Below are 55,464 nucleotides of genomic sequence, written 5' to 3' on the forward strand. Positions count from 1 at the left end.
ATAATTCAGCCATCCGGGGGTTGTAAATCGCGGTCAGGGTTGGGACGAAATTGTCATACATGAAACATGCAGAGAACGGCAGTTCGACGGTTGCCTCGCTCGCGCGTACCGCTTGGTTTGCCTTCACTATGATCGTTGCGTCGATGCTCTTTGCCTCAGCCCAGGCGAATGCCGAGACCCGCACACTCCGGCTTTATGCCGTTCACACGAATGAGCGTATCGAAGTCACGTTCAAGAAGGACGGCCGGTTTCAGCAGGATGGCTTGAACAGGCTGAACAAGTTCCTGCGCGACTGGCGCCGCAACGAACCCACCAAGATGGACCCCCGTCTGTTCGACCTCGTCTGGCAGATCTACCAGACGGTCGGCGGCCGCGACTATATCTACGTCATTTGCGGCTATCGTTCGCCAGCAACGAATTCCATGCTGCGTTCGCGTTCGCGCGGTGTTGCCGAAAAGAGCCAGCACATGCTCGGCAAGGCGATGGACTGGTATCTGCCGGGCGTCAAGCTTCAGACCCTTCGCTACACCGCCCTGAAGTTCCAGGCAGGCGGCGTTGGTTACTATCCAACCTCTGGCTCGCCGTTCGTCCATACCGACGTCGGCAACGTGCGTTATTGGCCACGCATGAGCCGCAAGGAACTCCTGACCGTATTCCCGGATGGCAAGACCTTGCACATTCCATCCGACGGCAAGCCGCTTCCTGGATACGAGCAGGCCGTTGCCGCTTATGAAGCACGCCGTCGCAATGGTAGCTCCATCCAGATCGCCAGCGCCTCGCGCTCCGGTCGAGGCAAGACGCTCTTCGGCATACTCTTTGGCGGAGGCGCGGATGAAGCCGAAGACTCCGGCGAAGGTTCAGTCGCTGTAGCCTCCGCTGCGAAACCGGCGAAGAGCGTGGCGGGGCAGCCTGCATCCGTCGCTGACGAGGCAGAGGGTAAGGCAGCGCCGGTGGCAACGACCGCCAAGGCACCGCCTCCCGCCGAACAGGATATGCAGGCCGGTACGCCGGACGACAGCCAGTCTCTGGCCCTGAACGTACCTGTGCCGCTGCGCCGGCCCGACTATTCGCCGACACCTGTGCCTGAAGCACCCGCAACGCTCAACGCGCTTGCCTCCGACAAGTCCACTGTGATTGCGGCTCTGCCAGAACCGCGGCCGCAGGATAGTGCGAGCGCCATTCGTGACCTCATTGCCGCCAACCCCGACGCTAGTGATAGCGACGCTGGCAAGGCACAGGCCGAGATGGTCAATGCGCTGGTTCCTGTGCCTTTCGAGAAGCCGAAGCACAATGACATGATGATGGCGTCGATCGTTCCCGATCAGCGTCCAGCTGCCGTGAGTGCCGCAGCCGTGACAACGAAGGCACCGGCGTACGATGCTGCATCGGCGGAACAGGACGTCATCCAGATTCCGGACGAAGACCCGACACCAGAAGCGCTGCTGCGTCAGTCAGCGGCATCGCAGCCGTTGCCGACTGTTCCGAGCACGACGGGTGGGCGCGTGACGCATCCACAGCCCGCAACGCAGCAGAACATACAGCTTGCGTCGGCCGCGCAGCAGGATTCGTTGCGGCAAACCATGCTCCATGCCAACGGCGACCCGGTCGCCATGCTCGACAGCGGCGTCATCACGACCGCGAAGGGTGCCAAGCCGCACCGGCAGGCTGCACAGGAACAGGCGCCCAAGTCGATCCAGGTTGCGTCTGACGTGCCGGATCGCGCTCTGTCCAACGAACAGGTGGCGGACGTGTCGCCGCAAGTTGAACCGGCAGTCATCCGCAATGCCTTGCTGCGCACTGCGCCGACCACCGTCTATGTCGCCGGCTTCCAGCATGATGCACCGGTAGCGGCCAACAAGTTTACCGGCAAGGCCGTGACGTTCTTGCAAATTGCCAAGTTCAGTCCGACGAGCGGATCGTAAATAGCATCCCCACAAGCGGAGGTTCGTTCGGCGCTCCTGCCTTGACGTCCCCCCACTGCCCAGCCGCCATCCTCGGGCTTGAACCGCGAATCCATGACACGAGAATACTGGTCGTTCTGACTATGCGATCCACTTCACCGACTGATAGTGGAGGATCCTCGGGTCAAGCCCGAGGATGACGGTGGAGCTCCATAGTCGTGAAGCGACCCCGGAGGGTGACTTGCCCAAGGTCGCAGGCAAGCAACAAGCAAAAACTTGCCCTAGCAAGCCAGTTTTACTGCATCGGCGGCGAGCCGGGTAATCTCGTCCCACTTGCCCGCCTTGACGAGTTCCTCCGGGGCGACCCACGAGCCACCCACGCAGACCACATTCGGCAGGCCCAGATAGGTCTTGGCATTGGCGGCGCTGATGCCACCTGTCGGGCAGAAAATTGTGCCCGACAGCGGCGATGCAAGCGACTTGAGGAAGGTCGCACCGCCTGCCTGTTCCGCCGGGAAGAACTTCAGCAATGTGTAGCCTTCCTCGCGCAGCGTCATGATCTCGCCGGGCGTAATGGCTCCGGGCAGCAAGGGCACCTTACTGTTGCGGGCGGCTTCGATCAGCTGCGGCGTAGCGCCGGGGCTGACGATAAAGCGCGAACCCGCAGCGACGGCTTCCTCGTATTGACGTGCATTGAGAATGGTGCCGGCGCCAACGATTGCTTCCGGCACTTCGTCAGCCACCGCGCGGATGGCGTCGAGCGCGGCCGGAGTTCGGAGGGTAATTTCGATTGCCGGCAGACCGCCCTTGGCGAGCGCGCGCGCGAGTGGCACCGCGTGGGCAACATCGTGCACGAGAATGACCGGAATAACCGGCTGGCCCTTGAGTACGGGTAATAGCAGATCGGTCTTCTGGGTCATGTCGTTCGCTCCATTAGCCTTGGGTTCAATCGATTTAGTAGGGCAGGGCCGGTTTGTCCACCAAATCCCGGAAATACTGGCCAACAAGTACGACGAGACTATGGGCCACAGCACGGAATTCGCCAAAATGCTTGAAATCGAGCCCCCGGCACAGTAGTTGGATGCGATCATGACCGATCGTTCTTCAAATCTGCCCTTCAAAGTGGCTGCGCTTTATCGCTTTGCGAGGCTGGATCACTATCAGTCCCTGCAGGAACCCTTGGCAAAGCTTTGCTGCGGGCTAGGCATCAAAGGGACGCTCCTCCTCGCCAAAGAAGGCATTAATGGCACTGTTGCGGGATCGGCGGCAGCAATCCAGCAACTTGTCGATTTCCTCAACGCCGAACCGGCCATTGCCGGCATGGAGCTCAAATACTCCCATTCAAGCGAAATGCCGTTCAAGCGCATGAAGGTGCGGCTGAAGAAAGAGATCGTCACGATGGGCGTTGCCGATATCGATCCGCTGCAAAGTGTAGGCACCTATGTGCAGCCCGAAGACTGGAATGCGCTTATCTCGGCCCCGGATACCATCCTTATCGATACGCGCAACGATTACGAAACGGCAATCGGCACATTTGCCGGCGCTGTCGATCCCCAGACCAAGACCTTCCGCGAGTTTCCGCAGTGGGTGGACGCCCACCGCGACGCGTTGCAGGGCAAGAAGATCGCCATGTTTTGTACGGGCGGCATCCGCTGCGAGAAGGCAACGGCTTTTGTCAAGGGCCTGGGCTTCGAGGATGTGTTCCACCTCAAAGGCGGCATCCTGAAATATCTCGAGGATATCCCTGCCGAGGATAGCCGCTGGGAGGGGGAATGTTTCGTCTTCGACGAGCGCGTCTCAGTTGGCCATGGCCTTGTGGAGGGCGAAGCGGAACTCTGTCACGCATGCCGCAATCCGATCGCTACCGAGGACAAGCTATCGCCGCTGTTCGAAGACGGCGTGTCGTGCCCCAATTGCTACCACGAGCGCACGGATGAAGATCGTGCCCGCTTTGCCGAGCGGCAGAAACAGGTGCGGCTGGCGAGAGAGCGCGGCGCGAAAGAGCACATAGGATCGTAACGTTTGGCACGCACGCTCCGGTGGATTCGCTGATCTGAGCAGGCGTCCGACAAATCTCCCTCCAGTCATTGCAATGCCACGAACCCGGTCCTAACTAAGCGGGGCCAGGTCATGCAGCCAAAGAGGAGATTAGCATGCTCGATCCGAAGAAGATTCTCGATGATTTCCTTGGAAGCAACATCCCCGGGACCGGAACGTCCGTACGTGACACCACCGGCAAGGCAACGCAGATGGCCAAAGACAATCCACTCGCTGCCGGCGCAATCGCCGCAATCCTCCTTGGCACGGGAACTGGCCGGGAAGTTGCGGGCGGCGCCTTGAAGCTTGGCGGTCTCGCCGCCGTGGCGGGCCTTGCCTACAAGGCCTATCAGAATTATCAGTCCGGCAAGGCTCCCGCCGAGGCCGAGCCGATGGCGCTTGACGGTGAACTGCTGCCGCCGCCGAGCGATTCAAGCTTCCATCCCGAAACGGCGCCGCAAGGCGCGCACGAATTTGCGCTGGTGCTGGTGCGCGCGATGATCGCCGCCGCCCGCGCCGATGGCCACGTAGACGACGCCGAACGTAAGCGCATCGCTGAAAAGCTGGCTCTTTCCGGCCTCAACAGCGACACCCAGGCGTTTCTCACGAACGAGCTCAACGCGCCCGTCGACATCGACGCCCTCGTTGCCGCCGCGGTCACCGACGCGCAGAAAGTCGAGCTCTACACCGCTTCGCGGCTTGCCATCGATCCGAAGACAAGAGCAGAACGCGGCTATCTCGACTTGCTTGCCGGGCGGCTCAAGCTGCCGGACAGCCTGATCGATCACATCGAAGCGACAGTTTCGAATGCCAAGGCGAGCACGCCGGCCTAAGCGCTCGCGTGGCGCGTCGCGGAAGCGTTCGCACGCCAGTTTGTGGATCCTCGAGGCAAGCCCGAAGATCCACGCAGTCTCCTGAAAACACGCGCTATTTCGCGAGGAACTTTTCGATCCGCTCGATAGCGCGCAGGATATTCTCTTCCGAGTTGGCATAGGAGAGGCGCACATAGCCTTCGCCGAGAATGCCGAAATCCGGTCCGCCGATCAGGGCAACGCCCGCCTCATCGAGGAGTGCCGAAGCCAGTTGCTTGGCGGGCCAGCCCGTCTCCTTGATGTTGGGAAAAGCGTAGAACGCGCCCTTTGGCGTCGCGCAACTGATTCCGGGCAGGCTGTTCAGCCCGTCAACGACGATGCGGCGGCGATTGTCGAAGGCCCGGCACATCTTTTCAACGTCGTCCTGTGGCCCGTCAATGGCGGCGATCCCGGCGAACTGGCTCGGAGCGTTGACGCAGGACCAGCAATTGACGGCGAATTTGCGAACCTTGTCGTAGAGCTGATCGGGCCAGATCGACCAGCCCATGCGCCAGCCGGTCATGGCCCATGTCTTGGACCAGCCGTTCAAAACGATCAATCGGTCGCGGATCGCGGGGAAGGTGAGGAGCGAGCACTGTTCCTCCCCGTCATAGGTCATGACATCATAGATCTCGTCCGACATGATGGCGACATGCGGGTGGGCTTCAAGTCCCTTGACCAGTTTTTCGACCTCGGCCCGCGGCGTCACGCCGCCGGTCGGATTGGCGGGGGAGTTGAGGATCAGTAGCCGCGTCTTCGGCGTGATCAGCGCCAGCGTTTCATCTGCTGAGAAGGCAAAGCCGTTCTCTTCCCGTATCGGTACGGGAATTGGCTTGGCGCCGGTAAATTCGATCATCGAACGGTATATCGGAAAGCCCGGATCGGGATAGAGGATTTCCGCGCCGGGTTCGCCAAAGATCAGGATAGCCGCGAACATCGTAACTTTGCCGCCCGGTACGATGATGATGTTTTCCGGAGAAACTTCGACACCCGTCGTCGTCAACGTGCGCCTTGCCACCGCTTCGCGCGCCGCCAACAGGCCCGTTGCAGGGGTGTAACCATGGTGTCCGTCCTTCAGCGCCTTGATGGCCGCATCGACGATATGCGCAGGCGTCTTGAAGTCGGGCTGACCGATGCCGAGATTGATGATGTCCTTGCCCTGGGCGCTGAGGGCAGTCGCGCGCGCCAGCACGGCAAATGCATTCTCTTCACCGATACGGTCGAATCCCGGAATAGTGCGCAGCATATTCTTGTCTCACATACAATTTTCAACTTCTGCTTTGTGCTTTGAGTACAGTAACAAGTCAAACATTCTGACCGACCCCGAGCGAGCAAAATCGACCATGACGGATTTGACGAATTGGACACCCCGGCCCCTTCCTGCCCGTGAAGCCCTCGAAGGGCGCTTCGTTCGCCTCGAACCGCTTGATCCGGCAAAGCATGGCGAAGGGCTCTACGAGGCATCGAGCGTAGCCGATGCGGATGACCGTTTCCGCTATCTTTTCGAGTTTCCGCCGCAGACTCGCGAGGCTTTCAACGAGTGGTTGGAAAAGGTCGCAGCAAGCAAGGATCCTTTGTTCTTCGCCGTCATCGACAAGGCCAGCGGCAAGGTTGCCGGGCGCCAGACCCTGATGCGCATCGATCCTACGTTCGGGGTAATCGAAATCGGCAATATCTATTGGGGCCCGCTTATATCGCGCAAACCGGCGGCGACCGAAGCGCAATACCTGTTCATGGCCTATATTTTCGACGAGCTCGGCTACCGGCGCTACGAATGGAAGTGCAACAATGCAAACGAGCCCTCGAAACGCGCAGCCGAGCGCTTCGGCTTCAAGTTCGAGGGTGTGTTCCGCCAACACATGGTGGCCAAGGGCAAGAACAGGGATACCGCCTGGTTCTCGGTCATCGACAGCGAATGGCCGGCACTGAGGGCCGCCTATCAGGGATGGCTGTCGCCGGACAATTTCGATGCTGAGGGCAAGCAGATCAGGCGTCTCGAGGAGTTCCGCGCTGCCTGAAAGCGCCCCTTGCATAAAAACCTGCGCCCGCTACAAACCCACACAACTGCAATTGGGGCGTTTGACGCGTGATGGATCCGAAAACTCGTAGTGCCGCCATCGCGGCAGCGTGCATCATGTTTGGCTTCGGCATCGTCGCCTATTGGATGCCAACGCTGATGCTGGCGCTTGGCGCGCGCTCGACATCAGCTGCTGGGATCCTCGCGGTGGTTTTCGTCGCCGGCTTTTTTGTCGTGTTCTGGCTGCGCGCCCGGCGGCAGCACAGGGACGACTGACTTAAAAGCGCAGCGACGCGGTCAAAAGCAGAATGCCGAATAGGACGATGAAGAGCGCGCCGCCAACTTCGATGATGTTTTGAACACGGCCGGAAAGGGCGGAAGCGCCTGAAATCTTGAGCGCCACGTTTTTCGCGGTCACCGCCAATGTGGCGAGGATGGCCACGGTAATGAAAGTCCCGAACGCCATGGCGAACACCGAAAGCACGCCGCCGAGGAAAAGCCCATTGAGCAGCGAAAAGGTGAGAACGATCAGCGCTCCCGAACAGGGACGCAGGCCAACGGCGACAATCGCCGCCCACGCCGTCTTCCAGTTGAATTCGCCGGCAAGCATGGCAGGATCCGGCGCGTGCGAATGCCCGCAGGTCTCGCAGACATCACCCTCGGCATGATGATGGCCAAGGGAGTGATGGTCATGATGGTGAGCATGGCTGGCACGGGTATGATGCTCGGCATGATCATGATGGTGGTGTTCATGATGGACATGGTGATGCTCATGATCGTGGGCGTGCGCCACAGCGGCGCCGCCGCGACTTTCAGCAACAAGTTGGGCCACGCGCGGGCGGAACAGTTGTGGAACCTTGCGCCAGAGCAGTGACAGGCCAAAGGCGATGATCAACACGAAACTCGCGATCTCCATGTAGCGCGCCGCATCGTTCATCGAGATTGTGGTGCCGCGCAATACCAGGAATGTGAGGCCGATAATGAAAAGCGCAGTGATGGCCTGCAGCATCGACGAGGCAAAGGATAAGAGAACGCCACGACGCAATGTCGTCTCATTGGCCAGCATATACGAGGAGATCACCGCCTTGCCGTGCCCGGGACCGACGGCGTGGAGGATGCCGTAAAGGAACGACAGGCCAACCAGGATCGATGTCTGCCAGGGGTCCTCGCGCATGACCTTGAGAGCATGTGTCATGGCGAGGTAGAAATTCCGCTGCTGGAGATTGATCCAGAGGATAAGTTCGGCAAACGGCCCGGTCGGCTGCATGGCGACCTCGTTCGACCCGATTCCGAGCGAGGAACTCTGGGCAAGGGCATGGCCGCTGACAAGAACAATGAGTGCCAGGGTGCCGAACAAAGTCCGTTTGCGCATGGTCTATCCTTCAATCACCCTTTCGGGCATTCGATCTCCAGCCGTGTCGCAAAAATCTTCGACATGTTGGTTCCGGTCGGATCGTTGAAAAAGGCGTCGGTCAATGTCGCCTGGTTTGCTGCGATGGCTTCATCGGGATCCGGGCGGACGACCTTCTGCGTGCAGCCGGCCGGTAGGCCGTTGACGTGAATATCCGTGTCGTTGACGTAATCGATGGCCGTATAGAATGTCGGATCGTAAACGCCGAAACTGGTCTTTTTTCCGAGTTTCAGCGGCTGTTTCGGGGCGCTCTCGAATATGATCATCAACTGGTTGTTCTGAAAATCCGCGATCAGGTGCTGCGGGGCCGCCATCGCGATCTGCTTGCCGTCGAGCGCAACCGACTGGAAGTAGTCGTATTCGGATATCGACGCGTTGATCGTCGAGGCGAGTTCCGTCAGTTCCTTTTCGTCAAGCTTCATGTCTGCGTTCTTGTCGAACTCGACGAGCACTGTGCTGGAGAATATATCGTCGAAGCGCCAGACGTGACCGAGCTTTTCCACCGCGCCGTCGGGCGTGATCGTTATATCGAGCCGCGCTTCGGCAAAGACGTGCGGGTGCACATAGGCCGGGGTGGCAAAGGTCAGTCCCGCCACCAATGCGCCGATGAAAACCGCGAATCTCTGCTGCATGAACGACCTTTCGTGAGTTGCCGTAAGGGATATCCCGAAATTGGCGAAATTGGGACGATATAATATAACATTTTAGTTTAATCAGGCGCGGCGGTTTTCCTTGAACCATTTGGCGAGATAATCGACGAGAACACGTACTTTCGCCGGGAGGTAGCGCCGATGCGGATAGACCGCATGAATACCTGCGTCGTGGGGAATGAAACCTTCGAGAACGCCCACGAGCCTGCCGCTGTCGATATCCGCCTGCGCGATGAAATCGGGCAGGAGCGCAAATCCAAGGCCGGCAAGTGCAGCGCGACGCGTGGATAGCGGACTGTTGATCTCGATCGGCCCCGAAACTTGCACGGATAGCGGCGCGCCGTCCTCATTATGAAATTGCCAGGTATTGCGCGATCGGTTGTTGGTATCGACGATGCAGGGCAGCGAGGCAAGGAGTTCCGGGCGCTGCGGACGGCCCACCCTTTCGATCAGTTCCGGTGAGCCGCAGGCAATGACGTGGAAGGGTGCGAGACGTTTGGCGATAAGCGAAGAGTCCTGCATGCGAGTGATGCGGATCGCAAGGTCAAAGCCCTCCTCGACGAGATCGACGAAGCGGTCGTCGAGCCGGACATCGAGGATGATATCGGGCTGCTCGGCGCAAAAATCGATGAGGCACTGACCGATCTCGGCGTCGGCAAAGGTGCGCGGAGCGGATATCTTGATGCGTCCCTTGATATCGCTGCTTGATTCGCGCACTGCCTCCTGCAGGCTTTCCACTTCCCGCAGGATTTCGCTGGCGCGCTGGTAGTAGGTATGGCCGGCTTCCGTCAGCGAGAATTGCCGCGTGGTGCGGTTAAGGAGCAGCGCGCCGAGTTCGTCTTCGAGTTCCCGCACATACTTCGACAAAAGCGCCTTGGAGCGTCCGATCTTGCGCGCAGCCGCAGAAAATCCTTCGGCCTCGACCACGTCGATGAAGGCGCGCATGCGGGTGAGCGTGTCCATCTCAGGTCGTCCTGTCCGATTTGTCGAGGATGGCCCGGCCAAGGCTGATCAATGCGCGGTCGCTGCCCTTCGGTCCGAGCAGCGATATGCCAAAGGGTGCGCCGTGTACCTCACCAAGCGGCAAAGTGATTTGCGGGAAGCCTGAGAGCGGGGAAAGGCACAGGAGGTGCAGCATGCGCTCCCGATAGGTCTGAAGATCATCAAAGGCCGCAGCGGCGAGCGGCGCCGCGCCAGGTACGGTGGGCAAAATCATGATGCCGTCCTCGCGCAGGAGATCAGCGAGCTCGGAGCGGAAAAGGTCGCGGCGGCGTGTCTGCGCATCATAAGTCGCCCGATCGATCCCGGAACTGTACTCAAATCGTTCGCGTACTCCCGGGCCGAGATCACGATCCCTGGCGCTTATCCAGGCTCCGTGCGCTTGCCATACCTCGAAGCCCTGAATCTGACGGAAACAGAGATAGAGATCGTCCATCGACGCGGTGGGTTGGCGCGCGGACCGGGCTTGGCCAAGATGGGCACAAACAGTGGCATACATCTTCCTGTATGCACCGTCCTCAGCTTCGCCAAGAAGCAAGTGTTCGAGCAGGGGGATGAAGAGCGGCCGAACCAGCTTGAAGTCCTGCGCGTCGGAGCCGAGCAGGACCGATCCCACTTTCTCGTAAAGGGCAATATCCTTGGCGAACCAGCCAAATACGTCGAGCGACGGCGCAAGCGGCATCGCCCCTTCGAGCGTGATGCGGCCATGCGTCGGTCGCAAACCCGGCAGACCGCAAAAACTTGCCGGAGCGCGGATCGACCCGCCCGTGTCGGAGCCGGAGGCGATGGTAACGAGGCCGCCGGCGACAGCCGAAACAGATCCCGACGATGACCCGCCGGTTACGCGATCGGGAGCCACCGGATTGACCGGGGGCGGATAATGGGCGTTCTGTCCCAGCAGGGAGAAGGCGAACTCGTCCGTCTGCGATTTGCCTGCGAGCTTCGCCCCGCTGTCGAGCAGCACCTGGATCGCTGGCGCCGTGTGCATCGCAGGGGGTGATTCGGCAGCCTTTTGCAGATTGCCGCATCCGGTGACCATTCCGGCCACGTCAAAAATGTCCTTCACGGCAAGGGTTTCCCCGGTCAGCGGTCCGCGCGCCGAAACGATCGGAGGCAGCGGCACATCGAGAAGGGCATTGAGGGGCGGGATTGTGCTCATCGTTCAATGATTCTAGGCCATTTATCCGGCGCTGTTCAATGAATAAAATATTTTGCATCGGCCCATAATTTTCATTGATTGGACACATCTTTCCACTTATATGGCGCTTGCCCAAAGTCGCACGTGCCTGTGGGTGTCCGCCGATCCTCATAATGGTGAGGAAACGGTATGGTACCTGGAACTAACCCCTCCAGTCAGTTTAGCGGCCTACTGCTGAACTGAGGACATCTTGAAGCAACGACGGTGCGGGCCTTTCTGGTGTCTTCCGGCTGTCCATAAGCCGGGATTACTGAAGAGGCACACCTTCATTGCCTGTAGTGCGGATGGGTACATCCAAGCCAAGGCAGACAAAGCGGATTTACGCTGGTTCCAGCGTCAGTCCATCGCCGTATGAATCGTCTCGTGGTTTCAGCATCTCCAAAGGCTGGCCTCACGCAGGACCGACTCATGCACTTTGTCCATGCGGTACATCGGGCGCGTCCCAAGAAACCGCTACTTGCACAAGGCGGCCGCAAGTGCCGCTACGGATTGGAGACCCAAGATGGCTACACAGCGTATCCTCGACTTCATCAACACCCGACGTCCGAACGGCCCGTGCCTCGTCGTCGACCTCGAAGTCATTCGGGAAAATTTCCACAATTTTGAAATGGCTTTGCCGGAGTCGAAGATTTTCTACGCCGTAAAGGCGAATCCCGCGCCAGAAATCCTTCGCCTGCTCGCCTCGCTTGGCTCGAGCTTCGATACAGCTTCCGTAGCCGAGATCGAAATGGCGCTCGACGCCGGCGCAACGGCGGATCGTATCTCCTTCGGCAACACCATCAAGAAGGAGCGCGATATCGCACGCGCCTTCGAACTGGGCATCCGGCTCTACGCCGTCGATTGCGTCGAGGAAGTGGAAAAGGTTGCGCGTGCAGCTCCCGGCTCGCGCGTCTTCTGTCGCGTTCTGACTGACGGTGCCGGCGCCGAGTGGCCGCTATCGCGCAAGTTCGGCTGCGTTCCTGCCATGGCCGTCGACGTACTGCGCGCTGCGCAGAAGCTCGGCCTCGACTCCTATGGTGTTTCGTTCCATGTCGGCTCGCAGCAGACGGATCTTTCCGCCTGGGACCGCGCACTCGGCGACGCGAAGCAGGTATTCGATACACTCTCCAAGGAAGGCATCACGCTGAAGATGGTCAACATGGGTGGCGGGTTCCCCACCCGTTACCTCAAGGACGTGCCGACTGCCCAGGCGTATGGTCAGGCGATCTTCCAGGCTTTGAGCCGGCACTTCGGCAACCGTTTGCCTGAAACGATCATCGAGCCCGGTCGCGGCATGGTCGGCAACGCCGGCGTCATCAAGGCCGAGGTCGTTCTCGTCTCGAAGAAGGCGGACAATGACAATGTTCGCTGGGTCTATCTCGACATCGGTAAGTTCGGCGGGCTTGCCGAAACGATGGACGAGGCGATCCGCTACCAGATCACCACGCCGCGCGATGGCGATCACAACGCGCCTTGCGTTCTTGCAGGTCCAACCTGCGATAGCGCCGACGTGATGTATGAAAAGAACCCCTATCCGCTGCCAATCTCGCTGACCATCGGCGACGAAGTGCTGATCGAGGGAACCGGCGCCTATACCACGACCTACTCGGCGGTTGCCTTCAACGGCTTCGAACCACTCCGATCATACGTCATCTGATCGGGCATTGCTCGATCGTGGATTACTGGCCGGCAATTTGCCGGCCGTGATGACGCACCGTGATTGAAGATTGGTCAAGACAATGAACGCAGTAGATTTCAACCAGCAGGAGCTGCACGCCCAAAACGTACAGGCATATACAATACGCAACGAGACCGCACAGGACGAAGGCGCGCGGGAGGCTTTGCTCGACCGTGCCATGGGCGAGGGGCGCCGGCGTAAGTCGTCGGAAAAGCTGCGGCGTGGACGCCTTCCCTCCGAAGGCCTTGCCTTCGTCGCGCGCGGCGAAGACGGCACGCTGCTCGGTTCCGTAAGGCTGTGGGATATTCAGGCAGGTCACGATGCTGCCGGCAAGCCGGTACGCGCCTTGCTCCTTGGACCGTTGGCCGTCGAGCCCGCCCTCAAGGGCCAGGGGATCGGCGTCGCGCTGATGCGCCATGGAATCAGCGAGGCAGGCCGCCTCGGCCATGGCGCGATCATCCTCGTCGGCGATCCGGAATATTACGAGCGGTTCGGCTTTGACGGTGAGAAGACTGCACCGCTTGCCATGCCGGGTCCCGTCGAGCGTCGCCGGTTCCTCGCGCTTGAACTGAAGCCAGACCACCTTGCAGGCGCCCACGGCATGTTGTCGCCGCGCGGCCGCAAGTCGTCGCGAGCAACGAAGGTTGCGCCCGTTTCCCTGCGTTTCTCGATGTAGAGGAAAGAGCGCCCTCATCGTGAGGGGGCTCGAACGTCATCAGACAGTTTCGCCTACAAAGCGTTCGATCGCTGCGACTTCGCTCTGCTGAATTTCATGCCCGCCCGGATGCCAGACGAGGTCTGTGTTTGCGCCCTGCGCCGTCAGATAGTCGGCAAGAGCCTGCGTCATTGCCGGAGGACAAATCGGGTCCGATTGCCCCGCCGTAATCAGCACGCGCTTACCGTTGAGCGCCGGCTGCGGGGCCGGCTGCCACGGGATGAGCGGATGCAGGAGCATCGCCTCGTCGAACAGATCGGGCTGTGCGAGCATTACCGACGCAAGTATGTTGGCTCCGTTGGAATAGCCGAGGCCGATGACCTTCGAAGGTTGCGCCTCAGCCTTATGGGCACGAATGAAGTCGGCCATGGCCGCGGTCCGCCGCGAAAGATCGTCCATATCGTAGACGCCTTCACCCGTGCGGCGGAAGAACCGAGCCGCGCCATGTTCCAAGACGTCTCCACGCGGCGAGACAATCCCAGCGGCGGGGATGAGCCCGCGGCCGAAATCGAAGAATTGGTTTTCGTCGCCGCCGGTGCCATGGAAGACAAACAGCAATGGCTTGCCCGGCTGATCCGCCTTATGAATGCGATGGTTGTAGCTTTTTACTGACATGACTAGTCACTCCAGCACGGCAGCTTGCCGGCTCCATTGTTGTGGTGCATGGCAGCTATATGTCGTCGAACCGGGCTTGCTTAAACCCGGCTCATGCTTGATGCATTGTCGCCGTCACGTAGACAATGCCGATTCAGCGTGTCCAGCCTTTAACTCACGTCCGACCATGGTCCGTGGAAGTCGCCGTCCTGATCCAGCCGCTTGAACCCGTGCGCGCCAAAGAAATCGCGTTGCGCCTGGATAAGATTTGCAGTGCCGCGCTCCTGCCGGTAACCGTCGAAATAGTTGAGCGCTGCGGCCAGCGCAGGTACCGGCAGACCTGCCAGTGCCGCTTCGGCGACCACCCCGCGCAAGGAAGCCGATCCCGTCTTCATACGCTCGACAAAGGCTGGCGCGAGAAGCAGGTTCTTGCCTTCGCTGCCTTCGAAAGCAGCAGCGATCTCGTCGAGAAACTGCGAGCGGATGATGCAGCCGGCACGCCAGATACGGGCAGTCGTCGCCAGAGGAATATTCCAGCCGTTTTGCTTCGACGCGCCGGCCATGACTTCGAAACCTTGCGCATAGGCTGCAATCTTGCCGGCAAGCAGCCCTGCTTCAAGTGCATCGATGAAGGCGGCATCATGGGCAAGCTTTCGGCCAGCGAGAAGATTGCCGTAAGATTCCGCAGCCTCTTTGCGTTCTCCCACCAGCGACGAGATCGAACGAGCAGCGACGGCCGCCTCGATCGCCGTCGCCGGAATGCCGAGCATCTGTGCCTCGATCGCCGCCCAGCGTCCGGTACCCTTCTGGCCGGCGCTGTCGAGGATAACATCGACCGCCGGCTTGCCGGTATCCTTGTCAGTGGAAGCCAGCACGTTTGCCGTGATCTCGATGAGGTATGAGTTGAGCGGGCCTTCGTTCCATTTCTCGAAGATCTTGCCGATGGCATCCGGCGCGAGGCCAAGGCCATCGCGCAATATACCGTAGACTTCGGCGATCATCTGCATGTCGGCATATTCGATGCCGTTGTGAATTGTCTTGACGAAGTGGCCGGCGCCGTCGGGGCCGAGGAGCGCGGCACAGGATTCGCCCTTGTACTTTGCCGAAATGGCGGTCAGGACGGACTCGATACGGGCATAGGATTCAGGCGTGCCGCCAACCATGATCGATGGGCCATGCCGCGCGCCTTCCTCGCCTCCCGAAACACCCATGCCAACGAAGGTCGGATCATTGGGACCCAGAGCGGCAAGGCGGCGGACCGTATCGTGGAAATTGGCATTACCGGCATCGATGATGATATCGTCCTTGGCGAGAAACGGCTTAAGGGCCGCGATCTGCTCGTCAACGGCTTCGCCGGCCTTGACCAGCAGAATGATGGGGCGGGGCGCCCGGATGTTGTTCGCAAGATCTTCGAGTGTTTCGCAAGGAACAATCTTGTCCTTCAGGTCGCCGGCGTCCTCGTAGAACTCGTGGGTCTTTGCAACCGTACGGTTGAAGACTGCGACGCGATAACCGTTCTCGGCAATATTGAGCGCCAGATTGGCGCCCATGACGCCAAGGCCGATCAATCCGATGTCAGCTTGCTGCATGATATTTGTCCTTGATCAATTCGATAATCACTTTTTCGGAACAGGCAACGCCTGGCAGTCCAGCATGGCCGGGAACCGCATTTGTATATCAATCAGGCGATGGGGCAATGCCCGGTTGTCTATTTGTCACGTAACTGTTCCATGTCGCGGATGCGATCGGCGCTGCTTTTTTCAAGCTTGCGCGTTACCTCGGCAATCAAGGTCTCGGCGACGAGAAAGAGGGTTGCGGACGAATCCCACGGCGAGGGAACGGCGGTGCGCCCGGCGATGACATGTCGCGCAAAACGGGCAATCGGGGAAAGCCATTGGTCAGTAATGAGCACGATTTCGACCCCGCGTGTCTGGGCCTTTTCGGCAAAACGAATAAGGCTCTCCTGGTAGCGGCGAATATCGAAGATGACGAGCACATCTTTTTTTCCCATGTCGATCAATTGGTCCCGCCAGTGGCTTTCCTGCCCAGTCAGATGCGTGACGCCAGGACGCGTGATCTTGAGATGCGCGGCCATGTAACGCGCAATGGGGTCCGTGAAGCGCCCACCAAGTAGGTAGATGCGTGCCCGCCCACGGCTGAGTGCATCGGTGACGTCCTCAAGCTGCTGTACGGAAAGGTGCTGAAAGGTCTCGCGGATATTATCGATTGCGGCCTCCATCAGCGGGAACTCGGCGCCATCCTTCGTCGCCTGTATCGCCGCCGCCCGGTTCCAGGGCGACTGCAGCTGGGCCGCGAGCTCATCCTGCAGCGCGCCCTGGAATTCCGGGTAACCCTGGAAGCCGAGCCGCGAGACGAAGCGCAGTATGGTGGGCGAACTGACGCCCGCCTGAGTCGAGAATTCGGCAACGGTGCGAAGCCCGATCAGAGGATAATTGGCGACGAGCGTCTGGGCGGCCTTGCGCTCCGACGCGGACATGCTGTCGATTTTCTCGGCGATCAGCTCGGAAATGCTGGTGTGCATCGCTGTTTCCCCATCTTCGCCTTCCCGATCCGGCCAATCGCAAATTCGGATTTGACAAATTTTATCGTTGTGTATCAAATCATACGTGAGTGGAAACAAAAATACAAAATGTAACGTAAAATACAGCTTGCCAGAGAGAGCGAAATGGGAAAGTCGCAGGCAACGGTCGAAGGCCATGATGCGGTCCGCATATCAAACGCGGCCGGCACCGGCCCATTCGTCATTCTCTGCGACCATGCTTCCAATCACATTCCGGAAAGCTATGGCACGCTCGGCCTCCAACCAGTGGACCTCAAACGGCACATCGCCTGGGACCCCGGTGCACGGGGCGTGAGCATGGTCATGAGCGGGCTTTTGGATGCGCCGCTCGTCGAATCCTGCGTGTCGCGTCTGATCATAGATTGCAACCGCCCGCTCGATGCGCCCGATCTTATCCCGTCGCTGAGCGAAGCAACAACCATCCCGGCCAATCTCGACTTGAGCGTAGCGGAGATACACCAGCGCATCGCGCTTTCGCATGGGCCCTATCACGGGGCAATCGAGAACCTGGCGCGTGAACGTGCGGCCAAGGGCATGCCCGATCCCATCTATGTGGCGGTACATTCCTATACGCCCGTTTATCGCGGCATTTCGCGCCCTTGGGACATCGGTATAATTCATGACGCTGACGACAGGATAGCCGCGCCACTGATTGCCGGACTCGAAGCGCTGAATCAGTATTGCGTCGGCGTCAACGAGCCCTATTCGCCGGCGGATCGAGTCTACTACACGTTGGAGCGACATGCGTCCGCTCTCGGGTATCCGGCGGTGATGATCGAGATCCGCAACGATCTCATCACCACTGCTCAAGAAGAAATGGCATGGGGCGAAACGCTTTCCAGGCTGCTTAGGGAGATCGTGGAGCGGCCGCTTTCGAAAGCGGCGGGCTCGCCAAGAAGGGGAATGGCATAAACAGACTACGGAGTAGCCTCTCGCGAGTATCTGACATTGCAACTTACCAGAATAATAGGGGAACGTGATGACACAGCAGGACTATACTGAGATAGACAAATCGGAAGACATAAAGGTCCTCCACAGCATGGGCTACGCCCAGGAATTGGAGCGGCGGCTCAGCCGCTTTTCGAACTTCGCCGTCTCCTTCTCGATTATCTGCATTCTTTCAGGCGGCATCAACTCGCTGGCCCAGGCAACCTCAGGCGCCGGCGGCATCGGCATCGGTATTGGCTGGCTTGTCGGGTGTTTCGTCTCGCTGACCTTTGCCGTCGCTATGTCGCAGATCAGTTCCGCCTATCCGACGGCGGGCGGCCTCTATCACTGGGGTTCGATCCTCGGCAATCGCGGCACCGGCTGGGTCACCGCCTGGCTCAATCTTCTCGGGCTCATCACCGTTCTTGGTGCCATCAACGTGGGTACCTGGACGTTCTTCGTCGGCGCTTTCGGCCCGTCGCTCGGTATTGAAAATACGCTGACGACGCAGACGATCTTCCTCATCATCATCACTGGCGCCCAGGCCCTCATCAACCATCTCGGCATCAAGCTGACGGCGAAATTGACAGATTTCTCCGGATACTTGATCTTCTTCGGCTCGATCCTGATTGCCGTCGTCTGCCTGCTCTCGGCCGAGACCTGGGACTTCAGCCGTCTCTTCACGTTCCATAATTATTCCGGCGAGGCGGGCGGCAATGTCTGGCCGGCCGTATCGAACTGGTGGGTGTTCGCGCTCGGCCTGTTGCTGCCAATCTATACGATCACCGGCTATGATGCTTCTGCACATACGTCGGAAGAAACGTTGAAGGCCGCGAGTTCCGTTCCGCGCGCCATGGTCATGTCGGTAGTCTGGTCGGCAATCTTCGGCTACCTGTTCCTTGCCGCTTTCATCCTGATGATTCCGAACATGGACGAAGCGGCGGCACAGGGCTGGAATGTCTTTTTCTGGGCCTTCGACCAGCGGGTTGGTACTGGTCTCAAAGAGTTCGTCTACATCGTCGTTTTCTTGGCTCAGCTGCTCTGCGGCCTCGCCACGGTGACATCGGCCTCGCGCATGATCTTCGCCTTCTCGCGTGATGGTGGCCTGCCCGGCTCCGCAGCGCTCGCCAAGGTCAGCCCGACCTACCGCACACCGGTGGCCGCGATCTGGACATCAGCAGTTCTTTCTGTGTTGTTCGTATGGGGTTCATCGATCGTCTCTGTCGCGGGCACCTCAGCCTATACGATCGTCGTCTCCTGCACGGTTATCTTCCTGTTCCTGTCGTTCACGGTGCCGATTGTCCTGGGTCTCCTCGCCTGGGGAACCCCGAAATGGGACAAGATGGGGCCGTGGAACATGGGACGCGGGATCTTCACGCTGTTTGCAATCCTTTCAGTCCTTTCGATGATCCTGATTTTCATCATCGGTATCCAGCCGCCTAACGACTGGGCGCTCTATATCACCGTTGGGTTCTTCATCCTGACTGCTGTCGTCTGGTTCGCGTTCGAAAAACGCCGGTTCCAGGGACCGCCGCTCGGCGAAATCATCGCCGCACGTCAGGCCGCGATCAAGGCAGCGGAGCAGGCTGTCGGCGAACGAGGCTGATTTCAACAAGTGGGGCGACCGGTCTGGTGCCGGTCGCCCCTTTTATTTTGACCCGAATTGACGTTTCAAAGGAAAGAATATGCCCGGACATTGGAGTTTCGACGATCTAAAGCGCCGTGTGAACAATGATGAAATTGATACGGTTCTGGCCTGCTTCGTGGACATGCAGGGACGGTTGATCGGCAAGCGCTTCCACGCCACCTATTTCGTCGATTCCGCCCACGACGAGACCCATGGCTGCAACTACCTGCTCGCCAACGATATCGATATGGAGCCGGTTCCGGGATACAAGGCTGCGAGCTGGAAGCAGGGCTATGGCGATTTCATCATCAAGCCTGACCTTTCAACCATCCGTCACATTCCATGGCTGGAGAAATGCGCGCTGGTACTGTGCGATATTCTCGACCATCACCATCATGAAGACCTGGCGCATTCGCCGCGCAGCATCCTGAAGCGCCAGCTGGCCAGATTGAAGGAGCGTGGCTATCTCGCGTATTTTGCCTCTGAGCTCGAATTTTATCTCTTTGACGAGACCTATGAGACCGCCCGGGCGAAACATTGGAAAGGCATGAATACGGCATCGCCCTACATCCAGGACTATGTGATCCAGATGACGACCAAGGAAGACGCGGTTATGCGAGCGATCCGCAACGGGCTGTTCGATGCCGGCATACCCGTCGAGAATTCCAAGGGCGAATGGGGTCCGGGCCAGGAAGAAATCAATGTGCGCTACGCCGAAGCGCTGGAAATGGCAGACCGCCACGTGGTTATGAAGAATGGCTGCAAGGAGATCGCAACCCAGATGGGCAAGGCGATTACCTTCATGGCGAAGTACGACTATTCACTCGCCGGAAGCTCAAGCCATGTCCACAACTCGCTGTGGAGCGCCGACGGCAAGACGCCGCTTTTCTACGACAAGAAGGCCGAATACACGATGTCGCCGCTGATGCGTCAGTGGGTGGCCGGGCAATTGAAATATGCAGACGATTTCACCTACTTCCTCGCGCCCTATATCAATTCCTATAAACGCTTCCAGGCAGGCACGTTTGCGCCGACGAAAAATGTCTGGAGCCTCGACAATCGCACGGCCGGCTTCCGCCTTTGTGGCGAAGGCACCAAGGGAATCCGGATCGAATGCCGCATCGGTGGCGCGGATCTCAACCCCTATCTCGCCTTTGCCGGGCTCATCGCGGCTGGCCTTGCCGGGATTGACGAGAAACTCGAACTTGCCGCGCCGTTCAAGGGGGACGCCTATGGGGGCGCGCGTCTCAAGGAAATTCCGAAGACCTTGCGCGAAGCGACCGAAACGCTGGCTCGCTCCAAGATGCTTAAAACGGCACTCGGCGATGATGTCATCGAGCACTATGTTCACACCGCGCGCTGGGAGCAGTTCGAATATGATCGCCGCGTGACCGACTGGGAGTTGCATCGCGGCTTCGAACGGTATTGAAGACGAACACGAAACCAGACTTGAGGTTGTACCCATGGCCGATACGGTCAAATTGATTACTCCGATTGACGGCTCTGTCTATGCGGAACGTCCCATCGCTACCGACAAGGCCGTGGACGCGGCAGTGGAAGCGGCAAAACAGGCGCAGGCCGAATGGGCACAAACAAGCATTGCCGAGCGCGGACGGCTATGCCTTGCGGCGCTCGATGCGCTGCTCGCCGTGAACGATGAGATCGTACCTGAAATCGCTTGGCAGATGGGTCGCCCCGTTCGCTTTGGCGGCGAGAAAGGCGGGGTTGAAGAGCGCACCCGCTACATGGTTCGCATTGCTGAACAGGCGCTGGCGCCCGTTGTCGAGAACGACAAGCCTGGCTTCCGCCGCTATATCAGGCATGTGCCGCTCGGCGTCGTCATGGTGATCGCGCCGTGGAACTATCCGTATCTCACGGCGATCAACACGATCATCCCCGCATTGATGGCGGGTAATGCCGTCATTCTCAAACACGCCGCGCAGACGCTGCTTGTTGGCGAACGTTTTGCAGAGGCATTCGCAAAGGCAGGACTGCCGAAGGGCGTATTTCAGAACATCGTTCTCAGCCATACCCAGACCGAGAAGCTGCTCGGCTCTGGCCGGATCGACCATGTCAATTTCACGGGCTCGGTTGCCGGTGGCCGTGCCATCGAGAAGGCTGCCGCAGGCACGTTCATGACGCTCGGGCTCGAACTCGGCGGCAAGGATCCCGCCTATGTACTGCCGGATGTCAATCTCGATCATGCTGTCGCCAATCTTGTTGACGGTGCCTTCTTCAATTCGGGCCAATGTTGTTGCGGTATCGAGCGCATCTATGTGCACGAGGATGTTTACGACGGCTTTGTTGATGGATTCATAGGTCTGACCAAGCAATACGTCGTCGGCAATCCGCTGGATGCCGCAACGACCATGGGTCCGATGGCGCAGACGCGTTTTGCCGATCTGGTCCGCGAGCAGAAGGCCGAAGCGTTAAGAAAGGGCGCAAAGGCACATGTGAATATGCGTGTCACGGACGATACCGCGGGCTCGCCCTATCTTGCGCCGGAAGTTTTGACCGGGGTTGATCACCAGATGAGCGTCATGCGTGAAGAAAGCTTTGGTCCGATCGTCGGAATCATGAAGGTCCGCAACGACGAGGAGGCCATCGCCCTGATGAACGACAGCCAATACGGACTGACGGCATCACTGTGGACAACCGATACCGATCACGCAGCCGCCGTCGGCGACCGCATCGAGACCGGCACCGTGTTCATGAACCGTTGTGACTATATCGACCCTGCGCTGGTCTGGACCGGAGTCAAGGAAACAGGCAAGGGGGGCGCGATGTCAGCCATCGGTTACGGCAATCTGACAAGGCCGAAATCCTATCATCTGCGCGAAGCGATCTGAATTTTCCGAAAAGAGACATCACATGAGCAAACTCATTTCCAAGTGGAATTATCCGACCACGGTTCGCTTTGGCGCGGGGCGTATCAAGGAACTGCCCGAAGTATTAGAGGCAACAGGCATCAAGAAGCCGCTGTTTGTCACTGACCCGGGCCTCGCCAAGCTTCCTGTCGTGGCAAGCACACTGAAAATCCTTGATGACGCAAAAATACCCTATGGCGTGTTCTCGGATGTTAAGCCTAATCCGGTTGAGTCGAACCTTACGGCGGGCATTGCCGCCCTCAAGAAGGGCAAGCATGACGGCGTCATCGCCTTTGGCGGGGGCTCGGCCCTTGATCTAGGCAAGCTGATTGCCTTCCAGGCGGGGCAGACGCGACCGGTTTGGGATTTCGAAGACATTGGCGACTGGTGGACCCGGGCCGACAGCGATGCGATCGCGCCGATTATTGCTGTCCCCACGACCGCGGGGACCGGTTCAGAGGTCGGTCGCGCCGGCGTCATCACCCATGAGGAAAGCCATACGAAGAAGGTGATCTTCCACCCGAAGATGCTGCCGGCGATCGTGATCGCCGATCCCGAATTGTCGGTCGGCATGCCAGCTTTCATCACGGCAGGAACTGGCATGGATGCGCTCGCCCATTGCCTCGAAGCCTACTGCGCGCCGGGCTATCATCCGATGGCAGACGGCATCGCTTTAGAAGGTATACGGCTTGTGTTCGAGAACCTCCCGAAGGCATTTGCCAATGGCAAGGATTTGACGGCACGCGCTCATATGATGAGCGCAGCGGCAATGGGCGCGACGGCGTTTCAAAAAGGACTTGGCGCGATCCATTCGTTGTCGCATCCGATCGGGGCGATCTACGACACGCATCACGGCATGACCAACGCCGTCTTCATGCCCTATGTGCTTGCCTTCAACCGCGATGCTGTCGAGGAGCGCATTGCACGCCTTGCAAATTATATCGGCATCAAGGGAGGCTTCGACGGATTTGCCAAGGCGATATTGAAGCTGCGCAAGGAATTGAAAGTACCCCACACCTTGCCCGGTCTGATCAAGGATCTCGACATGACCAAAAAGCAGAAAGAACGCATCGCGGATATGGCGATTATCGATCCGACGGCAGGCGGCAATCCGGTGAAACTGACGAAGAAGGCCGCGCTCAAGTTGCTCGAGGAAGCAATCGCGGGGTAGCCTCACGCTTTGCTATCGAGCTAAATCGGGGCGGCGGAAAAGGCGCTCCCGGCGATTGGCATCATGAGGCTGGTATCACAAGTGTCGAGTGGTAGCGCCAAAGTTTGGAATCAGCAGTCACGAGTGGCACAGCCTCATGGAGCGCTTGGGCGATCATTATACGGTCAAACGGATCGGAGTGGTCCGGATAATGCGGGAGAGACGCCATCCCTTCGGCATGTTCTCCCGTGACCGTAATTCCGCAATTCCTGCAAGATGGAACGCAGAGCGCGCATCGCGCGGATGCAGTTTGAGATTGCCCTTCGAGCGTTTGATCGCAATTTCCCAAATAGCCGCAGCGCTCACGTACAAGTTATTATCCGGGTTCTCGGCGATATCGACGACCTTGGAAGACAGACCATCGGATCCCTCGGCAATCCAGAGCGCTATAGGGGTATCCAACAGAAGCTTCACGGGGCTAACTGTCGCGAAGCGCTGCTTTCGAAGTCTTCCGCAACATCGCCGTCAATTCCATTAAAAGCCTCAATAGTCTTCGGAATATCGAGACCCCTCAAGAATGTGCCGCGCCGTCCCAATACGCTTTGGCGGGGTAAATGGCACAAGCTTTGCGACCGGAGCACCGTTTCTGGCCAAAATAAACTCGCTTTCCCGACCGAGCTCAAGGCTTTCTACCAAGCTTGAGAGCTGCGTTTTGGCCTCGTGCATATTAACCGTAACCATGGGCAGGAATACCTTAGCTAGAGAGTCTTAGCCAAGGTAGTTCGGTCCGCATGTTCAAGACCTAATGCCCGAGAACCAGCAAATCCTTCGCCGCCAAGCTGACCTTGACGCTTTCACCTGGTTCGGGCGGTGGGGCGCTCGGGTTGTTGAACGTATCGAACGATACGATGTTCTCGCCGAGCGACGCGCGGATGCGGATCACCGAGCCAAGGAAATGCACGCTGTTGATCTTGCCGTCGAGCGTCGTTTCGCGCTTGTCGGTGGCTTCGCCAAGGCTTACCGCTTCTGGCCGCACCGCGAGCGAAATCCGGTCGCCCGATTTGTGTCCGTTGAGACGCGGTCCAATCGCAACGTCCTTGCCGTCGACCGTGATGATGCCGGTCTTGGCGTCGCGAACGACGGCGTCGAGCGTATTCAGCGTTCCAACGAAGGAAGCTACGAACCGTGATGCCGGTTGGTTGTAGATCTCGAAGGGTGCGCCAACCTGCTCGGCCCGGCCCTCGTACATGACGACGATGCGGTCCGAGATTGACAGCGCCTCCTCCTGGTCGTGGGTCACGAAGATCGTGGTGATGCCGAGCTTGCGCTGGATTGCACGGATTTCTTCACGCAGCGAAACGCGTATCTTGGCGTCGAGGGCCGACAGCGGCTCATCAAGCAAGAGCACCTGGGGTTTCGTGGCAAGCGCCCGGGCGAGCGCCACGCGCTGCTGTTGGCCACCGGACAGCTGGTAGGGGAAGCGCTCGGCGAGGTGGTCGAGTTTGATCAGCGCCAGCATCTCGTGCACGGTCGCATTTATCTCCGCCTGCGGCTTCTTCGCCACCTTCAGACCGAACGCGACATTCTGCGCGACCGTCATGTTGGGGAACAGCGCATAGGCTTGGAAGACCATGCCGATATTGCGCTGGTTGGGCTTGAGGTTGACGACATCCCTGCCGCCAATGCTGATATTGCCAGACGATGGCGTTTCGAAACCCGCTACCATTCGTAGCACCGTCGTCTTGCCGCAACCGCTGGGCCCGAGGAATGAAATGAACTCGCCCTTCTCGATGTCCAGATTGAAATCGTGGACGACGGTTGTGGCTCCGAAGCTCTTCTTCAAGTGGCTGATGGTTAGGAAAGACATGATGTTGTTTCCGGTTATCGCCTGGTAGCAGCGAGAGACTTGTTAAGGCGGGTAACGACCTGGATAAGGCCCATGCAGACCCAGGTAATAGCAAAAGCAATCACTGAGAGCGCTGCAGGTTCGTAGGCGCGGTTGGCGCCTAGCAGCTGCAGGAACGGGCCAAACGCCGGTCGATTGAGCAACGCCGCCATGGTGAATTCACCGATGACGATAGCAAAGGTGAGGAATGCGCCCGAGAGCACGGCGACGAGCACATTTGGCAAGATGATGCTCGACATGATGGTAATCCGGCTTGCGCCAAGGCTTTCGGCTGCTTCCGTCATCGTTCGTATGTCGATGGCGCCAAGCCCGGTGTCGACAGCGCGGTACATATAAGGCAGCGCAAGCGTTGTATATCCGAGGCAAAGCAGGATGTTTGTTCCCATCGCGGATCCCGTCAGCGGCAAAATCGACGACGTATTGTAAAGCCGAATGTAGCCGAACACGATGACAATTGCGGGAATGACGAGCGGCAGCAGCGTGATGAACTCTATGAACGGACGCCAGCCTGGCAGTCTCAATCGTACCCAATAGGCCGTCGGGACAACCAGGACGACGCCGACGATGATGGTCGCGATGGCCATGACAACTGAATAAGCGAATGTCGCCTGGAAGCCGGGGTCGCTCAGGACGACCCAATAGGCATCGAGCGAATAGGTGCCGCGCCGCATGCGCAGCGAAAACTCCAGAAGGCCGATCAGTGGCAGTGCAAAATAAAGAATTCCGAAGGCGAGCGCGAGCCAGGACCAGAAACGATTCGTCTTCATTTGAGCCACCGTTCGCTACGGGCACGCATCCAGATGTAGATACCGTTGGAAACGCCGGTAATGACGATCATGCCGAAAGCGAGAGCATAGCCAAGCTGCGGGTCCTGCAAAACGTCACCGCGTATCTGGGCATAGAGGACGATGGGGACGATGCTGAGGGAGGAGCCGGTCAGCGCATAAGCGGTGGCAATTGCTCCAAACGAATTGGCAAACAGCAGGAGAATGGTGCCAAGCAATGCTGGCCAGAGGATCGGAAACGCAACCATCCGCCAATACTGGGTTTTCGTCGCGCCAAGAATGAGCGCTGCTTCCTTCCATTCACGCTTCAGTCCATCAAGGGCCGGGGTAATGATGAGAACCATCAACGGTATCTGAAAGTAGAGGTAGGTGATTGTCAGGCCCCAGAAGCTCAGCAGATTAAAGCCGTGAGCATAGAGGTTGAAGCCGAAGATATTCAGCAGAAGGTAAGTGACCAGACCGGTGCGCCCCAAGGTGAACAGGAAGGCGTAGGCAAGCGGAACGCCGGCGAAGTTTGAAGCGACGCCGGAAAAGGTCATCATCGGGGCGCGTATCCAGCCCGGAAGGCCACCAAGCGTAACAGCGGCAGCGATGCAGAAGCCGATCGCTGCGCCCAGCAACGCGGAGGCCAGGGAGATCTTGATCGAGATCCAGTAGGCATCGCGGATCGACGGCTGAAAAAGATTGGCCATGTTGGCGAGGGTCAGATTGCCCTGTGCATCCTGAAAGGCACCTGCAACGAGAAATACCGTCGGCAGGACTAGGAACATGATGGCAAAAATCATGAATGGCATAACGCCCAGCCAATCAAGGGACAGCCGTTTTCGCTCGGGCGTTACGACCGGAAGTGCAGGGCCAGTTTCAGAGATCACACTCATGGGTGTATTCGAGACCGCTTCTAGGGTTCCTGTCCCGGCTCGCACAAACCACGAGACAGGACGCCGGGCATATGCTTTCAGGCAACGACACTGTGCAACTTAGCACAGTGTGCGTCGCGCAATATAGAAATCCCCGCGGATAGCTCCGCGGGGATCGTGTGATGAAAATTACTTGACGTTCGCGCCGACGACCTTGTCCCAGCCCTTCGTTATGACTTCCTTGGCGGCAGCCTGTTCATCGAGAGTGGGGAAGAAGGCCTTCTCATAAGCGGCCGCTGGCGGCAGCTTATCGAGCACTTCTTTCGGCACCTTGTTGTTCTTGATCAGATCCTTGAAACGCGCCGGATGGCAGTAACCCTTGAGGTAACCGACCTGGCCTTCGTCGGAATAGAGGTATTCCATCCAGAGCTTGGCAGCATTCGGGTGCGGCGCGTAGGCGCTGATCGCCTGAACATAAACACCGGCAAGGACGCCGGAGGCGGGCACGACAACTTCAACGGGCGGATTGCCCTTGAGCGTATCGCGGCCAGCCAGGGCATTGTAGTCCCAGGTGATGATGATTGGCGTCGCACCCTGAGCGAGGGTACCGGACTTGCCGATGACCGGGACGAAATTGCCAGCCTTGTTGAGTTCAGCAAAATACTTCAGGCCTGCTTCGCCGCCTTCGGTACCGGGCTTGGCGCCGCTCGATGCGCCGGCAGCGGACACGGCCAGAATCGCCTGGTTCGATGCGCGCGGATCCCCGGCCAGGGCAACGCTGTTGGCATATTCCGGCTTGAGCAGGTCGGCCCAGTCCTTCGGGACGTTCTTGACGATATCGGTGTTCACTTCCAGCGCCATGACACCGTAGTAATCGCCGTACCAATGACCGTCGGCGTCCTTCAGTTCGGCCGGGATCGAATCCCAGGTCGATACCTTGTATGGCATCGTCAGGCCGTCTTTCTTGGCATCGGGGCCAAACGAAAGACCGACATCGATGACGTCAGGAGCCTGGGGACCCTTATTGTCCTTGTTCGCCTTGATCGCTTCAACTTCGTCCTTGGAACCCGCGTCTGGATTGAGTTCGTTGACTTCGAGGCCGTACTTGGCTTTGAAGCCCGCGATGATGTCTCCATATCCGCACCAGTCGTGCGGCAGCGCGATTGTCGTCAGCGCGCCTTCCTTCTTGGCTGCGGCCACCAGTTCGGCCGGTGCTTCGGCGAACGAAATCGTCGTACCCGCGAACAGCACAGCCGTCGACAGCGCGAGCAATCGTTTTGAATAGTCGATCATTTGTTAACACCCCTTTGTGCGAAACGTCATTGGCTCTTCGTGACGTTCGGCCATCCCGATATAGGTCTGTCATGTCAGTTGGATGACAGATCGATGACAAGGTGGTGAACGCCCGCTCCCTGAGCAGTACGCCGGAGTGAACCACTTTTTTCGTGGCTTAGCAATTCAGCCGAAAGCTAAATCGTCTGCATTAGCGCGAGGGGCATATCAGGTTAAAAATGCTCGCAAACAATCCTGGCAAAGGTTAGTCGAATAACCGCATTCCGCAATTACTTGGTCGAGGCCGCACGTCAGTGGCCGCCACCTCCGCCGGCCGCTGGTGCTCCAGGTTTGCGCATGAGAATGGCGAAGACCGCCAGCGAGGCAAACAGAAGGGTGAGGATGTAGAAAACATCCATGAAGGACATAAGTGATGCCTGTTGATGCACCATGCCCGAGACTTTACTCAACGCTGTCGTCGGCCCATCGAGACCGTTGGCAGCGAACTTCCTGGTCATGTTGTCAATGAGTTCCTGCGCTTCCGGATTGCCCCAGCGGACGTTTTCGGAAAGCTGCGCATAGTGAATGGCGCCGCGATCGGTCAGGATCTGGTTGATGACCGCCAGTCCGACCGCGCCGCCGAGATTACGCATGAGATTAAACAGGCCAGAGGCGTTCTTCAAGCGCGCGGGCGGCAGCGTGCCCAGCGCCAGATTGTTGATCGGCACCATGCAGAGCATCAGGGAAACGCCACGGAATATCTGTGGGATAAGCAGTTCATAGAAATCCCAATCGGCGGTCAGATGCGTCATCGTCCAGGTGCCCGCACCAAAGCCCAGAAACCCGATCATGATCATGATGCGCGGGTCCATGCGGCCGGAAAGGAAGCCGGCAACCGGCGCGGTGAGAAACATGCAAAGACCGCTGACGAACAGCGCTTCGCCGATCATCAAGGCATCGTAGCCTCTGATCTGACCGAGATAGACCGGATAGATATAGGTCAATCCATAAAGGCCGATACCGAGAACGAAGGAGAAGGCCGAGCCAAACGCGAAGTTCAGGTTCTTGAAGGCGAAAAGGTCGACGATCGGCTGTTCAGCGGTAAATGCGCGATAGAAGAAGGTGACGGCGCCGACAACGAGAACAATGCTGCAATAGAAAATTGTCGTGTCCTGCAGCCAGTCGTTGCGTGGTCCTTCCTCCAGAACATATTCGAGCGAACCGAGAAACGCCGCCATGGCGGCGAGGCCCCACCAGTCGAACTTGTTGAGGAGCGAGCGATCGCCCTTGTCGAAATCGATGAGATTCCACGCCGCCACGGCGACAAGAATGCCCGGAATGACATTTACGAGGAACAGCCAATGCCAGGAAAAAGCATTGCTGAGATAACCGCCAACCGTCGGCCCGATGGTTGGCGCGAGCGTCGCTACGAGGCCGATCATTGGAGAAACAATCGAGCGCTTGGAGGGCGGAAAGATCGTGAACGCCGCGGCGAAAACGCTGGGGATCATGCCGCCGCCGATGAAGCCCTGGATGGCACGGTAGACGATCATCTGGTCGATGTTTGTCGCGGTCGCGCAGAGGATGCTCGCCAGCGTGAAACCCGCCGCCGATACCGAAAAGAGAATGCGCGTCGAGACCAGCCGGCCAAGGAAGCCGGACAGCGGGATCATGATGACCTCGGCAATCAGGTAGGACGTCTGCACCCAGGAGATTTCGTCGGAGCTGGCGCTGAGGCCCGCCTGTATCTCGGCCAGTGAAGCAGAAACGATCTGGATGTCGAGAATGGCCATAAACATGCCAAAGACCATCGCGAGGAAAGCAATCGCCTTCTTCGGATCAATATGCTCGTCGGGGACCGCAGGTGCTGCGGACCCTCCCATGGTGGTGACTTTTGACATGATCTTCGGCCTATCCGGCTACGAGCTCGGCGTTGTACGCGTATCGACGTCGACGACGACGCTGAGACCGGCCTGTAGTTTGCCGCTAGCAAGCACGTCGGCGGGCAGGGCGATACGAACGGGAACGCGCTGGACGACCTTGGTGAAGTTGCCGGTGGCATTTTCGGGCGGAAGCAGCGAGAACACGGCCCCGGAGGCGGGGGCAACAGACGCAACCGTGCCCCCAAATGTTTCGCCCGACAGCGCATCGACCCGTACCTGCACCTTCTGGCCGACGGCAATATCGCGCAGCTGCGTTTCCTTGTAATTCGCGTCGATGTAAAGTGCGCTTACCGGAACGAGCGCAGCAAGACGCTGGCCCGAGCTGACAAGATCGCCCTTCTTGGCGGCAAGGTTGCCGATAACGCCATCGACCGGGGCGCGAATGACGGTGAAACCGAGATCACGCGCTGCCTTGTCCTTCGCAAGCTTAAGCGAAGCGATCGTGCTTTCGGCTTCCTTGTATTGGGCGTCCAGCACGCCGACGTTGGCAACGGCTGTTGCGATCTGTGCATCGGAGGAAGCAATATTGGCCTTTGCCTGATCAAGCGCAGCGGTGGCGTCGTCGAGCTGAGACTGCGAGGCGAAGCTCGTCGCATGGAGCTGCTTGGCGCGTACCGAAGCGGACTCGGCATTTGTCAGGACCGCCTGTGCGGCCAGCTTGCCGGCCTGCGCCTGCTGCAGCGAAGCCTTGGCGGCCTCGGTCTGCGCCTTGATGCGGTCGAGCGAAAGCGTCTGTGTCGCGATCTGCGCCTCGGCCTGCTCCTCGGCGATCGTATAGTCGCCATTGTCAAGCGTGATCAGCGGATCACCCGCCTTGACGCGCTGGTTGGCGACGACGTTGATCGTATCGATGTAACCCATGACCTTCGGGGCAATCGCGGTAATATCACCCTGAATGTAGGCGTCGTCGGTGGAAACCATGAAGCGGCCGGTCGTCCACCATTCATGGCCGTACCAGGCGCCCGCCGTAAGGGCTGCCACAATCAGAATCGGCAGGATAAAGCGCTTTTTCGAACGCTTTGGGGCGACCGGCGCTGCGGTCGTGACCTCAGGCTGCGGCGCCTCTACCTTGGCCGTTGCCTCTACCTTTGCGGCAGGAGCCGGGGCTGGAAACTGGCGGATGTCAGCTTCGTTCTTTGCTTTGGACGCTGGCATTGAATGGCTCTTTCTAATGGAACTCACTCTGAAAAAGTGATTGAACCAATCGGTTCGATCATTGACATAGCGCAAATGTAAGCGCATATCAAGTGGATCGAACCGATTGGTTCGAAAAAGAATCGGAAAAAGGAAAATACGTTAGTATGTCGTCCACCAAGCCACATGTTATGTCGGCGCCCCCACTTTCGGATGCCGATTTCATGACCGATGGAGACCGCCCGGGCCGTCTTGCAGCGGGGCAAGATCCGGCAAAGCGACAGCAGATACTTGAGGGAGCGAACCGCGTTTTCTCGCAGATGGGCTTCGACGCGGCCAGCATGAATGACATTACGCGTGAAGCAGGCGTGTCGAAAGGTACGATCTACGTCTACTTCGACAGCAAGGAAGAGCTCTTCATGGAGCTCTGCAATCATTATCGTGAAGTTCTGTTTGCCGATATCTATCATGCGTTGGAGAGCGACGGCGATCTGCGCGAGGCGCTGATCGAGTTCGGAACGGCACTGGCGACGGTGGTGACGTCCGATGTCGTCATTCGGGCACAGCGGGTCGTCATCGGCGTTGCCGAGCGTATGCCGTCAATGAGTCGCGATTTCTATGAACGCGGTCCCCGGCGCGGTCAGGCCCTGATGCGCGCGCTGATCGACAAGCATGTCGCTGCCGGAACACTGGATATCGAAGATACGGAACTTGCCACCTACCAACTGGCAGACCTATTCATGTCGGGGCTATTCAAGAAGCGGATTTTCGGCTGCATGGCCACGCCGCCCTCGCAGGGGCTGATCCGGAAAACGGTCACATCTGGCGTGGATATGTGGCTGAAGGCCTATAAGCGCCGATAGAAACAGCGATTCAGGCACCAGCGCAATTGGCGCAAACGCCGCGAATTTCAATCGTCGTTTTTGACTGTCTGAAGCCGTTTGTGCTCGTCCATTCCCGCACGCGCCCGGTTATCACCTCGTCGGAGAACTCCGAAACCTGCCCGCATTTCTCGCAGATCGCAAAGGCGGTCATGCCGTGGCTGTGGCTGTGGTTGTGGGGATGCGAGCAGGCGACGAAGGCATTGATACTCTCAAGACGGTGGATCATGCCGTAGTCGAGCAATTTATCGAGGGCACGATAGACCTGCAGCGGCGCCCGGAAGCCCTCGCCACGTAATTGGTCGAGGATCGTATAGGCGCTAAGCGGCCCTTCGGCGCGAGCCAATGCTTTGAAGACCAGCGCCTGGTTTTTGGTCAGCTCTTGCGTCGATGTCATTGCCGAAAATGCTCCTTGATCACCAATAACAGATAGTCAGTCTTGGACCTTAGTGCCAGTGGATACACGATTTCCAGACGTTCTCAAATTGGCCATTCTTGACTAATGTAATAACATCACATATCGATTTGGCAAAGCCGCGCTTAGCCGGCACCTCAGCGAATGCGACATAACCAATGCTCAAACCCTGCCTGACGTTTCGTGACCTTACGCTCGGCTATCACCGGCACCCGGCCGTTCATCATTTGAGCGGAAGCGTTCGCCGTGGCTCGCTTACGGCTGTGGTTGGCCTCAATGGGTCGGGCAAATCCACCCTGATGAAGGGGATTGTCGGTGTCTTGAAGCCGATGTCGGGCTCGTGCACGGTCGAGAAGGGCACGCGTATTGCCTACCTGCCGCAACAATCCGAACTCGATCGGTCGTTCCCGGCCCGTGTTGTCGACCTTGTCTCGCTCGGCCTTTGGCCGAAGCGGGGGCTTCTTGGCCGCATCACTGCCGAAGACCGCGAAAGAGTGTCCAGGTCGCTGATGAGCGTCGGGCTCGAGGGTTTCGAGCTTCGGCCGATCGACACGCTCTCTGGCGGACAGTTGCAGCGTGCGCTGTTTGCCAGGGTATTGTTGCAGGACGCCGATCTCATTCTGCTCGATGAGCCGTTCAATGCGATCGACACGAAGACCGTCAGCGACCTAATTGCCCTTATCAAGCGCTGGCACGGCGAGAATCGTACGATCATGGTCGTCGTCCACGATCTCGATCTTGTGCGTGAGCATTTTCCCGAAACTTTGCTCCTCGCGCGCAAGCCTATTGCCTGGGGCGCGTCGCGCGAGACCCTGCGGCCAGAGAATCTTCTGCATGCACGGCAATTTCACGAGGCGTGGGAAGAGGGTGCGCCTTGGTGCGAGGACGATGTGGCACATTCTGCCACGCATCAACATGAAGATGGCCATCACCATCACGATCGTGGCGATGAACATCGCCATCATGGGCATCGCGACCATGTATGATTTCTTTATCGCGCCGTTCGTCGACTACAGTTTCATGCAGCGCGCCCTGCTTGGATCGATTGCGCTCGCGCTCGGCTCCTGCCCCGTCGGTGTATTCCTGATGTTGAGGCGCATGAGCCTGACGGGCGATGCAATGGCCCATGCAATCCTGCCTGGGGCGGCCGTCGGATTTCTACTTTATGGACTGCAGATCGTGCCGATGACGATCGGCGGCCTGGTGGCCGGCGTCATCGTAGCGCTTGGAGCGGGCGCCGTATCGCGCTTCACCATCCAGAAGGAGGACGCCTCAATGGCCGCCTTCTATCTGATTTCGTTGGCGCTCGGTGTTCTGATCGTCTCGTTGCGCGGTTCGAACGTTGATCTGATGAACGTCCTTTTCGGAACGGTTCTCGCGCTCAACAATGAAGCGCTGAGCCTCATCGGGGTCATTTCCGCGATCAGCGTCGTGACGCTCGCCATCTTCTGGCGCGGGCTTGTCGCAGAATGTCTCGACCCGCTATTCCTTCGTTCGGTGAGCCGCATCGGCACACCCGTGCATTTTATCTTTCTTGCACTTGTGGTCATCAACCTTGTCGGTGGCTTCCAGGCGCTCGGCACTTTGCTCGCCGTCGGTCTCATGATGCTTCCCGCTGCCGCCTCGCGGTTCTGGACCGCGCGTGTCGGGCCGATGTGCGCCCTTGCGATTGTCATCGGCTGGGTTTCCTGCGCCGGTGGACTTTTGATCTCCTATCATTTTGCCCTGCCATCGGGTCCGGCCATCATCTTGTCCGCTGGTGCGATCTATCTCTGTTCGATCGTCATCGGTACACGCGGCATCGTGAATAGCCGCCTACGTCCTCACCGCCACAGAACTGCCTAGCAACCAAGGGAATCGATCATGAAAAAAGCCCTCAGACTTGCCGCAACTTTGAATGTTATACTATTACTTATCGCAAACTATTCCATAGCCCATGCCGACCCGCTCAAGGTTGTCTCCAGCTTCACGGTGATCTCGGACTTCGCTAAGAACGTTGGCGGCGACAAGATCAAACTAACGACGCTGGTTGGTCCAGATGGCGATGCGCACGTGTATGAGCCGAAGCCTGCCGATGCCGCGGCAGTTGCCGGCGCCGATGTCGTTCTGGTGAATGGCCTGCATTTCGAGGGTTTCCTGCCGCGACTGGTTGAGGCAAGCGCCACCAAGGCGCCGATTGTCGAACTGAGCAAGGGCGTGGAGCCGATAAAAAGTGCTGAAGCCGAACACGATCATGATGCCGCGGGCGGCTCACAGCATGAGGAACACGGCGCCTACGATCCGCACGCGTTTCAATCAATCAGCAACGCCAAGATTTATGTGACAAACATCGTCGATGCTTTTTGTGCAGCCAACGCTGCAAACTGCGAAACATACAAAGCCAATGCGGCCACATACACCGAAAAGCTCAATGCAACGGAAGCCGAGGTAAAGGCAGGCATCGCCTCGATCCCCGAGTCGAAGCGCCTCGTCATTACCTCGCATGATGCCTTCGGCTATTTCCAGCACGAGTATGGGCTCACTTTCCTCGCGCCTGAGGGTATCTCGACGGATTCGGAAGCGTCGGCCGCCGATATCGTTGCGCTGATCAAGCAGATCAAGGAGGACAAGGCCTCGGCAATTTTCGTCGAGAACATCACCAATCCGCGCCTGATCGAGCAGATCGCCAGCGAGACCAAACTGAATGTCGGCGGGACGCTCTATTCGGATGCGCTGTCGAAGCCGGAAGAGGGCGCCAGCACATATATCGACATGATGCACCACAATATCGAGACGTTCAAAAAGGCGATCCTCGGCGGCTGAACGCTGAGGCAGGCGTGGTTCGACGAACCCACAGAACCACGCACCGCCGCCCTACCAGGCGACCACGTCAGATGAATGCGGCGGGCTGCGTCGGCGAAATACGCACTTTGCCGATATTGCGTCCGTCCATCTCGACGATCTCAAATGCGAGGTCATCGACAGTGAGTTTCTCGCCTTCCGCGGGAATGTGGCCAAGGTTCCACAGGATATAACCGGCAAGCGTGGTATAGCGGTCACCCTCGTCGACCAGATCGCGATCGATCAGGCCGCCCAAGCGGCGAATATCGATATAGGCATCGACGACCATGCTTCCGTCCTCCGCGCGCTCGAGGAGCGGGCTCTCTTCGCCTTCCTCGGGAAAATCGCCGGCGATGGCTTCGAGAACGTCGGTGGGCGTCACGACACCCTCGAACGATCCGTGTTCGTCGAGCACCACGCCCATCTGCACGGACGAGCCGCGCAGTTGCTCCATGACCCGAAGCACATTGGCGTTCTCGTGGAAAATAAGCGGTTGCCGCGTGACATTTTCCCAGTCGATCTTGCCGCCGTCGAGAATGGCGAAAAGCAGATCCTTTGTAAGCGCAACGCCGACGAATTCATCGACGCGTCCGCGGGCGAGCACGACGCGGCTGTGGGAAAGCGTGCGGATCTCTGCAAGGAGTTCCTCGTTGGTTTCATCGAGGTCGAGCCATTCGACTTCGTTGCGGGGCGACATGATCGAGCGGACCGGGCGCTCGACGAGATCCAGAACCCCGCGGATCATTTCCTTTTCCTCGGGATGGAACACGTCACCCGCAGCGCTATGCTCGGCAATGACATCGAGCGTATCGGAATGGGGGGCCTCGGTGCCGCGCCCGCCGCCAAGCAGGCGGAGGACCGCGCCCGCCGTGCGGTCGCGCAGATCCATCGTCGTGATGTGCTTCTCGCGATTGTGGCGACCCAATTGGTTGGCGGCCTCGACGAGCACCGAGAAGCCGATCGCGGCGTAGAGATAGCCCTTGGGAATGTGGAAGCCGAAGCCTTCGACGATGAGGCTGAAGCCGATCATCATGAGGAAGCCGAGGCAGAGGATGACGACCGTCGGATGGCGGTTGACGAAGGTCATCAGCGGTTTGGCGGCGAGCATCATGACGCCAACGGCAATGACGACTGCGATCATCATGACTTCGAGATGCTTCACCATGCCGACGGCGGTAATGACGCTGTCGAGCGAGAAAACGGCGTCGAGCACGACAATCTGCGCGATGACCTGCCAGAACACCGCGTTTGCGGCATTTGTTTCCTTGGCGGAGAGATGGCCTTCCAGGCGCTCGTGGAGTTCCATCGTGCCCTTGAACAGAAGGAAGACGCCACCGATGATCAGGATGATGTCGCGCCCGGCGAAATTAAGCCCCGCCACGCTGAAAAGCGGGGTCGTCAGCTTGATCACCCAAGTGATCGAGGCAAGCAACAGCAGGCGCATGATCAGCGCCAGGGACAAGCCGAGAATGCGCGCGCGGTTGCGCTGGTGGGCGGGCAATTTGTCGGCAAGGATCGCGATGAAAACCAGATTGTCGATGCCAAGGACGATCTCGAGCACGATCAGAGTCAAGAGTCCTATCCAGGCATTGGGATCGGCAATCCAGTCAAGGGTCCATTCCATTGGAACGTCAGGTCCTTTCGAAGAAAATGATCAGCGTGCTGCGCGGAAGGCGGGAGCGCCGGCGCGTGACAACGCAACACCGCAGCGGAGGCCGCGGACAGATAGCAAACAGAAAAAAATAGCGGGATATGGAGTCGGTCGCTGACGCTGCGCATGCAGAGTCAGCCTGCTTCGCAAGTCCGGACTTGGAGGCTCTTCAGATTGTTCGTCCGGCATCGATGCGCGGTCAGTCCCTGTTTGACTGGCTCTCATAGTGAAAATTGCGTGTTGCCAGATATAGCTATAATGGCAGCCGGGAGCTCTGAGTTCAAGGGGCCAGCCGGGTGTTTTGCCTACCCGGCAAACCCACCGGCATCGAGAAAGGCTTGTTCCTCCTCAGTCGTCGTGCGCCCTAGAATGGCATTGCGATGCGGAAAGCGGCCGAAACGCTGGATAATCTCATAGTGCTCGTGGGCGTATTCGAGATTGTCCGGCGAGCCGCCGCTGCAGAGTTCCACGCAGCGGCGCTGGTCCTCAAGGTTTTCCGCATGCATGAAGGGCATATAGAAGAACGCGCGCAAAACCGCATCGGTCGAAATATCGTGACCCTGCTCGAGTGCGAGATGGGCAAACATGCGCGCAAGTGAGTCCGTCGCATACATGTGGCCGGTATTGCGGAAGAAATTGCGCGGGAACTGGTCGAGGAGGATCATCAGCGCCAGCGCTCCTTGGGGGCTATCGACCCAATGTTCATATTCTCGCCGCGCTGCCGCATAATGATCGTCTAGGAACTGAGTGCGGCAGAGCTCGTCGAACGCCTCGTCCTTGCCCCACCATTTTTCCTCGCCTGCTTCGCGCCAGAAATCGATGATGGCTTTGATCTTCGCATCGTCCGTATCGGCCATAGTGAGATCCCTTTCAACTTGCATCGGCGTTTTGCGGCGGCGCGACACCAGCGACCTCGGGATTGATCACCTGGCCGGCGCGGCGGGGCTTGATAAGCGGGCCCGGAACCGGAGCATTGCCTTTCATGAGGTCGATGCCGGCGCGAATGCCGCCTGCGACCTGAAGGTCCAGCCTTTCCGCGTCGCGTCTTCTGACATCTTCGATCACATCGGCGGCCTCGGACTTGTCCACTCCGAGCCCCACGAGCGTGTTTTCGCCGAAGATCAGTGCGGATTCGAAGGTTTCGCGCATCTGGTATTCCACGCCGATTTTGATGAGCTCGATCGTATTGCCGCGGTCATAGGAACGCGCGTAAATCTGCACGAGCGGAAATTCGGATTTGAGCAGATTGGCAATGGCGAGAATCGTTTCGGCCTTGTCGACGCAGATAAGAACCGCCTGGGCACGTCCGGCGCCGGCGGCATGCAGGATGTCGAGCCGCGTGCCGTCGCCGTAATAGACCTTGAAGCCGAATTGCGATGCTGCCTGGATCATTTCCACGTCATTGTCGATGATCGAGATATCGACGCCGCGCAAAAGCAATGGCTGGCAGGAAATCTGCCCGAAACGGCCAAAGCCGATGATCAAAACGTTCCCGGACAGGCCTTCCGCCGCTTCCACACCTTCCAGATCAGGCTTTTCTTCCGGCATCAGATAGCGCAGCGCCACGAGAAGCAGCGGAGTCAGGAACATCGAGAAAATGATGACGGCAGTGAGGATCGCATTTGCCTGCCCATCGAGGATGCCCACCGCGGTTGCCGTCGCATAGAGCACGAAGGCGAACTCGCCGCCCTGCGCCATGATGACGGCGCGCTCGATGGCTTCGCGGTTCGAGGATTTCAACAACCTCGCTACAACATAGATCCCGGTGCCTTTCACAAGCTTGAAGGCAATGACGTAGAAAATGACGGTCTTCCAGTTCGCCGCAACGACGCCGAGGTCAAGCGACATGCCGACCGCTAGGAAGAACAGGCCGAGCAGGATGCCGCGGAACGGCTCGACATCCGCTTCAAGTTGGTGGCGGAACGTCGATTCAGAGAGGAGCACGCCAGCGAGGAAAGCGCCCATGGCCATGGAGAGCCCGCTGACCTGCATAACCAGCGCCGATCCAAGGACGACGAGCAGCGCCGCCGCCGTCATGACTTCGCGGGCGCGCGATTGCGCAAGAAAGCCGAACAGCGGGTTGAGCAGGTATTTCCCGGCAAGCACGAGGCCGACAATGGCTCCGACCCCGATGCCAATCTCGATCCAGTGAATGCCGCCGGACGCAGCAGCGCCCATGGGTGCAAGGAAGGCAACGAGGGCAAGCAAGGGTACGATGGCTAGGTCTTCGAGGAGGAGAATCGACACCATGCGTTGACCTTGCGGGGTCGCGGTCTCGGCGCGCTCTTCAAGAAGCTGCATGACAATGGCTGTCGACGTCAGAACGAAGCCGGCGCCCGCAACGAACGAATGTGCGACCGGGAAGCCGGTCGCAATACCAACGCCGGTGAGGAGGAGTGCGCACACCCCCACCTGAAGAGCGCCCAGGCCAAATATATCCTTGCGCAACCCCCAAAGGCGCGACGGCTGCATTTCAAGGCCTATAATAAACAGAAACATGACGACGCCGAGTTCCGCCACATGCAAGATCGTTTCGGGGTCGGAAAAAAACTTCAGGCCAAAGGGGCCAATGACGACCCCTGCCGCGAGATAGCCGAGGATTGAACCGAGGCCGAGGCGCTTGAACAAGGGAACGGCGACGACGCCCGCGCCAAGCAGGACCACAACGCTTAGAAGGTCTGGTCCGCTTGTTTCTACCGCCATTGTCACTCCTGGAATTGTGTGCCGATGATTTTACCATGGGTAAAGCGGCGCGCGGCGGCAGGCAAGCCCATTCGAACCGGTCCCGGCCTGAATGGAGTTAGGCGAAATTCCAGATGCGCCTGGCATTCTCCGAAAAAAGCCTTGCACGCTCGTCATTGCTGCAGCCGGAGAGGAGCGCATGGGTTGCGGCGACCCAGGTCGCAAGGCCGCCACCAAGCGTGCATACTGGCCAATCGCTGCCCCAGACGAGCCGGTCAAAGCCGAAGCTGTCGATCACGTGATGCATATAGGGCGCCAGTGTTTCAGTCCGCCATGTTTCAGCGTCCGCATAGGCGACGACGCCCGATATCTTGGCGATGACATTGGGTCTTTGGGCGATATCGGCAATCTTGCCGCGCCAGTATTCTAAGCCGTTGCCCTTGATATCCGGCACGCCGCAGTGATCCAAAATGAACGTGACATCAGGCGCAAGTTCGGCAAGCGCCATCGCCTTGTCGATCTGTCTCGGGAGGACGCAAAGGTCGAAGGTCAAGCCAGTCTTGCCGAGACGCCTGATATTGGATCGGAAGGTCGCGCTCTCCGACAATTCGTCAGGCATGACATGCAGCACCCGGCGAAAGCCTTTGACGAAGGGATTTGCGACCTGCCGTTCCAGAAACGCTGCAAAATTTTCGTCCTCAGGACGGCAGGAAGAAATCGCTCCGGCGATAAAACTGTCTTCACGATTGGCAAGGCCGGCAACATAGGTGGTCTCGGCTTCAATCTCGCCAGCGGCAACATCCACTTCCATGTGCAGCGCCCGAGCGATTCCGGCACGGCGTGCCTGCACGGCATATTCCTCATAGCCGAAGTCGCGGTTGAGCGCTTCTGCGCCCGAAAGCCAGGGGTATGACAAGGCTGACTGGTCGATGATGTGCAGGTGGGTGTCTATCAAGGGCGCGACGGACATTGGTATTCTTCCTTAAGTTCAGTCTTTGCGGGGCACACTGGAATGGATAACGTCGGCGCCAGCAAGCGCCGATAGTTTCTGGGCGGTCGCCACCAGCATTTTGCGTGCATCGTCGATCGCAGGAGCATTCGCGATGTTGAGCAGTTGGATATAGGGGCAGGTCAGTGCAGCGATGGCCCGACCGTCCGGCCCCAGCACCGGTGCAGAAACGTTGTATACGCCTGCCGTCTGGGCACTTGGCATGACCTCATAGCCACGCTCGCGGATCTGGTTGAGACGCTCAAGAAAATCCGCCGGCTGGGCGATATCGTCCGCGTGCTTTTCATATTCCGCGATCATCAGGGCGCGCTCGTCATCCGAGCGAAATGCGAGGAGCACGTGACCGGAGCCTGTATTGAACAGACTTATATGCGAGCCCACGCGGATCGAAATGCCCCAATAGTCCGGTGCCTCCTGCTGGGCAATGACCACCGCCGCGCCGCGATCGAATACGCTGAGCTGGTTTGCCTGTTTTGAGCTGACCGCGAGGTCGCGCATCAGTGGTGTCGCGTAGGATACGAGCCGCCTCACCGGAGCATGGAGCTGTGCGAGGCCGAAGAGTTTCAGGGTAAGCGAATAGCGGTCGCCCTCGAGCCGCGTGACATAGCCGCGGCGAACCAGCCGATCAAGCATCCGGTAGAATTCATTGGGGCTTCGGCCAAGAAACTTGGCAATCTCCGCCTGGGTCAGTCCACCATCAATCCCGGAAAGCAGTTCGAGAATATCCAGGCCCTTGTCAAGCGCCGGCGCCCGATATCGGTCGCTATCGTCTTCTTCTGTCATAAGAAAATCTCCCCATCAGGAGTATGCATATACGAAGAGGATATTCGTAGGAAAGCGAATTCCTTGCTTGACGATACGGCGCATTAATGTTTGTATATGAATGAAGCGCCCATATATGGGTGTTCAACTATGCGAGAACCGGGGAGCGGTCTCGTTTTTGGGAGGTATTTCAATGAAGTCTCTTTTGGCCAGCGTTTCAGCTGGGGTTATCGCATTGTTGGCAGTGCAGGCTGCCGTTGCGGCGGACTTGCCCGGAAAGTTCGAGGGTGTGACGATTGACGCGAAGCTGATCGGCGGGCAGCAATATGAGCCGCTCTACGAGCGCATCGGCGAATGGGAAAAACTGACGGGTGCCAAGGTCAACATCCTGTCGAAAAAGAACCATTTCGAACTCGACAAGGAGATCAAGTCCGATATCGCCTCGGGCAGCCTGAACTGGTGCGTCGGTTCTAACCACTCATCGTTCGCGCCGCAATATCCGGGCATCTACACTGACCTCAACAAACTGATTCCGGCTGAGGAAATCGCCGAATTCGTCCCCAACAACATCAAGGCCTCCACGCTCGACGGCAAGCTCGTCATGCTGCCTCGCGCGCAGTTCGACGTATCGGCTCTCTATTACCAGAAGAGCCTCTACGAGAACGACGCCAACAAAAAGGCTTTCAAGGAGAAGTACGGCTATGACCTGACGCCGCCGGATACCTGGCAGCAGGTTTCGGATCAGGCGCTGTTCTTCACCAAAGCGCCGGACTTCTACGGTACGCAGTTCGCCGGCAAGGAAGAGGCTATCAATGGCCGCTTCTACGAAATGGTCATTGCCGAAGGCGGCGAGTATATCGATGCGGAAGGCAAGCCCGCGTTCAACTCGGAAGCCGGCATCAAGGCGCTCGACTGGTTCGTGAACCTTTACAAGGCAAAGGCTGTGCCGGCCGGCACCACCAATTACCTTTGGGATGACCTCGGGCAGGGCTTTGCTTCAGGTTCCATTGCGCTCAATCTCGATTGGCCGGGCTGGGCTAGCTTCTTCAACGATCCGAAATCGTCGAAGGTTGCCGGCAATGTCGGCATCAAGGTGGCGCCGAAGGGTTCGTCCGGCAAGCGGACGGGCTGGTCCGGCCACCACGGCTTCTCGGTAACGGAAAACTGCGCCCACAAGGATGCTGCAGCTTCGCTGGTCTGGTGGCTGACCAATGAGGATAGCCAGAAACTCGAAGCCAAGAACGGCCCGCTGCCGACGCGCACGAAAGTGTGGGAATGGGACATCGAGCAGGCGAAGTCTGATCCTTACAAGACTGAGGTGCTGAACGCCTTCCAGGAAGAGGCGAAGAGCGCGTTCCCGGTCCCGCCGCTTGCCGAATGGATCGAAATCTCCAATGCGGTCTATCCGGAACTGCAGGCGGCGATCCTCGGCGACAAGACGTCGAAGGAAGCGCTTGATACGGCAGCCCAGAAAGCAACCGACATCCTGAAGGACGCCGGCAAGCTCTGATCAGATTGAATTTCGGGACAGTACCGCTCGAGGTACTGTCCCGAATGTCCATTCCATCCGGCGCAAGGTCAACGACTTTGCTCTGAGCCGGAAGGTTTATGCTTAAGGTCAGTGAATATTGCGCTGGCTCGCTGTCCAGGTGACGTCAGAACAAGGCACCCGATGAAATCTCTCAGACTATCAGCGCCGACACTATTGCTGCTCCCCGCGTTCATCGTTCTTGCCGCCGTGATCGTCCTGCCGCTGCTCTTCTCACTCTATTCGAGTTTCACGCCGTTCCGGCTGACGAAGCCGGAGACGATCTGGATTATTATCGGTTTCAGAAACTATATCAGCGCGCTCACCAGCTATGAGTTTTGGGCGGCGTTTGGGCGTACTGTGCTGCTTTTGACCATTGCGCTCAATGCGGAGATGCTGCTCGGGCTCGGGTTGGCAATGCTGGTCAACAAGGCAACCCGTGGACAGCGGCTCCTGCGCACATTGATGATGTTTCCGATGATGTTCTCGCCGGTACTCGTTGGCTTCCAGTTCAAGTTTCTGTTCAATGACAATGTCGGATTCATCAACAACGCGCTGCAATCACTCGGCCTTGCCACCAATGCCATACCTTGGCTGATCGATGGTAACCTCGCATTGTTCTCTATCATCGTCGCGGAAATCTGGTCGTCGACGTCGGTGTTCGCCATCTTGATCCTCGCCGGCCTTCTCGCGATGCCGCAGGAGCCGATCGAAGCGGCGCGTGTGGATGGATGTACGCCGTGGCAGACGTTCCGCTTTGTCACGTGGCCATACTTGATGCCGTTTGCGTTCATCGCAATGACCATTCGCTCGCTCGACGTCGCCCGCGCCTATGACATCGTCAAGATCATGACCGATGGCGGCCCGGCGAAACGCACCGAACTCTTGTGGACCCTCGTCGGACGCACAGCCTATAGCGACGGGCGCATGGGTTTTGCCAATGCCATGGCGTATATCTCGATCCTGCTGTCGATCCTTTTCACTGTGTATTTCTTCAGGAAACTTGCGGCTGCGCGCCAGCAGATCGGAGCGGAGTGGTAAAATGGATCTGAATACATCCCACCGATTGAAACGCCGCGCGCTGAAGCTCGCGCACCTCGTCGGCCTGTTCCTGGCGATGATGGTCATCTGCCTGCCGGGGCTCTGGATCGTCCTGAGTTCGCTGCGGCCCACTGTCGAGATCATGGCGAAACCGCCCGTGTGGATCCCCCAGGACCTGTCATTCGATGCTTACCGCGCCATGTTTGGCGGAGCTGGGCAAGGCGGCATTCCAGTCGTCGACTATTTCCGTAATTCGCTGATCATTTCGATAACGTCGACGATCATCGCACTGGTCGTCGGTACAGCCGGCGGCTATGCCTTTGCCCGCTACAAGTTCAAGGGCAAATCCGGCATATTCCTCGGCTTCATGCTAACGCGCGCGGTACCGGGTATCGCCCTGTCATTGCCGCTTTTCATGATCTTCGCCCGCATCGGCATCATCGATACGCATTTCGCGATGATCCTTATTTATGTGGCGCTGAACGTGCCTTTCACAATCTGGCTGATCGACGGCTTCTTCCGCCAGGTGCCGAAGGACCTTGCCGAGGCAGCGCAGATCGACGGCTGCACGCGATGGGAAGCCTTCTGGCAGGTGGAATTTCCGCTGGCTGGCCCAGGCATCGCCTCCGCTGGAATCTTCGCATTTCTCACGTCGTGGAATGAATATGCGCTTGCCTCGCAGATCACCCGTTCGGTCAACTCGAAGACGTTACCCGTGGGTCTCCTGGACTACACGTCGGAATTCACCATCGACTGGCGCGGCATGTGCGCGCTTGCGGTCGTCATGATCATCCCGGCGCTCACCCTCACGTTCATCATTCAGAAGCATCTCGTGTCCGGACTGACGTTCGGCGCGGTGAAAGGTTAGTTGGCATGGCTCCCGTAACACTCAAAAAGCTCGTCAAGCGCTACGGCAATGTCGACGTGGTGCACGGCATCGATCTTGAGGTCAAGGATCGCGAGTTCATCGCGCTGGTCGGTCCATCCGGCTGCGGCAAGTCGACCACGCTGAGGATGATTGCCGGACTTGAGGACATCAGTGACGGCTTGATCGAGATCGGCGGCAAGCCCGTCAACGATCTGCCGCCGCGAGCGCGCAATATTTCGATGGTGTTTCAGTCCTATGCACTCTATCCGCATATGACTGTGCGGGAGAACATGGGCTTCTCGCTGAAGATCGGCAAAGTCGCGCAAAGCGAGATCGATGCGCGCGTCAACGAGGCGGCGCAGATCCTCGACCTTGGCAAATATATGGATCGCCGGCCGTCGCAGCTCTCGGGCGGTCAGCGCCAGCGCGTCGCGATGGGGCGGGCAATCGTACGCCAGCCGGACGTCTTCCTGTTCGACGAGCCGCTTTCCAACCTCGATGCCAAGCTGCGCACACAGGTGCGCACTGAAATCAAGCGCCTGCACAACAAGGTGCAGTCGACCATGATCTATGTGACGCATGATCAAGTCGAGGCGATGACGCTTTCGGACCGCATCGTGATCATGCGCGACGGTTATATCGAACAGGTCGGAACGCCGGAGGAGGTATTCAAGCGCCCGGCGACCCGCTTTGTCGCGGGGTTTATCGGCTCGCCGCCGATGAACCTCAACGAGGCCAGCGTGGCTGACGGCCGGCTTATCTTCGAAGGTGGCCAGAGCCTGCCGCTTCCTGCCGAGTTCCGCACCAAGGTGGCAGCTGGTGACAAGGTGATTTTCGGTCTGCGTCCCGATGATGTCTACCCAACCGGCCACGGTCTCAATTCCGGCGAAGCCACCGACGTCCATGAACTGGAATTGCCGGTGTCGATCACGGAGCCGCTCGGCAATGAAACACTGCTCTTTATCACAATGGGTCAACGCGAATGGGTATCGCGCATGCTCAATCCACGATCGATCGGCAGCGGCGAGGTGGTAAAGTTCAGTTTCGACCTGTCCCAGGCGCATCTCTTCTCGCCGGAAACCGGCAAAACCTTGCGGAGCTGACACGATGGCCAAGATAGAACGTGTAGAATTGCGCATGGTGGACTTGCCACCGAAAGTCCTGCGGACCGATGCGATCCAAAGCTTTGTCAGCCAGGAAACGCCGATCGTCACGATCACCGACAGCGATGGGGCGACCGGCACCGGCTACAGCTATACGATCGGAACGGGTGGCTCCTCTGTCATGCGCCTTCTTTCCGATCATCTCGTCCCCCGCATTCTCGGCAAGGATGCCGACCGGATCGAGGCAATCTGGCGCGATCTCGAGTTTGCGACGCACGCAACGACGATCGGTGCCATCACTGCGATTGCCCTCGCGGCAGTCGACACCGCGCTGTGGGATCTGAGGGCAAAGAAGCAGAGCCTGCCGCTGTGGAAGCTTGCCGGGGGCGCAAAGGATCGCTGCCCGCTCTATACGACGGAAGGCGGCTGGCTTCATATCGAGAAACAGGCGCTGGTCGACGATGCCCTGGAGGCGCAGGCCAAGGGTTTCAGAGGCGCAAAGGTAAAAATCGGCCGGCCGCACGGTTCGGAGGATCTCGACCGCCTGTCAGCGGTCCGCGATGCGGTTGGCTCCGGTTTCGAAATCATGACGGACGCCAATCAGGGCTTCACGCTCGACGAGGCGATCCGCCGTTCGCAGGTTTTGCGCGACGTCGATCTCGCCTGGCTCGAAGAGCCGTTGCCGGCCGACGACATTGATGGTCACGTGCGGCTATCAGCGGCAACGGCAACGCCCGTCGCAATCGGCGAGTCGCTTTATTCTATCCGTCACTTCCGCGAGTATATGCAAAAGCGTGCATGCTCGATCGTCCAGGTGGACGTCGGGCGCATCGGCGGGATCACCCCGTGGCTCAAGGTTGCGCACACGGCCGAAGCCTTCGATATGCCGGTTTGCCCGCACTTCCTGATGGAACTGCATGTCAGCCTGACCTGCGCGATCCAGAACGGCAAATATGTCGAATATATCCCGCAACTCGACGACCTCACCCACACCCAGATGCGCATCGAAAACGGTCATGCGGTGGCGCCATCCGAACCCGGCATCGGCATCGATTGGGACTGGGATGCCGTGAAGGGTCGAAGCGTCGACGAATTCACGACCGAGATAAGGGTCTGACGATGCAACGCATGGGAATGATGATCGGGCTCAACGCCGACAAGGTCGCGGAATACAAGCGCTTGCATGCCGCCGTCTGGCCGGAAATCCTGGCGCTCATTTCGAGCTGCAACATCCGCAATTACACGATCTTCCTGCGCGAGCCGGAAAACGTCCTGTTCGGCACCTGGGAATATCATGGGACGGATTTTGCCGCCGACATGGCGAAAATGGCCACCGACCCAAAAAACAAGGAGTGGTGGGCCGTGTGCATGCCCTGCCAGGTGCCGCTCGAAAGCCGGGCCGAAGGCGAGTGGTGGGCGATGATGGAAGACGTCTTCCATCTCGACTGATGAGGAATTGTGATGAGTTTTGATCCCGCAACCCTGCAGCAAAGCTGGCCATTGCCGGCGAAACCGAGGCCGATCGTGACCTTCGGCGCCGGGAGCATTGTCGGCGATGCCCACTACCCAGCCTATCGGAAGGGAGGCTTTCCGATTGCCGGATTGTTCGACCCGGACCTCGACAAGGCGCGCAAGCTCGCGGACCAATGGGGTGTGGACGGTTACGCCTCAATTGCCGAAGCGGCTGCCGTGGAGAATGCAATCTTCGATCTGGCGACCCCGCCTTCACGACATGCGGACGTGCTGAATGCCCTGCCGGAGGGATCGTTCGCGCTGATCCAGAAGCCGATGGGCAGCGATCTTAGGGAAGCGTCCGAAATCCTGAAGATTTGCCGCGAGCGCAATATCACTGCCGCCGTCAACTTCCAGCTGCGGTTCGCGCCGATGATGCTGGCACTGAAGGATGCGATCGCGCAAGGATGGCTCGGGGACGTCATCGATTTCGACGCCTGGCTCGCCCTCGATACGCCCTGGTCGCTCTGGCCGTTCTTGGCAGGACTGCCCCGGGTGGAAATCGCCATGCATTCGATTCATTATATCGATCTTATCCGGCAAGTTCTCGGTAACCCGCTTGGCGTTCACGCCAAGACGCTGGGTCATCCGAACCACAAGGTGGCGCAGACGCGGACAAGCGCTATTCTTGATTACGGCGACACAGTTCGCTGTGGGCTTTCGATCAACCACGATCACAAGTTCGGCCGCAAGTTCCAGGCCTGCGAGTTCAGGATCTGCGGCACCGAAGGCGCCGCCTACGTCAAGCTCGGGGTCAATCTCGACTATCCGCGCGGCGAGCCGGATGTTCTGATGATACATCCGAAAGGGACTTCGGACTGGGTTGACGTCCCGCTCACGGGAGCATGGTTCCCAGACGCTTTCGTCGGACGCATGGCCAATCTGCAGCGCTTCGCCAGTGGCGAAGACAAGGAATTGGTCAGCTCCGTCGAGGATGGCTGGCAGACAATGGCGCTGGTCGAGGCGGCCTATCAATCCAGCGCCGCACCGGCGACGCCGCTGGCAAAATTGGCGGAGGCGTGAATGGCCGAACAGGCAATATACTTCGAGGACTATGAACTTGACCATGTTCGCGTTACGTCCGGGCGGACGATCACCGAAACCGACTTCGTGGTACACGCCGGTCATACCGGCGATTTCTTCCCCCATCACATGGACGCCGAATTTGCCAAGACGACGCCGTTCGGCCAGCGCGTTGCGCATGGCACGATGATCTTTTCGATCGGTGTCGGGCTCACTGCCAGCCTGATCAATCCGGTGGCATTTTCCTATGGCTATGACCGGCTGCGGTTCGTAAGGCCGGTATTCATCGGCGATACGATTCGAACACGGGTGACCATCAGTGCCAAGGAAGACGACCCGAAACGACAGGGCAGCGGCCGCGTGGTCGAACGCTGTGAAGTCCTCAACCAACGCGACGAGGTGGTTCTTGCCGCCGATCACATCCTGATTGCCGAGCGCAAGGCATCGGGTGCATGACAGACATGACGAGTGTCGAAATGGAGGTTTGAAATGACAGGCAAGCTTGCGGGCAAGCGCGTTCTCATCACGGCGGCGGGGCAGGGTATCGGCCGGGCATCGGTCCTCGCCTTCGTTCGCGAAGGCGCGATCGTTCACGCCACCGACATTAACCAGCAACTTCTCGATGCTTTGCCCAAGGAGGCCAATATCACTCCGCGCAAACTCGATGTGCTGAACACCGATGAAGTCAACGCGGTGATCGGCGATATAGGCGCGGTCGATGTCCTGTTCAACTGCGCCGGATTTGTTCATGGTGGCTCGATCCTCGAGATGCCGGACGCTGATCTCGACTTTGCCCTCGATCTCAACGTCCGGGCGATGATCCGCACGATCAGGGCGGTGCTGCCGGGAATGCTCGAGCGCAAGGAGGGGGCGATCATCAACATGTCGTCCGTCGCCAGCAGCGTAAAGGGCGTGCCCAACCGCTTCGCCTATGGGGTGACGAAGGCCGCGGTGCTCGGGCTCACCAAGGCAGTCGCTGCCGATTACATCACGCAGGGCATCCGCTGCAACGCCATCTGCCCAGGGACCGTCGAGAGCCCATCGCTTGAACAGCGCATGCGCGCAGGTGGCGATTACGAGGCGACCCGCGCGGCGTTCATCGCGCGCCAGCCCATGGGGCGTCTCGGCCTGCCCGAGGAGATTGCGGATCTTGCCGTTTATCTTGCCGGCGCGACCTACACCACCGGCCAAGCATACAATATCGACGGCGGCTGGACCGTCTAGAATGAGGGCAGGGCGGGACGGTCACGGCCCCGCTGCTACGACATCTACAAAGGAATGAGCAATGAAGTTTTTGCGTTATGGCGCCCCTGGGCAGGAAAAGCCCGGCATCCTGGATGGCGACGGCCGGATCCGCGATCTGTCAGGAAAAGTCAGCGACCTCTCCGGGGCCGCGCTTGACCCCGAGACGCTGGCAAGGCTCAGCGAACTCGATGTCGAGGGCCTGCCGGTCGTCGCAGGGAATCCGCGCCTCGGGCCATGCGTTGCCGGCACCGGCAAGTTCATCTGCATCGGCCTCAACTATGCCGATCATGCCGCCGAATCCGGCATGGCCGTACCGCCCGAGCCCGTCATCTTCATGAAGGCGACATCCGCCATTGTCGGACCCAATGACGACCTCGTCATTCCGCGCGGTTCTGAAAAGACCGACTGGGAAGTCGAACTTGGCGTGGTGATCGGCCGAACGGCAAAATATGTCAGCGAGACGGAGGCACTCGACTACGTCGCCGGCTATTGCACGGTCCATGATGTCAGTGAACGTGCATTCCAGATCGAGCGAGCTGGCCAGTGGACCAAGGGTAAGAGCTGCGACACGTTCGGACCGACGGGTCCCTGGCTCGTTACGAAGGACGAAATCGCCGACCCGCAGAACCTCAAGATGTGGCTGACGGTCAATGGCGAAACGATGCAGAACGGCTCAACGAAAACCATGGTCTATGGTGTCGCCTTCCTCGTCTCGTATCTCAGCCAGTTCATGAGCCTGCAGCCCGGCGACATCATCTCGACCGGTACGCCGCCCGGCGTCGGCATGGGCATGAAGCCGCCGCGCTATTTGAAAGCGGGAGATGTCATCGAACTTGGAATTGAAGGCCTTGGCAACCAGAAGCAGGTGGCGCGCGCCGACGTTTGAGGCGCGCCGCTTCGATTAATTGATTTGAGAGGCATATTGTGACCCGCATCACCGATCTTCGCGTATTCGATATCCGTTTCCCCACTTCGCAGGGCCTTGACGGTTCCGATGCGATGAACCCGGACCCGGATTATTCGGCGGCCTATGTCGTGCTGTATACAGATAAGGATGGCCTCGCCGGGCACGGCCTCACGTTCACCATCGGGCGTGGCAACGAGATTTGCTGCCTGGCCATCGACGCCATGAAGCATCTCGTCATCGGCCTCGAACTCGACTGGGTGAAGGAAAATCCGGGACGCTTCTGGCATTTCATCACCGGCGATAGCCAGCTTCGCTGGATCGGTCCCGACAAGGGCGCGATGCACCTTGCTACCGGCGCTGTCGTCAACGCGGTCTGGGATCTTCTCGCCAAGGAGGCGGCGAAACCTGTTTGGCAGCTCGTTGGCGAGATGACGCCGGAAGAAATCGTCAATATCGTCGATTTCCGCTATCTGACGGACGTGCTGACCCGCGATGAGGCGCTCGACATTCTGCGCAAGGCCGATGCCGGCAAGTCAGAACGCATCGCCGCACTCAAGGCCGAAGGTTATCCCTGCTATACGACCTCCGCAGGCTGGCTCGGCTATTCCGACGAGAAGTTGCGCCGGCTTTGCCAGGAGGCTGTCGATGCGGGCTTCAACCACATCAAGATGAAAGTCGGCCGCGATCTTGAGGATGACATCCGCCGCCTGACGATTGCCCGCGAGGTGATTGGGCCGGATCGCATTCTGATGATCGATGCCAACCAGGTCTGGGAAGTCAACGAGGCCATCGATTGGGTGAAGAAGCTTGCTTTTGTCAAACCATTCTTCATCGAGGAGCCGACGAGCCCGGATGATGTCGCCGGTCATCGCAAGATTCGCCAGGCAATCAAGCCTGTAAAGGTCGCGACGGGCGAGATGTGCCAAAACCGGATCATGTTCAAGCAGTTCATCGCCGAAGGTGCCATTGACGTCGTGCAGATCGACTCCTGCCGCATGGGCGGGCTCAACGAGGTGCTGGCCGTCCTTTTGATTGCGGCAAAGTACAGTCTCCCCGTTTGGCCCCATGCAGGCGGGGTTGGCCTCTGCGAATATGTGCAGCACCTGTCCATGATCGATTACGTCGCGGTGTCGGGCACCAAGGAAGGCCGTGTCATCGAATATGTCGACCATCTGCACGAGCATTTCATCGACCCGTGCAATATCCGGAACGCGGCCTATATGCCGCCGTCAATGCCGGGATTCTCCATCGAGATGAAGCCGGAATCGATCAAGCAATATTTGCACCGCCCCATGGTTTGATCGGCATCGGCGCGTCAGATTGAACGTGTGTCGCACGATGCATGCGTCGCGCGATTTCACCGAAATGCAGCGTGTCGCCGTTCGTAAATGCGATGTCGTTTCCGCGCCTATCCTTTTTCACAGCCGGATGCTTTTATCGCGACACTTGAGGTGCCGCCTTTCTAGGGAAGGCGGAGAATTGGGAAGCCGGTTAGAACCCGGCGCTGCCCCCGCAACGGTAGTGGAGTAAAACGCGGCAAAACAGCCACTGGGAGTGCACCCCGGGAAGGCGCCGTGAAGCCCGAAAGGCAACTCCAGAGCCCGGAAACCAGCCCTGAGGGAAAACCGACTGATCGCGGTGGGCGATCAAGGAGCATGGCTTTGTACGGGCGCCGATTGATTGTTGTCTGTACGGACGTTCTTCTCCGTCACCACCAGTCAGTTCTTTGCAAGATTAAGGCGAGGACGCGACATGGATATTCGCAATGAACTTCTCCGGGACCTCCGAAACCGGAAACCGGGCTACGGACTGGAACAGGCCTTCTACTCAGATCCCAACTACTACCGTCTCGACATGGAGACCATCTATTACCGGGATTGGCTGTTTATCGGCCATGATTGTGAAGTTGCTAAGCCGGGTAATTATTTCACGGTGCAGGTCGGCGATTATCCTGTCGTCATCGTCCGCGATCGCCAGGGCCAGATTCGCGCGTTCCACAATTCCTGTCGCCATCGTGGCTCACGCATCTGCGCCGGTGAAAAGGGGACCTCGGCAAAGCTTGTCTGTCCCTACCATCAGTGGACCTACGAGCTTGATGGACGCCTGCTTTTTGCCCGCCAGATGGGCGACGATTTCGATGCGAACCAGTTCAGCCTGAAGCCGGTGCACTGCGAGAGCGTCGGCGGCTATATCTTCATCTGCCTTGCGCAGATCGCGCCGGATTTCGCGCCGACGCGCACATTGCTCGAACCTTATCTCGCGCCGCACCGACTGACGGAAACCAAGGTGGCATTCCAAAGCTCCATCGTGGAGAAGGGGAATTGGAAACTCGTCTGGGAGAACAACCGCGAGTGCTATCACTGCGCCGGGAATCATCCCGAACTGTGCAAGACCTTCCCGGAAGCGCCGAGCGCTACGGGCGTTCAGGGATCGAAAAAAGATCCTGAAATGGTAGCACACTGGGACAAGTGCGAGGCTGTAGGCTTGCCAAGCTTGTTTCGCATTGCCCAGGATGGCCAGTATCGCGCGACCCGCGTCCCACTGATCAATAACGCCGAAAGCTATACGCTTTCAGGCAAGCGCGCTGTCGGCCGTCAGCTCAGCGACGATGTCAACGCCAAGCAAATCGGTTCGTTGTTGCTCTACCACTATCCGACGACCTGGAACCATATCCTCGGGGACCACGCGATTTCATTCCGCGTCCTGCCGCTCGGCCCGAACGAGACGCAGGTCACAACCAAATGGCTGGTTCACAAGGATGCGGTCGAAGGCGTCGACTACAATGTCGAAGAGCTTACGCATGTGTGGCTCGAAACCAACGATCAGGACCGCCGCATCGTCGAAGAAAATGCATTCGGCATCCGCTCTCCCGCCTATGAGCCTGGCCCTTATTCGGTCGAACATGAAGGCGGCGTCCTGCAGTTCCTCGAATGGTACAGCAACGCCATGGAGACGCGGCTTTCCGGTGATCAGAAACTGAGCAGGGTTGCTTGAAATGAACATGGGCCTTCCCCAGAACTATCCGCACCTCGACCAGATGCAGCCGTGGAATGACCGGTTGCATCTCCTGGAGTCTCTTTCGGTCGTCGAGGAAGCGCCCAATGTGAAGACTTTCACGTTCCGGTCGGACAATCATAACTGGTTCCGCTATGAGCCGGGCCAGTTCATGACATTTGAACTGCCGGTTCAGCCAGAGGCGATGCTGCGCACCTATACGCTGTCATCGAGCCCGTCGCGGCCCTTTACCGTCGCCGTGACGGTAAAGGCTCAGGAGGGCAGCATCGGTACCCGCTGGATGCTGGATCATCTCATGCCGGGCGTGCGGATCAAGGCCTTCGGGCCGCTTGGCGACTTTTCGATGCGCAAGCATCCCGGCGCCAAGTACCTCTTCATATCCGCTGGTTCGGGTATCACACCGATGATGTCGATGACGCGCTGGATGCATGATTGCGCGCCGCAGAGCGATATCAATTTCGTCACCTGCGCGCGGCGACCGAGCGACATCATCTTCCGCAAGGAGCTCGAATATCTGACGAGTTGCATGCCGAACCTCAAGCTTGCCTTCCTGATCAAGGAGCACGAAATGGGCCAGGTGTGGACCGGCATCCGCGGCAGGCTCGAGGCGCCGAGGCTCCCGCTTCTTGCACCGGATTTCAAGGACAGGACTATTTTCTGCTGTGGGCCGGAAAGCTTCATGCGCGACGTGCGCTTCATGCTCGAAGCATCGGGCTTCGACATGGCGCACTATCACCAGGAAAGCTTCGGCCCGGCTGCAGAGCCCGTCTTACCAATGCTGGACGATATTTCCACCGCCGCGGCGGAAGCGAGTGCAACCGTAACGTTTTCGATGTCCGGCATGGACGTGCCCTGTGCGCCGGGCGAGACAATCCTCAAGGCGGCGCGTGGCGCCGGCATCCGCATCGCCGCCGCCTGCGAGTCCGGCCTCTGCGGAACCTGCAAGGTCATGAAGCTCGCTGGTGACGTCGACATGGACCACAATGGCGGCATTCTCGACGAAGAGATCGACGAGGGCTATATCCTCGCCTGCTGCTCCAAGCCCCTCGGCAATGTCGAGGTCGAGGCTTAGGCTCTGCGCCCCTAGAGCAATCGATCGCATTCAATCGAGAGGGACGCGCATGGAGGACTGCCCGCTGTGGCAGTCCCAATGCGAGATTCCCTGCCTCAGAACACCACGGTTTTGTGGCCGTTGAGCATGACGCGGGATTCAAGGTGCTTCTTGACCGCCCGGGCAAGCACCCGGCTTTCGATATCGCGGCCGGTGGCGACGAAGTCCTCGGCGCTCATCGCGTGGCTGACCCGCTCGGTCTCCTGCTCGATGATCGGGCCCTCGTCGAGGTCGGGGGTGACGTAGTGGGCGGTGGCGCCGATCAGTTTGACGCCGCGCTCATGGGCCTGGTGATAGGGCTTTGCCCCCTTGAAGCTTGGCAGGAATGAGTGATGGATGTTGATCACCTTGCCATAGAGCCGCTTCGACAGATTGTCGGAGAGGACCTGCATGTAGCGGGCAAGGATGACGAGGTCGGCGCCGCTGTCCTTGACGATCTTCAACAGCGCTTCCTCCTGATCGCGCTTGTTGTCCTTCGACACCGGCAGGACGTGATAGGGGATGCCCTCGTGCGCGGCGAAGCGGCGGCTGTCCTCATGGTTGGAGACGATGGCGGCGACCTCGGCATCGAGCCAGCCGACGCGGATCTGGTAGATCAGGTGCTGCAGGGCATGGTCGAACTTCGACACCATGATGATGATCTTCGGCTTCTTCGCCTGGTCGATAAGGCTGGTCTTCATGTCGAAGCGCTCGATGGCGGGCTTCAGCCCCCGCTCGACATCGTCCTTCGTCGTTCCTTCCGCCGCGGTAAAGGCGATGCGCATGAAGAAGCGGTTGGTCTGCCGGTCCCAGAACTGGTTGCTCTCGGCAAT

52 protein-coding genes and 1 riboswitch are annotated in these 55,464 nt (G+C 58.8%); of the genes, 29 read left to right on the plus strand and 23 right to left on the minus strand.

Annotated elements, in window-relative coordinates; genetic code table 11:
- Nucleotides 1-59: 59 nt before the first annotated feature.
- Nucleotides 60-1,922 (plus strand): DUF882 domain-containing protein, encoded by a 1,863-nt coding sequence (locus AAAB35_RS18495; RefSeq protein ID WP_340669742.1) that lies wholly within the window; start codon nt 60-62, stop codon nt 1,920-1,922.
- Nucleotides 1,923-2,182: 260 nt separating this feature from the next.
- Here AAAB35_RS18495 and AAAB35_RS18500 read toward each other — a convergent pair whose 3' ends face one another.
- Nucleotides 2,183-2,821, minus strand: a complete 639-nt coding sequence (locus AAAB35_RS18500) for a 2-dehydro-3-deoxy-phosphogluconate aldolase (protein ID WP_340669743.1) — start codon at nt 2,819-2,821, stop codon at nt 2,183-2,185.
- A 169-nt stretch (nt 2,822-2,990) separates the two neighbouring features.
- On the opposite strand from AAAB35_RS18500, the gene AAAB35_RS18505 reads away from it, so the two are divergent.
- Both AAAB35_RS18505 and AAAB35_RS18510 read left to right on the plus strand, forming a co-directional pair.
- On the plus strand, nt 2,991-3,920 hold the full coding sequence (locus AAAB35_RS18505; RefSeq protein WP_340669744.1) for a rhodanese-related sulfurtransferase: 930 nt from the start codon (nt 2,991-2,993) through the stop codon (nt 3,918-3,920).
- Nucleotides 3,921-4,054: 134 nt separating this feature from the next.
- A complete protein-coding gene (locus AAAB35_RS18510; protein ID WP_340669746.1) occupies nt 4,055-4,771 on the plus strand; it encodes a tellurite resistance TerB family protein in 717 nt (238 codons plus the stop codon).
- 94 nt (nt 4,772-4,865) lie between these two features.
- On the opposite strand, the gene AAAB35_RS18515 is transcribed toward AAAB35_RS18510, so the two are convergent.
- Entirely contained in the window at nt 4,866-6,035 is a 1,170-nt protein-coding gene (locus AAAB35_RS18515; protein ID WP_340669747.1) for a pyridoxal phosphate-dependent aminotransferase, read from the minus strand.
- Between the two features lie 97 nt (nt 6,036-6,132).
- On the opposite strand from AAAB35_RS18515, the gene AAAB35_RS18520 reads away from it, so the two are divergent.
- Both AAAB35_RS18520 and AAAB35_RS18525 read left to right on the plus strand, forming a co-directional pair.
- Nucleotides 6,133-6,807 (plus strand): GNAT family protein, encoded by a 675-nt coding sequence (locus AAAB35_RS18520; RefSeq protein WP_340669748.1) that lies wholly within the window; start codon nt 6,133-6,135, stop codon nt 6,805-6,807.
- Between the two features lie 71 nt (nt 6,808-6,878).
- Nucleotides 6,879-7,082 carry a hypothetical protein gene (locus AAAB35_RS18525; RefSeq protein ID WP_340669749.1) on the plus strand — a complete coding sequence of 68 codons (204 nt, stop codon included), beginning with the start codon at nt 6,879-6,881 and terminating at the stop codon, nt 7,080-7,082.
- 1 nt (nt 7,083) lies between these two features.
- On the opposite strand, the gene AAAB35_RS18530 is transcribed toward AAAB35_RS18525, so the two are convergent.
- The 4 genes from AAAB35_RS18530 to AAAB35_RS18545 form a co-directional block, all read right to left on the minus strand.
- Nucleotides 7,084-8,178, minus strand: a complete 1,095-nt coding sequence (locus AAAB35_RS18530; RefSeq protein WP_340669750.1) for a nickel/cobalt transporter — start codon at nt 8,176-8,178, stop codon at nt 7,084-7,086.
- Between the two features lie 14 nt (nt 8,179-8,192).
- Entirely contained in the window at nt 8,193-8,849 is a 657-nt protein-coding gene (locus AAAB35_RS18535) for a DUF1007 family protein (protein ID WP_340669751.1), read from the minus strand.
- Between the two features lie 81 nt (nt 8,850-8,930).
- On the minus strand, nt 8,931-9,830 hold the full coding sequence (locus AAAB35_RS18540) for a LysR family transcriptional regulator (protein WP_340669752.1): 900 nt from the start codon (nt 9,828-9,830) through the stop codon (nt 8,931-8,933).
- A gap of 1 nt (nt 9,831) precedes the next feature.
- Complete coding sequence (locus tag AAAB35_RS18545) at nt 9,832-11,025, minus strand: amidase (RefSeq protein WP_340669753.1); 1,194 nt, start codon at nt 11,023-11,025, stop codon at nt 9,832-9,834.
- Between the two features lie 541 nt (nt 11,026-11,566).
- On the opposite strand from AAAB35_RS18545, the gene odc2 reads away from it, so the two are divergent.
- Together odc2 and AAAB35_RS18555 are read left to right on the plus strand one after the other, a co-directional pair.
- On the plus strand, nt 11,567-12,700 hold the full coding sequence (odc2, locus tag AAAB35_RS18550) for an ornithine/lysine decarboxylase (RefSeq protein WP_340669754.1): 1,134 nt from the start codon (nt 11,567-11,569) through the stop codon (nt 12,698-12,700).
- Between the two features lie 82 nt (nt 12,701-12,782).
- On the plus strand, nt 12,783-13,397 hold the full coding sequence (locus AAAB35_RS18555; protein WP_340669755.1) for an N-acetyltransferase: 615 nt from the start codon (nt 12,783-12,785) through the stop codon (nt 13,395-13,397).
- A gap of 39 nt (nt 13,398-13,436) precedes the next feature.
- Here AAAB35_RS18555 and AAAB35_RS18560 read toward each other — a convergent pair whose 3' ends face one another.
- The 3 genes from AAAB35_RS18560 to AAAB35_RS18570 all read right to left on the minus strand — a co-directional run bounded on the left by AAAB35_RS18560 (nt 13,437) and on the right by AAAB35_RS18570 (nt 16,572).
- Nucleotides 13,437-14,051 carry an alpha/beta hydrolase gene (locus AAAB35_RS18560; RefSeq protein ID WP_340669756.1) on the minus strand — a complete coding sequence of 205 codons (615 nt, stop codon included), beginning with the start codon at nt 14,049-14,051 and terminating at the stop codon, nt 13,437-13,439.
- Between the two features lie 149 nt (nt 14,052-14,200).
- Complete coding sequence (gene gndA / locus AAAB35_RS18565; protein ID WP_340669757.1) at nt 14,201-15,619, minus strand: NADP-dependent phosphogluconate dehydrogenase; 1,419 nt, start codon at nt 15,617-15,619, stop codon at nt 14,201-14,203.
- Between the two features lie 119 nt (nt 15,620-15,738).
- Nucleotides 15,739-16,572, minus strand: coding sequence for a MurR/RpiR family transcriptional regulator (locus AAAB35_RS18570; RefSeq protein ID WP_340669758.1), 834 nt, complete (start codon nt 16,570-16,572; stop codon nt 15,739-15,741).
- 144 nt (nt 16,573-16,716) lie between these two features.
- Here AAAB35_RS18570 and AAAB35_RS18575 point away from each other — a divergent pair, with 144 nt between their 5' ends.
- From AAAB35_RS18575 to AAAB35_RS18595, 5 genes are all read left to right on the plus strand, one after another.
- Nucleotides 16,717-17,523 (plus strand): N-formylglutamate amidohydrolase, encoded by an 807-nt coding sequence (locus AAAB35_RS18575; protein WP_340669759.1) that lies wholly within the window; start codon nt 16,717-16,719, stop codon nt 17,521-17,523.
- Nucleotides 17,524-17,590: 67 nt separating this feature from the next.
- Nucleotides 17,591-19,144, plus strand: coding sequence for an amino acid permease (locus AAAB35_RS18580; protein ID WP_340669760.1), 1,554 nt, complete (start codon nt 17,591-17,593; stop codon nt 19,142-19,144).
- A gap of 79 nt (nt 19,145-19,223) precedes the next feature.
- A complete protein-coding gene (locus AAAB35_RS18585) occupies nt 19,224-20,594 on the plus strand; it encodes a glutamine synthetase family protein (RefSeq protein WP_340669761.1) in 1,371 nt (456 codons plus the stop codon).
- A gap of 34 nt (nt 20,595-20,628) precedes the next feature.
- Entirely contained in the window at nt 20,629-22,014 is a 1,386-nt protein-coding gene (locus tag AAAB35_RS18590; protein WP_340669762.1) for an aldehyde dehydrogenase family protein, read from the plus strand.
- A 22-nt stretch (nt 22,015-22,036) separates the two neighbouring features.
- The gene (locus AAAB35_RS18595; protein ID WP_340669763.1) at nt 22,037-23,203 is read left to right on the plus strand and encodes an iron-containing alcohol dehydrogenase; all 1,167 of its coding nucleotides are present in this window, start codon (nt 22,037-22,039) and stop codon (nt 23,201-23,203) included.
- Nucleotides 23,204-23,359: 156 nt separating this feature from the next.
- Here the strand turns inward: AAAB35_RS18595 and AAAB35_RS18600 are convergent, their stop codons facing one another.
- The 7 genes from AAAB35_RS18600 to AAAB35_RS18630 all read right to left on the minus strand — a co-directional run bounded on the left by AAAB35_RS18600 (nt 23,360) and on the right by AAAB35_RS18630 (nt 31,100).
- Nucleotides 23,360-23,644 (minus strand): hypothetical protein, encoded by a 285-nt coding sequence (locus AAAB35_RS18600; RefSeq protein WP_340669764.1) that lies wholly within the window; start codon nt 23,642-23,644, stop codon nt 23,360-23,362.
- Between the two features lie 340 nt (nt 23,645-23,984).
- Nucleotides 23,985-25,049, minus strand: coding sequence for an ABC transporter ATP-binding protein (locus AAAB35_RS18605; RefSeq protein WP_340669765.1), 1,065 nt, complete (start codon nt 25,047-25,049; stop codon nt 23,985-23,987).
- A gap of 14 nt (nt 25,050-25,063) precedes the next feature.
- A complete protein-coding gene (locus AAAB35_RS18610) occupies nt 25,064-25,855 on the minus strand; it encodes an ABC transporter permease (protein WP_340669766.1) in 792 nt (263 codons plus the stop codon).
- Nucleotides 25,852-26,751 carry an ABC transporter permease subunit gene (locus AAAB35_RS18615; protein ID WP_340669767.1) on the minus strand — a complete coding sequence of 300 codons (900 nt, stop codon included), beginning with the start codon at nt 26,749-26,751 and terminating at the stop codon, nt 25,852-25,854. Before AAAB35_RS18615 ends, AAAB35_RS18610 begins: the two co-directional genes overlap by 4 nt.
- 168 nt (nt 26,752-26,919) lie before the next feature.
- Nucleotides 26,920-28,023: an ABC transporter substrate-binding protein gene (locus tag AAAB35_RS18620; RefSeq protein WP_340669768.1), complete on the minus strand. Its 1,104-nt coding sequence runs from the start codon at nt 28,021-28,023 to the stop codon at nt 26,920-26,922.
- Between the two features lie 290 nt (nt 28,024-28,313).
- Nucleotides 28,314-29,903 (minus strand): DHA2 family efflux MFS transporter permease subunit, encoded by a 1,590-nt coding sequence (locus AAAB35_RS18625; protein ID WP_340669769.1) that lies wholly within the window; start codon nt 29,901-29,903, stop codon nt 28,314-28,316.
- 18 nt (nt 29,904-29,921) lie between these two features.
- A complete protein-coding gene (locus AAAB35_RS18630; RefSeq protein ID WP_340669770.1) occupies nt 29,922-31,100 on the minus strand; it encodes an HlyD family secretion protein in 1,179 nt (392 codons plus the stop codon).
- 203 nt (nt 31,101-31,303) lie between these two features.
- Between AAAB35_RS18630 and AAAB35_RS18635 the strand changes: the two genes are divergently transcribed.
- On the plus strand, nt 31,304-31,942 hold the full coding sequence (locus AAAB35_RS18635; protein WP_340669771.1) for a TetR/AcrR family transcriptional regulator: 639 nt from the start codon (nt 31,304-31,306) through the stop codon (nt 31,940-31,942).
- 10 nt (nt 31,943-31,952) lie between these two features.
- On the opposite strand, the gene AAAB35_RS18640 is transcribed toward AAAB35_RS18635, so the two are convergent.
- Nucleotides 31,953-32,357 carry a Fur family transcriptional regulator gene (locus AAAB35_RS18640; RefSeq protein ID WP_340669772.1) on the minus strand — a complete coding sequence of 135 codons (405 nt, stop codon included), beginning with the start codon at nt 32,355-32,357 and terminating at the stop codon, nt 31,953-31,955.
- A gap of 176 nt (nt 32,358-32,533) precedes the next feature.
- On the opposite strand from AAAB35_RS18640, the gene aztA reads away from it, so the two are divergent.
- The 3 genes from aztA to aztC are packed head-to-tail and all read left to right on the plus strand — an operon-like array spanning nt 32,534 to nt 35,177.
- Nucleotides 32,534-33,361 carry a zinc ABC transporter ATP-binding protein AztA gene (aztA, locus tag AAAB35_RS18645; RefSeq protein WP_340669773.1) on the plus strand — a complete coding sequence of 276 codons (828 nt, stop codon included), beginning with the start codon at nt 32,534-32,536 and terminating at the stop codon, nt 33,359-33,361.
- Nucleotides 33,354-34,220, plus strand: a complete 867-nt coding sequence (aztB, locus tag AAAB35_RS18650) for a zinc ABC transporter permease AztB (RefSeq protein ID WP_340669794.1) — start codon at nt 33,354-33,356, stop codon at nt 34,218-34,220. Before aztA ends, aztB begins: the two co-directional genes overlap by 8 nt.
- 18 nt (nt 34,221-34,238) lie before the next feature.
- Entirely contained in the window at nt 34,239-35,177 is a 939-nt protein-coding gene (gene aztC / locus AAAB35_RS18655; protein ID WP_340669774.1) for a zinc ABC transporter substrate-binding protein AztC, read from the plus strand.
- 67 nt (nt 35,178-35,244) lie between these two features.
- Here the strand turns inward: aztC and AAAB35_RS18660 are convergent, their stop codons facing one another.
- The 5 genes from AAAB35_RS18660 to AAAB35_RS18680 form a co-directional block, all read right to left on the minus strand.
- The gene (locus AAAB35_RS18660) at nt 35,245-36,819 is read right to left on the minus strand and encodes a TerC family protein (protein ID WP_340669775.1); all 1,575 of its coding nucleotides are present in this window, start codon (nt 36,817-36,819) and stop codon (nt 35,245-35,247) included.
- 332 nt (nt 36,820-37,151) lie between these two features.
- Entirely contained in the window at nt 37,152-37,703 is a 552-nt protein-coding gene (locus AAAB35_RS18665; RefSeq protein ID WP_340669776.1) for a DUF924 family protein, read from the minus strand.
- 13 nt (nt 37,704-37,716) lie between these two features.
- On the minus strand, nt 37,717-39,549 hold the full coding sequence (locus AAAB35_RS18670) for a monovalent cation:proton antiporter-2 (CPA2) family protein (RefSeq protein ID WP_340669777.1): 1,833 nt from the start codon (nt 39,547-39,549) through the stop codon (nt 37,717-37,719).
- Between the two features lie 97 nt (nt 39,550-39,646).
- Nucleotides 39,647-40,498, minus strand: a complete 852-nt coding sequence (locus AAAB35_RS18675; protein ID WP_340669778.1) for an amidohydrolase — start codon at nt 40,496-40,498, stop codon at nt 39,647-39,649.
- Between the two features lie 18 nt (nt 40,499-40,516).
- Nucleotides 40,517-41,320 carry an IclR family transcriptional regulator gene (locus AAAB35_RS18680; protein WP_340669780.1) on the minus strand — a complete coding sequence of 268 codons (804 nt, stop codon included), beginning with the start codon at nt 41,318-41,320 and terminating at the stop codon, nt 40,517-40,519.
- Between the two features lie 172 nt (nt 41,321-41,492).
- Between AAAB35_RS18680 and AAAB35_RS18685 the strand changes: the two genes are divergently transcribed.
- The 13 genes from AAAB35_RS18685 (at nt 41,493) to AAAB35_RS18745 (ending at nt 54,613) form a co-directional block, all read left to right on the plus strand.
- Nucleotides 41,493-42,809: a sugar ABC transporter substrate-binding protein gene (locus tag AAAB35_RS18685; protein WP_340669781.1), complete on the plus strand. Its 1,317-nt coding sequence runs from the start codon at nt 41,493-41,495 to the stop codon at nt 42,807-42,809.
- A 162-nt stretch (nt 42,810-42,971) separates the two neighbouring features.
- Nucleotides 42,972-43,868, plus strand: a complete 897-nt coding sequence (locus tag AAAB35_RS18690) for a sugar ABC transporter permease (RefSeq protein WP_340669782.1) — start codon at nt 42,972-42,974, stop codon at nt 43,866-43,868.
- A gap of 1 nt (nt 43,869) precedes the next feature.
- Complete coding sequence (locus AAAB35_RS18695; RefSeq protein ID WP_340669783.1) at nt 43,870-44,736, plus strand: carbohydrate ABC transporter permease; 867 nt, start codon at nt 43,870-43,872, stop codon at nt 44,734-44,736.
- Nucleotides 44,737-44,741: 5 nt separating this feature from the next.
- Nucleotides 44,742-45,839, plus strand: coding sequence for a sn-glycerol-3-phosphate ABC transporter ATP-binding protein UgpC (ugpC, locus tag AAAB35_RS18700; RefSeq protein ID WP_340669784.1), 1,098 nt, complete (start codon nt 44,742-44,744; stop codon nt 45,837-45,839).
- 4 nt (nt 45,840-45,843) lie between these two features.
- Nucleotides 45,844-46,956 (plus strand): mandelate racemase/muconate lactonizing enzyme family protein, encoded by a 1,113-nt coding sequence (locus AAAB35_RS18705; RefSeq protein ID WP_340669785.1) that lies wholly within the window; start codon nt 45,844-45,846, stop codon nt 46,954-46,956.
- Nucleotides 46,957-46,958: 2 nt separating this feature from the next.
- The gene (locus tag AAAB35_RS18710) at nt 46,959-47,288 is read left to right on the plus strand and encodes an L-rhamnose mutarotase (RefSeq protein ID WP_340669786.1); all 330 of its coding nucleotides are present in this window, start codon (nt 46,959-46,961) and stop codon (nt 47,286-47,288) included.
- A 6-nt stretch (nt 47,289-47,294) separates the two neighbouring features.
- Entirely contained in the window at nt 47,295-48,374 is a 1,080-nt protein-coding gene (locus AAAB35_RS18715) for a Gfo/Idh/MocA family oxidoreductase (protein WP_340669795.1), read from the plus strand.
- Entirely contained in the window at nt 48,375-48,830 is a 456-nt protein-coding gene (locus AAAB35_RS18720; protein ID WP_340669787.1) for a MaoC/PaaZ C-terminal domain-containing protein, read from the plus strand.
- Between the two features lie 33 nt (nt 48,831-48,863).
- The gene (locus AAAB35_RS18725; RefSeq protein ID WP_340669788.1) at nt 48,864-49,598 is read left to right on the plus strand and encodes an SDR family oxidoreductase; all 735 of its coding nucleotides are present in this window, start codon (nt 48,864-48,866) and stop codon (nt 49,596-49,598) included.
- A 61-nt stretch (nt 49,599-49,659) separates the two neighbouring features.
- Nucleotides 49,660-50,505, plus strand: coding sequence for a fumarylacetoacetate hydrolase family protein (locus AAAB35_RS18730; protein WP_340669789.1), 846 nt, complete (start codon nt 49,660-49,662; stop codon nt 50,503-50,505).
- A 38-nt stretch (nt 50,506-50,543) separates the two neighbouring features.
- Nucleotides 50,544-51,827, plus strand: a complete 1,284-nt coding sequence (locus AAAB35_RS18735; protein ID WP_340669790.1) for an L-fuconate dehydratase — start codon at nt 50,544-50,546, stop codon at nt 51,825-51,827.
- Between the two features lie 131 nt (nt 51,828-51,958).
- Nucleotides 51,959-52,158, plus strand: a riboswitch (cobalamin riboswitch).
- 120 nt (nt 52,159-52,278) lie between these two features.
- Nucleotides 52,279-53,520, plus strand: a complete 1,242-nt coding sequence (locus AAAB35_RS18740) for an aromatic ring-hydroxylating dioxygenase subunit alpha (protein ID WP_340669791.1) — start codon at nt 52,279-52,281, stop codon at nt 53,518-53,520.
- Between the two features lies 1 nt (nt 53,521).
- Nucleotides 53,522-54,613, plus strand: coding sequence for a hybrid-cluster NAD(P)-dependent oxidoreductase (locus tag AAAB35_RS18745; RefSeq protein WP_340669792.1), 1,092 nt, complete (start codon nt 53,522-53,524; stop codon nt 54,611-54,613).
- A 95-nt stretch (nt 54,614-54,708) separates the two neighbouring features.
- Here AAAB35_RS18745 and purU read toward each other — a convergent pair.
- Nucleotides 54,709-55,464, minus strand: a 756-nt coding sequence (gene purU / locus AAAB35_RS18750) for a formyltetrahydrofolate deformylase (protein WP_340669793.1), incomplete at its 5' end; no start/stop codon positions are given.

The organism is Phyllobacterium sp., from assembly GCF_037994425.1.
Lineage (GTDB): Bacteria > Pseudomonadota > Alphaproteobacteria > Rhizobiales > Rhizobiaceae > Phyllobacterium.

What these genes read in the sequence shown, in the direction of transcription:
- AAAB35_RS18615 (WP_340669767.1), bottom strand. Translation starts at nt 26,751, where the DNA reads ATGAGTGTGATCTCTGAAACTGGCCCTGCACTTCCGGTCGTAACGCCC.
- AAAB35_RS18685 (WP_340669781.1), top strand. Translation starts at nt 41,493, where the DNA reads ATGAAGTCTCTTTTGGCCAGCGTTTCAGCTGGGGTTATCGCATTGTTG.
- AAAB35_RS18745 (WP_340669792.1), top strand. Translation starts at nt 53,522, where the DNA reads ATGAACATGGGCCTTCCCCAGAACTATCCGCACCTCGACCAGATGCAG.
- AAAB35_RS18730 (WP_340669789.1), top strand. Translation starts at nt 49,660, where the DNA reads ATGAAGTTTTTGCGTTATGGCGCCCCTGGGCAGGAAAAGCCCGGCATC.
- AAAB35_RS18635 (WP_340669771.1), top strand. Translation starts at nt 31,304, where the DNA reads ATGACCGATGGAGACCGCCCGGGCCGTCTTGCAGCGGGGCAAGATCCG.
- AAAB35_RS18640 (WP_340669772.1), bottom strand. Translation starts at nt 32,357, where the DNA reads ATGACATCGACGCAAGAGCTGACCAAAAACCAGGCGCTGGTCTTCAAA.
- AAAB35_RS18570 (WP_340669758.1), bottom strand. Translation starts at nt 16,572, where the DNA reads ATGCACACCAGCATTTCCGAGCTGATCGCCGAGAAAATCGACAGCATG.
- AAAB35_RS18505 (WP_340669744.1), top strand. Translation starts at nt 2,991, where the DNA reads ATGACCGATCGTTCTTCAAATCTGCCCTTCAAAGTGGCTGCGCTTTAT.
- AAAB35_RS18590 (WP_340669762.1), top strand. Translation starts at nt 20,629, where the DNA reads ATGGCCGATACGGTCAAATTGATTACTCCGATTGACGGCTCTGTCTAT.
- AAAB35_RS18690 (WP_340669782.1), top strand. Translation starts at nt 42,972, where the DNA reads ATGAAATCTCTCAGACTATCAGCGCCGACACTATTGCTGCTCCCCGCG.
- AAAB35_RS18610 (WP_340669766.1), bottom strand. Translation starts at nt 25,855, where the DNA reads ATGAAGACGAATCGTTTCTGGTCCTGGCTCGCGCTCGCCTTCGGAATT.
- AAAB35_RS18580 (WP_340669760.1), top strand. Translation starts at nt 17,591, where the DNA reads ATGACACAGCAGGACTATACTGAGATAGACAAATCGGAAGACATAAAG.
- AAAB35_RS18660 (WP_340669775.1), bottom strand. Translation starts at nt 36,819, where the DNA reads ATGGAATGGACCCTTGACTGGATTGCCGATCCCAATGCCTGGATAGGA.
- AAAB35_RS18540 (WP_340669752.1), bottom strand. Translation starts at nt 9,830, where the DNA reads ATGGACACGCTCACCCGCATGCGCGCCTTCATCGACGTGGTCGAGGCC.
- AAAB35_RS18625 (WP_340669769.1), bottom strand. Translation starts at nt 29,903, where the DNA reads ATGTCAAAAGTCACCACCATGGGAGGGTCCGCAGCACCTGCGGTCCCC.
- AAAB35_RS18525 (WP_340669749.1), top strand. Translation starts at nt 6,879, where the DNA reads ATGGATCCGAAAACTCGTAGTGCCGCCATCGCGGCAGCGTGCATCATG.
- AAAB35_RS18720 (WP_340669787.1), top strand. Translation starts at nt 48,375, where the DNA reads ATGGCCGAACAGGCAATATACTTCGAGGACTATGAACTTGACCATGTT.
- gndA (WP_340669757.1), bottom strand. Translation starts at nt 15,619, where the DNA reads ATGCAGCAAGCTGACATCGGATTGATCGGCCTTGGCGTCATGGGCGCC.
- AAAB35_RS18695 (WP_340669783.1), top strand. Translation starts at nt 43,870, where the DNA reads ATGGATCTGAATACATCCCACCGATTGAAACGCCGCGCGCTGAAGCTC.
- AAAB35_RS18630 (WP_340669770.1), bottom strand. Translation starts at nt 31,100, where the DNA reads ATGCCAGCGTCCAAAGCAAAGAACGAAGCTGACATCCGCCAGTTTCCA.
- aztC (WP_340669774.1), top strand. Translation starts at nt 34,239, where the DNA reads ATGAAAAAAGCCCTCAGACTTGCCGCAACTTTGAATGTTATACTATTA.
- AAAB35_RS18535 (WP_340669751.1), bottom strand. Translation starts at nt 8,849, where the DNA reads ATGCAGCAGAGATTCGCGGTTTTCATCGGCGCATTGGTGGCGGGACTG.
- odc2 (WP_340669754.1), top strand. Translation starts at nt 11,567, where the DNA reads ATGGCTACACAGCGTATCCTCGACTTCATCAACACCCGACGTCCGAAC.
- AAAB35_RS18575 (WP_340669759.1), top strand. Translation starts at nt 16,717, where the DNA reads ATGGGAAAGTCGCAGGCAACGGTCGAAGGCCATGATGCGGTCCGCATA.
- aztB (WP_340669794.1), top strand. Translation starts at nt 33,354, where the DNA reads ATGTATGATTTCTTTATCGCGCCGTTCGTCGACTACAGTTTCATGCAG.
- AAAB35_RS18620 (WP_340669768.1), bottom strand. Translation starts at nt 28,023, where the DNA reads ATGATCGACTATTCAAAACGATTGCTCGCGCTGTCGACGGCTGTGCTG.
- AAAB35_RS18740 (WP_340669791.1), top strand. Translation starts at nt 52,279, where the DNA reads ATGGATATTCGCAATGAACTTCTCCGGGACCTCCGAAACCGGAAACCG.
- AAAB35_RS18665 (WP_340669776.1), bottom strand. Translation starts at nt 37,703, where the DNA reads ATGGCCGATACGGACGATGCGAAGATCAAAGCCATCATCGATTTCTGG.
- AAAB35_RS18515 (WP_340669747.1), bottom strand. Translation starts at nt 6,035, where the DNA reads ATGCTGCGCACTATTCCGGGATTCGACCGTATCGGTGAAGAGAATGCA.
- AAAB35_RS18510 (WP_340669746.1), top strand. Translation starts at nt 4,055, where the DNA reads ATGCTCGATCCGAAGAAGATTCTCGATGATTTCCTTGGAAGCAACATC.
- AAAB35_RS18670 (WP_340669777.1), bottom strand. Translation starts at nt 39,549, where the DNA reads ATGGCGGTAGAAACAAGCGGACCAGACCTTCTAAGCGTTGTGGTCCTG.
- AAAB35_RS18560 (WP_340669756.1), bottom strand. Translation starts at nt 14,051, where the DNA reads ATGTCAGTAAAAAGCTACAACCATCGCATTCATAAGGCGGATCAGCCG.
- AAAB35_RS18725 (WP_340669788.1), top strand. Translation starts at nt 48,864, where the DNA reads ATGACAGGCAAGCTTGCGGGCAAGCGCGTTCTCATCACGGCGGCGGGG.
- ugpC (WP_340669784.1), top strand. Translation starts at nt 44,742, where the DNA reads ATGGCTCCCGTAACACTCAAAAAGCTCGTCAAGCGCTACGGCAATGTC.
- AAAB35_RS18545 (WP_340669753.1), bottom strand. Translation starts at nt 11,025, where the DNA reads ATGAGCACAATCCCGCCCCTCAATGCCCTTCTCGATGTGCCGCTGCCT.
- AAAB35_RS18500 (WP_340669743.1), bottom strand. Translation starts at nt 2,821, where the DNA reads ATGACCCAGAAGACCGATCTGCTATTACCCGTACTCAAGGGCCAGCCG.
- AAAB35_RS18555 (WP_340669755.1), top strand. Translation starts at nt 12,783, where the DNA reads ATGAACGCAGTAGATTTCAACCAGCAGGAGCTGCACGCCCAAAACGTA.
- AAAB35_RS18680 (WP_340669780.1), bottom strand. Translation starts at nt 41,320, where the DNA reads ATGACAGAAGAAGACGATAGCGACCGATATCGGGCGCCGGCGCTTGAC.
- AAAB35_RS18595 (WP_340669763.1), top strand. Translation starts at nt 22,037, where the DNA reads ATGAGCAAACTCATTTCCAAGTGGAATTATCCGACCACGGTTCGCTTT.
- aztA (WP_340669773.1), top strand. Translation starts at nt 32,534, where the DNA reads ATGCTCAAACCCTGCCTGACGTTTCGTGACCTTACGCTCGGCTATCAC.
- AAAB35_RS18710 (WP_340669786.1), top strand. Translation starts at nt 46,959, where the DNA reads ATGCAACGCATGGGAATGATGATCGGGCTCAACGCCGACAAGGTCGCG.
- AAAB35_RS18605 (WP_340669765.1), bottom strand. Translation starts at nt 25,049, where the DNA reads ATGTCTTTCCTAACCATCAGCCACTTGAAGAAGAGCTTCGGAGCCACA.
- AAAB35_RS18585 (WP_340669761.1), top strand. Translation starts at nt 19,224, where the DNA reads ATGCCCGGACATTGGAGTTTCGACGATCTAAAGCGCCGTGTGAACAAT.
- AAAB35_RS18495 (WP_340669742.1), top strand. Translation starts at nt 60, where the DNA reads ATGAAACATGCAGAGAACGGCAGTTCGACGGTTGCCTCGCTCGCGCGT.
- AAAB35_RS18530 (WP_340669750.1), bottom strand. Translation starts at nt 8,178, where the DNA reads ATGCGCAAACGGACTTTGTTCGGCACCCTGGCACTCATTGTTCTTGTC.
- AAAB35_RS18520 (WP_340669748.1), top strand. Translation starts at nt 6,133, where the DNA reads ATGACGGATTTGACGAATTGGACACCCCGGCCCCTTCCTGCCCGTGAA.
- AAAB35_RS18675 (WP_340669778.1), bottom strand. Translation starts at nt 40,498, where the DNA reads ATGTCCGTCGCGCCCTTGATAGACACCCACCTGCACATCATCGACCAG.
- AAAB35_RS18705 (WP_340669785.1), top strand. Translation starts at nt 45,844, where the DNA reads ATGGCCAAGATAGAACGTGTAGAATTGCGCATGGTGGACTTGCCACCG.